Raw genomic sequence first — 57,671 nt, 5'->3', positions numbered from 1 at the left:
TCAAGTGTATCTTCAAGTCCCGCTGTAAATTTATAATCAACGTATCGGGTAAAATAACTGGTCAGAAAACGATTCACTATGCGGCCTACATCAGTGGGCAAAAATCGTTTTTTATCTACCACTACGTATTCACGTTGCTGTAAAGTATGAATAATGGCTGCATAGGTGGAGGGACGACCTATATCGTATTCTTCCAATGCTTTTACAAGAGTTGCTTCGGAATAACGTGGAGGCGGTTCTGTGAAATGTTGATTGGCTTCAATATCCGCTACTTTTACTTTTTCACCGACGGTAAATGGAGGCAATAGGCTGCCTTCATTATCATCATCTTTGGAATCATCTTTCCCTTCCTCGTATACAGTAAGAAAACCTGGGAATGTAACAGTCGAACCATTAGCGCGAAACAGAGTGCCTTCACCGCAACTAAAATCAACGGCAACAGTATCCATAACCGCATCTTCCATCTGGCAGGCGATGGTTCTCTTCCATATAAGGCTGTATAGTTTGAATTGATCAGTGGTCAATGCATCTTGAACCATTTCAGGGGAGCGTTTCACCGATGTGGGTCTAATTGCCTCATGAGCCTCCTGGGCGTTTTTAGATTTAGTCTTGTACACACGAGGTGCTTGGGGGCAATTATCTGCGCCATAGCGTTGAGTAATGTATTCTCGAATCTCATCTACCGCTTCAGTTGCCAGATTAACCGAGTCTGTACGCATGTAGGTTATAAGACCTACTGTACCCGTTCCAATATCGATACCTTCATACAGCTGCTGAGCCACCATCATTGATTTGCGCGCTGTGAATCCCAGTTTTCTCGCTGCTTCCTGTTGTAGTGTTGAGGTTATAAAAGGGGGCGAGGGTTTTCGTTTCCTTTGTTTCTTTTCGATCTGAGTAACTGATAAATAACCTTGAGCTTGTTTGATCAGCTCCTCTTTTATCTGATGTGCCTGATCTTGATTGGTGACGGTAAATTGTTGTATTTTTTCGTTTTTATATTGAGTTAATCTGGCTTCGAACCCTGTATTTGCATGATGACATTGAGCCAGAATTTTCCAATATTCTTGGGCTACAAACCGTTCAATTTCTTCTTCTCGCTCAACGATTAATCGAAGAGCCGGGCTCTGTACTCGTCCTGCGGAGAGTCCTCGGCGGATTTTTTTCCAAAGCAGGGGGGATAAATTAAAACCTACCAGATAATCCAGCGCACGCCGTGCCTGTTGCGCATTGACTAAATCCATGGAGATGGTGCGTGGGTTATTGATGGCATCCTGAATGGCCGATTTGGTGATTTCATTGAAGAAAATCCGATGCACTGGTTTTTCTTTAATCAGGTTACGCTCTTTCATTAATTCAAATATATGCCAGGATATGGCTTCGCCTTCTCTATCAGGGTCAGTCGCCAGCAGTAATGAATCTGATTTTTTTAGTGCTTTGGCTATGGTTTCAATATGTCGTGCATTCTTTTCTATGGGTGCATAAGTCATATTGAAGTGATTATCCGGATTCACTGAGCCTTTACGAGGAGGCAAATCACGCACGTGGCCATACGATGCCAGGACGTCATAATCGGTACCCAGATACTTTTGAATTGTTTTGGCTTTAGCAGGTGATTCTACGATCACCAAGTGTTTACTCATATGAAATAAACCTTTCCTTAAAATTGGTAGTATGCTCACCAAATGTTGACATGATAAATATTGGTGACTTGTTCTTTAAGATAATTAATTTAATGTTAGTTCATCTTCTTTTTGGTATAGCACAAGATCAAGAAAAGCCAACTGTTCTTCATCCATGTGGTTTTCCAGAACGTTTCTAATCGTCCATTTTGTTTCTTGTAATGTTACTATGCGCGAATCAGAGCCGTGTAATTGGTTGATTATTGTTTCAAACAGGTTTGTATCAATTATACCCCATAATTTCATTCGCATTAGAAATTGATAACTGGCTTTTGTCAATTTCATTTGTTCTTCATACGTGAAAATTCGTATTGATTGTTCCTGGGCTGTTTTGATAAATAAAGCCTGGTCTTCTGCATGCAGTATCTCATCATCTTCTGTGAGTTCCGGTATGCCTTGCTCATCGGACTTATGGCTTTTTTGGAGTTGAGTCAGGCTTGTTTCAAATAAATTCAATAACATTTCAAATAAGTTATCTTTCATATTAACACCTTATATAGCCACCAGGTACGGCCTTCACGGCACCTTTTAATTCTAAATCTGCAAGTTCACCAGTAACTTGTTCGAGAGTATATCCACTACGTACAATGATTTGATCGATGCTTGTCATTTCAAAACCAATGAACTTTACTAGGTTTTCATTCCCGCTGGCAAGGGAAAAAAATGATTTATCATCAGTTAGTTGATGGGGTTCAATTCTCAATTCCTCTAATACATCAGATACTGAGGTCACCAGCTTGGCACCCTGTTGTAGTAAATAATGACAGCCTCGCGCTAACGGATTATGGATGGATCCTGGAATAGCCAATACATCTCTATTCTGCTCCAAAGCCATTTTTGCTGTGATTAAGGAACCACTTCTAATTGCTGCCTCAATAACCAATGTGCATAATGATAAACCGCTTATTATACGATTTCTGCGTGGAAAATGTCCAGCGATTGGTGGACTATTTAATGGGAACTCGCTGAGTAACAAACCATTTTGAGTAATTTGTTCTGCCAATTTGATATGCCGTCGAGGATAGATACAGTTTATTCCAGTACCTAGGACTGCTATAGTTTGTCCATGCGCTTCGAGACATCCGGTATGCGCCTGACCATCGATTCCCAGAGCCAATCCGCTGACTATGGTAATTCCATGGGAAGCAAGTGATTTAGCAAAACTTCTGGCATTTTCACTTCCGGTGATGGAGGGATTGCGACTGCCAACTACGGCTAATTGGGGATGATTGAATGAAGATAACTGGCCTTTTGCATACAAAATTACCGGAGGATCGCTGATTTCTTTTAATAGCTCCGGGTATTTCGGGGAATTCCAGGTTAATAAATGATGATCGGGTGCGGCATTTTGCCAGGCTAAATCTTCTTGAATCTGATCCAGATTAAATTCTGTTATGGTTTGAGCCAATACGGAGGGTAAGCCAGCTTCCTCCAGAGCAGATTTTGAGAGATTAAAGAGTTCTTTTAAATCTGGCCACCTTCTAAGCAGTTTCCTGACAGTGCGGGGACCCACTTTGTTCATTCGGTTTAATGCGAGTAAAAAGGGTAAATTGTTCATGGGTTGGTAACTCTATCCATTAAGTATATGGCTCGGGTAGAGCGAACGACTAAAGCAAAACTGGTTTTGGTGAACGGACGAAATACCAAGGCCTCACCGATGCGTTCGGGAGGCAGATTAATCGGGATTAGTGGATTTTTGGGATCACGAATGATTCGTTTTTTACCATAAATACCAAGAACATCGCCCGCTTCTATTCCGGAAGTTACGCCCAGATTAATGACGATTACACCTCCCACTGCAACCTGACTGTTACCAGAAGGCATGCCACCAGGCATTTCAATAATATAGCCTGAAACGGATCGGGCGGGTGATTTAGGCTCGAAGTAAAAATCAAATTCGGGACTGTTATTAATCAGTACCTTATCCATTTTTTTTATACCAACTCTAATGCTGGTGAGCAATAATGTTGCTGGATCACCGCCGGCCACCAATTCACCGTACCCAACCAGATTTGCGTTAAAACCTAACAGCTCATTAGTGATTGGATCGATGTAGTTTTTTCCGCCTCTGAATATCGAGTACGCTATACTACCCCCGGGTGGCATTTCTGTAGAAGGGTGTAATCCTTTGACATAGACTTGAGCGCCTTGCCCTCCTAACATATGCTCTCCCATGAACGCAACCACATAAGGCGCTCGGGTCAGCACGTCTTCATCAAGTACTAAGGATTCATCTAAAAACGGTCTTATATCCACTAAGGGTATTGTTGGAATCGCTTCGTCAGCCTGACGAGGCCGAACTCTGGGAGATAGCTTGATTGTCCCATTAGACAGTACTCTGATGTACGGCTGATTTTGGAAATAATCCAGAATTAAAACGGCCCCAGGGTATAAACGATTAGGATTCTGGATATTGGGGTTGGCTCTCCATAACGATTTCCATTCCCATGGATTTTTAAGGTATTTGTTGGCAATACTCCATAAACTATCCCCATGTTGAACAACATACTGTTGGGGAGAGTCTTCTCGCAGGCTTAATGCATGGTTTAAAGGGGATAATAAAAAACATAATAAAATGAGCAAATATCTCATGTATCAATCCTTTGTCTGGCCTTTGCGTCTTCTGAAACGTTTACCTATCTCTAAATTCAGGTCCAGCTCTGCACTCCATCGTTTCGTGGTTAGACCGTCTAATCCAGAATAAAAGCTCTAAAACACTGGATACCAAGATCAAGCCAGGGGACGTTGACAGCGATGTAATTAAGAGACAGGGCATCTTGCAGCATTACTGTATATGGAGGATAATATCATGACTTTGATGTGGAGAACCAGATTACCAATGGCTATTAGAAAGATTCTTTATTTACCCGATGAACGTTTAAGAAAGATTGCACAGCCTGTTGTAAATTTTGATGACAGTTTGCAAACTTTGATTGACGATATGTTTGATACCATGTATCACGCACGGGGGGTAGGTCTTGCTGCTCCACAAATTGGAGTGAGTTTGCGTTTATCGGTAATTGACATTATCGGAGATAAAACGCAACAGATGGTTATTATTAACCCGGAAATAGTATCCGCTCAGGGTGAAAAAGAATTTGAAGAAGGTTGTTTGTCCGTCCCCGGTGCTTATGACACCGTAATCAGGGCAGAAAAAGTTACAGTCAACGCACTGGACAGATTCGGTAATCCTATTGAAATATCCGGCGAAGGGTTACTTGCTGAATGTTTACAGCATGAAATTGATCATCTAAACGGTAAATTGTTTGTCGATCTGTTGTCTCCTTTAAAAAGAATGATGGCTCGTAGAAAACTGGATAAATTCAAGCGTCAACAAGCTCGCAAATCATGAGTGGATTAAATATAGTTTTTGCAGGTACTCCTGAATTTGGACTCCCATGCCTGGATGCTTTAAGCCAGTCATCACATTCTGTGACAGCGGTATACACACAACCGGACAGGCCGGCGGGTCGTGGCCGAAAAATGCAGGCTTCTGCGGTAAAAGAATGGGCTATAGCGCATCAGATTCCAGTTTATCAACCACTTAATTTTAAAAATCCCGAAACCATTGCAGAATTGGCCGCATTAAAACCGGATGTGATGATCGTCATTGCTTATGGGCTCATATTGCCAAAAGCCGTATTGGACATTCCTCGACTGGGATGTATCAATGTCCATGCGTCCTTGCTGCCGCGATGGAGGGGGGCTTCTCCAATTCAACACGCTATTTTACATGGTGATGAGCGATCTGGAGTAACCATTATGCAGATGGATGTCGGTATGGACACAGGCGATATGTTAGCTGCAGTCGATTGTCCTATTACCTCGACCGATACTGCAGGCAGTCTGCACGATAAGCTCGCTCAGTTGTCTGCCCAGCCTTTATTATCGACTTTGGCCGTATTAGCCGCTCACAAGGCGCATCCTGAAGCTCAAAATAATGAGTTAGTCACCTATGCTGGTAAAATCAATAAAGAAGATGCGAGAATCAATTGGCATGATTCCGCAAAACACATTGATTGTACCATTCGAGCGTTCAATCCATGGCCAATTGCTTACACTCATGTTGGGGATGAAATACTCCGTCTTCACAAGGCGCAGCCATCCGACACCATCAGTTCAGAAGCGCCAGGCACCATTCTTCATTTGGATAAAAAAGGAATGCTGGTTGCTACAGGAAATAAATCCATCCTGATTGAAGTTATTCAATTTCCTGGAGGAAAAGCGATTTCAATTGCTGACTGGCTGAATTCAGGGAAAACCCAATTGCATGCAGGTTTAGTGTTGTAATGAAAAATAATGAACGGTTACATGCGTTAAAGATTTTAACCGCATTGATGGAAGAAAAATCCTCCTTATCCCAATTGATGCCTGCTTCAGCAGATCTATCGCCTATGACCAAAGAACTGTGTTTTGGATTTTGCCGTCATTATTTTCGCTTGGAAGCAATCGCTGATTTTCTGGTAGATAAAAGGCCAAAATCAAAAGAGGTCTGGATTGCATTATTGATGGGGCTTTATCAACTGCACTATATGAATAAGCCTGATTATGCTGTAGTCAAGGAAACCGTTGCGCTGCTTGAAAAAATAAAAAAAGTATGGGCAAAGGGCTTGCTCAATGCCGTTCTGAGAAATTTTTGCCGCCAACACCAGGAAATTATAGCCAAGCTGGGATCTCATCCCGGTTTTGTTTATGGACAGCCTCAATGGTTATTACAACGCTTAAAGGCCGATTGGCCAAATGAATGGCAAGCTATCGCTCAAGCTAATGATGAGCATCCTCCAATGACTCTCAGAGTCAATACCTCAAAAATATCAGTTGAAGAGTATTTAAACGAATGTGCCAAGATTGGAATTGAAGCCTATGCTCATCCAGTTGCTGCTCAGGGAATTGCATTGATTGCTCCATGTGACGTACATCAATTACCCGGTTTTGCGGATGGATTAGTATCCGTTCAGGATGCGGCTGCACAACTGGCGGTATCCTTGCTGTCACTAAAACCTGATCTGCGGGTACTGGATGCTTGCTGTGCTCCGGGGGGTAAAACCTGCCACATTTTAGAATCAGAGCCTGAACTGGCTCAATGCGTTGCCCTGGATGTGGATGTAAAACGTCTTAAGAGAGTTCAGGAAAACCTGGATAGATTAAAACTTAAAGCCACTTTAGTGCAAGGTGATGCTTCAATGCCGCAGACCTGGTGGGATGGAACGCTCTTTGATCGCATCCTTCTGGATGCCCCTTGTTCAGCAACAGGTGTCATACGCCGGCATTCGGATATTAAATTACTGCGAACCAATGAAGAAGTGCGTGCTGTATCCCAAACGCAACATGCTTTATTGCATGCTTTATGGCCATTACTCGCTCCGGGCGGTATTATGGTTTATGCCACCTGTTCGGTTATTGCTGCTGAAAACGAACTCAACGTTGCCGAATTTGTGGCTGCACACCCTGATTGCCAGGTTGCACTGGGTAACTGGTCTTGGGGTCGAAAAACTGGCCATGGTCAGCAGATTTTGCCGGGAGAGCAGGGTATGGATGGTTTTTTTTACAGTGTACTCGTTAAATCGGACTTGGGCCGCTGACTCTGATTCATCGCCACGATTCAACGATCCAATTAAAATAAAGGATGATCCATGATAATCAATTGGCCACTTATTATTGTTTTGTTTTGCTTGTGTATTCCGGGTGTCTGCATTGCAATGTCCCGGCTAGTTTATTTTCTATTGCCGCATAATAGTGATGCTTTAAAAAAACGATTGGGTCGATTCGCAGTGCTGCAAACCCTGTTTATGGTGGGTGTTATGGCCTTTGCGGGATCAGTATTGTCCGGACAAACCGGTTTGAACGCCCCTTTGCTGGAAGCCCTTTTAACAGGTAAAGCGGGACTGAATTCTTTTCAATCCATTGTACTGCCTACATTTCTATATACCCTGGTCGGCTCCGTTATTTTTTTTGTGTTTTATTATGGAATCGTCGCTTCCATCCTGGATGAACATAGTTTTCAAATTTTAGCAAAATTGCGAGCAGCTCTAGGCCTTGATGGCTGTGTTCTTTATGGTGGGGTGGTAGAGGAAGTCATCGTTCGATGGGGGTTAATGAATGTGGTGGCTTACTTTGGCCTGATGTTTGCCAAACAAAGAAGTAATACAGTAATCGTTACTTCAATTATACTTAGTGGTTTTCTTTTTGCTGTCGGACAAATTCCTGCTTATGTTGCCGCAGGATGTATTGCAAGCAGACGTTTTCTCTACTCCCTCGTATTGCTCAGTCTTTGGCAATCACTGCTTTTTGGTTTCTTATTCTGGCAATACGGGTTGATTTCTGCAATTCTGGGTCATATGCTATTTCATCTAGCCTGGGGCTTTTATGATAAGAATTAAGCAAGAATATTAGGGGGATCGCTATTTCACGTCTTTAATTTCCCTATTATGCACTGGTACTTCGGATTGGCAGGGTTTTTTAATCTCATCTTTGTCGAAATACTGAAATTTGTTGCTTTGTGAGGATGGCCAGGGTACTTATTAACTGCTTCTGGTTTTGGTTGTTTTATTTTAAAAGGACTTAAAGATGCGTTATGTTGTCAGAAAATTAGCACCATTGATTCCGATAATTTGGTCTACCTCCATGCATGCCGGCTTCTATATTAATCTGGGCGTTGGGGGTGTCTTCTCGGGTACAAAGACCAGTTTTACTGAAAACTCGACATCAGTTCTTTATTCTCCAACGGCTATTGGAACAAGCTTGTTTTCTCTGCCCAATGTCAATTGGAATAATCAGTTTAAAAATGGTTTTGATCTTAATGCTGCTGCAGGTTATCACTTAAATACTCATTGGCGCGCAGAAACTGAATTCCTTTATCAGAATATGAAACGTAACAGTTATGGTAGTTATGGTTGGATGGAGCAAAATAGCGTTACTGGTGCGGTGTACGCACAACAATTTTATAATCCTATCAGCACGACATCAACTAAAGCCCATTTATACTCTTTTCTTACCAATGCTTCTTACGATTTTAATAGTCTTGCGGACTGGACTCCGTTTATTGGCGGAGGAATTGGGGTTAGCTGGTTGAAATCAGGAAGAGTACAGACTAATAATTTACTTGCAGTGGATGATCCCAATACCCCTATATTTGAAATTGCTCCAGCAAGTCAGCTTAGTCCATCGTTATATGGCACCGCCTTTATCTGGCAACTTAAAACGGGAATTGCTCGTGCGATGAACGCATACAGTTCGTTGCTGATTCAATACAGACTCTTGGGTACTAGTGATTTTAAAGCAAGTAATAGCCTCATTAAATCCAATCCTGGTTTACCGGGAGAAAGTAATTTTTACATAGCTCAGCATGATATTAAAGGATTATTAACTCAGGCAGTTGAAATCAATTTTCGTTGGGATGTTTGAGTAGTGTATCGGTATCGCAATAGTTCAATTAAGGGTATCTGAGGATTTATTTTTTTCATTGAACACTCTTCATGATGGTTGTTGAAAATAAACAAGTGTAAAAAAACTGTAAAGTAATTCACTCTTAATGATGCCTTAATTTTGAGCATATATTCTGAGGCTAACTTTTAATATTAAAGGTTGAGAAATGGTTGCTTTAACAAACATCGGTAGTGATTTTTCACACTTAGTGAAAGAACTACATAAAAACCCTGATAATCCTGCATTACAGCAGGAGGTAGTCAGCCGAATGTCTGAAATGAAAGCTTTGGCGAAAAAAAATCCGTTGGATTTGTATCGTCTGGCCCAAGTGTACGCACCTACATCACCCCAATATAAAAATATGATGAGACAGTCTGCTGCTAGCGGGTGTACCAATGCCATGTTGTCGCTGACGGAATTATTATTGAAATCCGGCTCAAGCACCGATGTGAAAACAGCAGCACATTATATGAAAATGATAGAAGCTTCCAAGGATACTCATATCATCAAACAAAGCAGGGCATTAATCTCTGTATATCCGGATCTTGCTGACGAATTGAGAAGCACTGTCAAGACAGAACCTTATAACGCTAAAATCAGATTCTTTTCCAACCCAGTGGAACAAAAACCCGATCATCAAGTCGAATTACACAACGATCATGCAATTTAGTCCCCAGGTGTTGTGATCGAAGCACTCTTTTTAACTTAATGGCAATGTTTTTTAATATTGCTCATTAAGTGATCACAATACACCCTCGTCTTTTACACTTATGGATCAAGCCAGGTATTAATCCTGACTGGTTTATGAAACAATAATCATCACTCTCTTTTTGTTTTTCGCTAAGATGCATACTGAATTTATTTATATACCCATTGAACAATTGCATGCAGGTCAATATCAACCTCGTCAGGATTTTAATGTTGACGCGTTAAATGAATTAGCTCAATCCATCGCCTCGCAAGGCTTAATTGAACCCTTGGTTGTCCGGGCTATTGCCAGACAACGTTATGAGATAATTGCCGGTGAGAGGCGTTGGCGCGCTGCAAAAATAGCAGGATTACGGGAAGTGCCTTGTCTTTTGGGCGAGTACACAGATAAACAGGCTTGCGCGCTGACTCTTATCGAGAACATCCAACGTCAGGATCTGAATTTAATTGAGGAAGCTACAGGATATCGTCGATTAATGGATGAGTTTCATTATCATCAGGATGAGATAGCCTTATTGGTTGGCAAGTCTCGCAGTCATATAGCTAATATCATCCGTTTACTCTCTTTATCTGAGTTTGTTAAAAGCCTGATTCGTGATGCCAGGTTGTCTTTTGGGCATGCTCGGGTTCTTGTGGGATTAACGGCTGAACAGCAAGAACTGTTTGCCCAACAGGTGATCGAAGAACAATGGTCAGTCCGGCAGCTGGAGCAGGCTGTAAAAGATTATAAAACTCAGGATTTAGACAGCCCTAAGAACGCTAGAAAAGACAGGGATATTGAACGTTTGCAATCTATTTTATCCGAACAGGTCGGTGCTCCTGTGCAAATAGTAAACGATACTGCCGAGGGTGGTTGGTTAAAGGTTAAATTTTTTGATAATGATACCCTTGCAGGGCTTTTGGAGCGCCTGGGCTTGAGATATGATTAGTTAAATGTGCTAAATCGTTCACTCTTATTTATTAAGGAAACACAATTGATGAAAAGGACGTTAACTGGCGTTTGTTTGTGGGCCTTATGGTCTATATCTTCTGGTGCCAGTTTGCAAACAGGTGTAGACCAGTTAATAAACCGTTTGAATCCTAACGTCAATCTTGGAATTGTGGTTTTGGATTTAACTTCTGGAACCACGCTTTACAAACGTAATGCAGGGCGTTTATTTATTCCTGCCAGTAATATGAAACTGTTTTCGGAAGCGGCTACTTTGATAGCGCTGGGGCCGGATTATCGGTTTAAAAACCAACTGAGCACCAGTGCAGGACAAATAAACCAGGGGGTTCTTGATGGAACTCTTTATTTGCATCTGAGTGGTGATCCTTCTTTTACACGGGATGATTTAAATTCCCTTCTTTCCAAACTTAAGGAGTGGAATGTTCGTTCTATTCAGGGCAATGTCATTATTGACAGCAGCCTTGCTTCGGTTACCGCTTATCCACCGGGTTGGTTAAAATCGGACTTATCCTACAGTTATGGCGCGCCTATAGCTCCCTTGATGATTGATTCCAACCGACTGACTGTTACGGTAAATCCCGGGTCACAAGTTGGTGCTCCAGCGGTTATTGAAGTTGATGATGGTGGTGGCGCTGTAGTCCTGGATAATCAGGTCACAACCAAAGCCAATGAAAAGGGATGTGGAGTGGGGTTTACTCTGGATAAAGACAATCACCTGACTGTACGGGGGTGTGTAGGATTAGGTCAATGGGCTTTACAACAACGTCTGGCAATTATTAACCCATTAATGTATGCCCAGGGAATGATAAAAAGTGAATTGGCAAAAGCAGACATTCAATTAAACGGTCAGGTACAATTGGGTAAAGCCCCGGCGGGAACTCTTCTCATTGCTACTCAGTATTCAAAACCCATCAGGCAGTTGATGGCCGATACTTTAAAGCCATCAGATAATTTGTATGCGGATAGCCTGTATTTGCATACAGCCGCTAAAATTAACGGGGCACCACTTAACTGGAATGAGGCACAGCCTGTCATCAAGAATTTTTTGCAACAACAGACCGGTATCGATTTGACGAACGCCATTTTTACCGATGGCTCTGGATTATCGCGATACAATCTGGTTACCCCAGAACAAACAATTTCATTATTGAAGTTTTTATATCAACGTTTTCCGTTATCTTATGAATACATAGCGGCTTTACCCATTTCAGGCCGAGACGGTACTTTGCAAAAACGATTTAAGGAACCTGGACAGCAGGGTTTTGTTCGTGCCAAGACAGGTACCATGACCGGAATGAACAGCTTGTCTGGCTATTTATACACTGTCAATGGCCATACTTTGGCTTTTGCGATGTATATTAATCGATTGCCTGGGAAATCTTCAGGTCCCGGACGTCCATTACTGGATGCTCTGACCTCGTATTTTTTGAAACAAAGTCCGGAAAGCAGTAGATTAGCGAGAGTTTTTGCACCGCATAATCGGATTAACTTCCAGATGAACCCAACTCAGGTCTCTGTACAACGAAGCCATCAAGCCAAATGGAGACGTTTGGAATCGGCAGTACGATTAGCCCTAAAAGGCCAGGATGTAAATGTAGTCTACAGAGGCAATGAGCTTGTTGTAACTGATAATCAATCGGATGGAAACAAAGTGTGGGCTGCTCTACAACCTTTGGGAAAAAAATATTCATTTGCCGTTGCTGTATCATCTGACTCGTTAAATTTTGCTCCTAAAGGAAATCCCATGATGTTATGGATAAAAACACCTTCAAATGAAGATCAAAAAGGAAGAACCTGGATTATCCGCGAGGCTGTTTAATGTGTTTGATGACCCATGGTCAGTTAGGCCTGACTGTGGGTGCTAGCCACTTGTTTGAATGAATCGTTATTTGGCACGATAAAACAAACATCCATAAGCTGTAGTACACTTTATGAATGAATACTCATATAAAGTATGAATTATCCTATTGTTATTGGAGAGATTGAATTGCGTTTTTTGATTAAAGTATTTTTTTTGTTGGTTTGTATTACTCATTCTGTCATAGCCGCTCCTCGCTTTTTAACTGTTTCAGACATTCATTACGGAAGTGACAACAGCTCATTAGATGGTCAGGATACGGGTAAAGAATTTTTAGCGATTGCTTTGAACCGGATTAAAGAGCTGACTAATAATGTAGATTTTATTCTTTACCTGGGTGATCTCCCGACTCATTCAATTTTTGTTACGGCCAAAAAGGCAGCTTATGAAAAGACTTTATTTGCTGGACTATATAAAGCGGATCAGAATTTAAAACCCATGTTTTACATCACTGGGAATAATGATTCTTTAGGCGGAAATTATCAACCCTTTGCACAGGATGGGAAATCCCCTTTGGATTTAGCCTCGGATTGGACTGGAGCCTGCGCCCATTGTGAGGGATTAATCATTGAAGACAGCCATATGCGAAAAGATGGGTATTATTCCAGTTACGTCATCCCTGATAACAAGGAAATCATATTATTGGCTTTGAACACGGTTCAATTTACCAAAATTCCTTTTTATATGCCCCAATACCCTAATCAACAACAAGATGCTTACACACAGCTGTTTTGGCTAGAGCAACAATTGAAGACTCATCAAGCCAAACAATTATTAATCGCCATGCATGTGCCTCCTGGAACGGCTTATAATGGAGCCTTATTTTGGCATCCGGCTTATTTATCCCGCTTTATTCAGTTATTGGATAAGTATCATCATCGTTTCGGTCAGATAACCTTGCTTTCTTCCCATACTCATATGGATGAGTTCAGAAAAATTCAATTAAGTGATGGAACGAATATATATAATTACTCAACACCAAGTGTTAGCCGTGTTCATCATAATAACCCAGGACTAAAGGTATTCTCCCTGGATCACCAATTTAAGATAAACGATTTTATTACTTATTACACAACTGATTCAAATGATTGGGGCACAGATAACTATCATGCGATAGGAACTGCGGATGCTGTTTTCCCAAACTGCAAGAATACCAATCTGGCGCAATGTTTAAACTCTATGACTAAGGAACAAGTCTGCGACAGTATGGAATCCGGTTTGTTTTATGGGGTAAAAAGTCCTCGAATTAAAAATCAGGAATGCGTTAAAACGTATTTAGTGAATTAACGTTTAACTTTGGAAGTGAAAATAACTCAGGCTGTTATTCAACCTGAGTTATTTTATCGGGATATTAAGCTGTAGCGGTATCAGTGTTTTCAATTTCACTGGGAAGATTTCTAATGCGCTGTGCTTCAATTACCAATACTTTGAAGTAGTCATAGGACATATAGAAATTTCCTTTATCTCCATATTCATCACCCCAGGAGTTGCGAAGGGTAAATAATCCCCTGTGTTGACGGCCCTGATCGTCAATTGCAATGGCATTATCATCATATCCTGTAATGACCATCTCGTGCCCACCAAAAAAAGGATTCAAGTAAATATCTCGTGCTATCTCAGGTGTCAGAACCCAGGTATCAAATTGGGAATGATGCGAACCTATTGCACCCATGGTGCCCAGATCGAAATCCAGAAGAAGAACAGCAAAGGTTACTCGATCACCTTCGTTTAAAGCAGTTTTAACGTCATTGATTGTTTTGTTTGTATCAGTTCGCTCCATAATCGCTTGATAGATATCAAGAATTGGCGAAAAAATGATGGTTTTTTCATAGAGATCTTCACTGAGTTCACGGAACTTCTCTAATGGCATTGCAGTTTCCCAGGTCGGTTGTTCACTCTGTGGATACTCAGTCAAACCACCGCAACCCATTGTTTTTTGTTTTTCTTTGCTGACAATTCCAAACTGTTCCATTTGGCTTAGCACCAATCGTCCAATAGAGCCGTCCCAGCCACTAGGTGCATATCCATTTTTTTCGAGATATAGACCTAATTGCAATTGACATAATTGGCTGACGTAATCCCCTTTATTCAATGCAGCATCAACTGCTGCTGTGGTTGCAAACGTGACGCATGAGCCAAAACTTCCTTGGTTTAAAACAGGAACATCATTCATCCCTAATTCAATTTTTTGCGGTAAATGAGCAGGGGTTACCAGGGTATTGGCTTTATTAATTGTTGCTGTACTGCGCTTGTTCAGTGTCTGTATAGCATTGGGGGACAGTTGCATTTTAAGAAGTTTAATGTCTTGTTTTTTTGCTTTTGTATTGAGGGTTTTATTTTGAGGAGCTTTAAGAGTCTGGGTTATCGTTCCAACAACTTTAAGATCCTGGGCATAGATATTCGTACTAAGTGCCATGGCTAAAAAAAACAACTTAGATGTTCGCATTGATACATTCTCCAAAATAGTACATGCTTAAATAACGGAGAGCGATCATACTTGATGGGTTAAAAATAATCAACATAGCATTATTATGATCACCTGAGTGTTGAGCTGGAACGTTAAACTACATTCTGGGATGGGGGCATCTCTCAAAGTAAAACCCACAACGCATATTTGTTCATACTGAACTGATAGATGAAAATTCCTTGTCTATTATCGCCGAACTCACTGAATCGTCTGTTGATATTGCCAAAAGAAAGTCCTGCGGTTTTTCATCAAGAAAAGGTTTACTTAATATTTGTGGAGTATAGTTACTTTATATACCGTATTAATTGAATCAGTGAGATTAAAATTATGCCTCATTCACATTTGTATCGATCGATGGTGAAAGAAACCTCTTATCGTGATGAAAAAGAGAATAAGCAAGTCAAGGAACAACGCCTTGATAGTAGCCTTCTTGTTGATACAATCAACAGCACCCCTCATGCTGGCTTGCAGGATTTATACAGTGAGATGGGCGATTTGTTGCGCGAAACCAATGACGCGCAATTTGGTATCGTGTCTCAGCTTGTTCATGTTGATGGTGAAGTGCAATGGGTTAGGGATGCCACTCAATCAGTTCCTTTAGAAGATCGGATGCCTCATAATGCACCGGTTATTGAAGCAAATAATGCTTTGCTGCGCTGCCTTTCCCGTTTACGTCCCATTGATTTTGCCATTAACCAAAAATTGGGTGTTCAGGAACCTGGACCGGCATGCCGTGAGCGTTTGAAAGCTAATGTCCAAGAGTTAACCCGTGCTGTCCTGGAATCGGCTCAAAGTGATAAAAGTAACGCTGAAAAATTAAAAGAAATAACACGACTTGAAACAGATTTTAATACGGCATTAATTAAAGAGCTTCATGAAGCCAATTTAACTCAAGGATGTGACACTGCTGAGCAAGCGGAAAAGCTCTTGTTTCATTATCGTAATTTATCAAGTCTTCTTGAAAATCCTGCACGAACTATGGTTACTTTAACCTATGATAAATCCGCACAGGTTTTGCAGCGTGAAACGCAATATCCAGTCACCGAAAAAACACAAAAGCAACATGAAGCAATCCATGAATTAAAGAAGATTCAGCCTTACCCTTTTCGTGACGAAAAAAACGCACATAATTCAAAAAATACAGCCTTTCAGGAGGCAGATGCCTTGTTTGTTGATCTGATGGATAAGGATACAACAGCACTTTCTGCTCAGGCACGAAAAACTCATCCTGTTGGAGCCAAAAATGGGTTTATTGTCAAAAATGAACTGATTCCAATAACTGAGGAGGGTTTGCAGGAGGCCGATCTTCATACCATTCATGCGGCTCAGGAGAATACACTCTGGTTGGCACGAATGGGGGTGCCCGTATACGTGGGGTCTGGGGAATCCAGCAAGGCTATTGAAGGGCATACCATTGAGAATTTAGAACAAATGCGAATGGCTGCTGCACAACGAATGAATAGTGTGCCTCCAAAATTACATGTGACTTGCCTGAATACCTACAGTCCTCTGGAAAATCAGACGACGATGATTAATCATTTGTACCAGGCAACGCGTCAACAAGAGAATGGTGATGACATTACTTATGCGCCAACGAATCCTGATGGCACATTTCGAGTTCTTGATGTCGCGCCTAATTTACATTTTGCCGAAGGACAGGCGCCTGTTGGTACCCTGCCTTTGCAAAAAGCGGATCGACTGGATCAGGTAACTCAAGTTGTACTCACAGCGGCACAACACGATGATACGTTAAGTATTGTCCAATGCGCCAGTGGACAGGACAGAACTGGAACTGCTGTTGAAAAATCAACTCAGGTCTGGATGCAAAAACGCTATGAGCAGATGGGCAAAAACCCCGCCAATATTCAAACCATGCGTGCTGAGGGGGGTAATGCCGCTGAAATAACCACACATCATATTCATGGCTCTCCGGGGATGAAAACCGACTCCATGGCAAATAATTTTTTTGGAAGCGGTACGGCGTTTTCTTCGGCGGCATCAGAGCAATTTTATCGCTCCAGCGCAAAGACCAATAAGCAAAACAAGGTGGGCGCTGTTGATTTTCTTAAGATGCCTTCTCCGGAAGCCTGGAATCAATATCGGAGCACTGTGCAGGACTTTGAACAAAGTCTGGCTGATTTTTCCCAAACAATTCAAGGTGATCAAAAAAGGCAGCAGTTTTACGAAAGTGGTCTGGATGTATTAAAAAATATAAAAAAAATTGCAGCGGATCATCCTGATTCGCGAAGTTTGGCTGATCTTAATGCAACGCTCCCTCACTGTTCTCATCTTATCAAGCATCATGATCAATCCGACAATCCTGACTATCAGGAAAGTCTGAGGCGGTTGGCTGGTCTTTCACAGCATGCATCAGGATCCTCATCGCCAGGTTGGAAAGCTTTGGGGGTGGGGTTAATGACTTTTGCCTGTTTAGCACTGGTTGTAGCTGGTGTTTTAGCTGCAATTCCTACTGGAGGAGCCAGTCTTCTAATGACAGTCGCAGGAGCTGTGGGGCTGAGTGTTGGGGGAGCTGCAGCAATTGGGGCTGGTGTTGTTGCTGCAACGGGTGTAGCAGGAGTTGCTGCATATAAAGCCGGTTGCGAAAAGGGGCTGGCTCACTCTATTTCTGAATTCAAGACTGCACTGCATGAGATGAAACAGGATGAGAATGTGGACGATGAACCTTCTCCTCCCAGTGGACAATTCAGCGTCAAATAGATTGCATCAGGCAAGATCAATGGCTGACTTTCTCAATTCAAAGCGGTATAAATTATTAGGTTTATACCACTCCACATTCTTCGATTAATAAAAGTCAATAGTCGTTGTGGTCACATCCATGGGGCCTGGTTGATCGTAATCGAACATAACAGTTTCAACAACCGGCGCGACAGTGACCTGTCTGTATTCAACGACTTCCGTAGATGTATAAACACAACCGGTAGATAATAAGGCAACTCCTATTAACAATATCCATTTCATAGTGCAACCTCTTGTGGTTATTATGATCAAATTGTAGGTTATTTGGACTTTAAACGCCAGTTGTGTCGTTTCCTTTTGTATTTTGTTATTTTTTTCCGTCCACATAGTAAAGAAAAGCCAATATTTGCGCGACTGCAACATACAAATCCTTGGGAATTTCTTCATTGATCCGAACACTTGCTAACAGAGACGTGAGTTCCTCATTTTGTTCCAGAGGAATGCCATGCTTTTTGGCAGTAGCAATAATTTTTCGGGCTAAATAACCCTCTCCTCTGGCAATCACCCTGGGAGCAGACGTGCCATCATATTGTAATGCAACTGCCCTGGTTTTCTTTTTTTTCATACGCGTATGTCCAGTAGTCGTAAATTTGCCACGTCAATGTGATTCTCTTCCAATCCTGCTTGGACATTCCAGTTGCGAAGTTGTAGTCCTAATTTAGAAAGAACCTCTTGCATTTCCACCTGATATTCATCAATCGTCTTTATGGCTGAAGCATTTTGAGTATTGATTTTAATATCAATCTGTTTCGTATGAAGTGTCACTGTTGCTTGTAAGGCTCCCAAATGAGTCAGATTGAGGGCAAACGAAAGTGACCATCGAGATTGCTGCATGGGCCCAGCTTTATGCTGTTTGATCATCATAGGAATAACGTCAATGTTATGATCGGTTTTTACAGGCAGATCAAACATAATGAGGTATCCGTCTTGCTGATTCGTTGAAAGATGGTTGATCTGATGTGTTGTGATTCGGGCAATTACCTGACCGATCTGATCACGCAGAATATGCTGTAATGCTTCAAGTGATAAGTCCATGGTATTGAGTAACAGGTTTGGGGATAAAGGTTGAGGTATAGCCCCTGGCAGGGGCAAAGGATCCCTGGCTAATTGTTTTATTTCTGTATCTGGAACCCTGTAGGGATTGTCTCTTCTGTTCGCTGGTAGACTGTTTAATAATTTAATACATTGCCCTTTAAAATCTGAATTCAGTTTTTGTTGGGTAATCCCCTTTTGCCATTCAAGCAATATTGATTCTAAAAAAATACCACTATGATTAACAGCCTGCATGAATTGTTGAGGTAGTTGACCTAGACCGGTAATGCTGTTTAACAGGGCTTTAATCTGTTGACTGAGCGCATAAGGCAATTGGTCTGATTTCATCAATGCAGTGAGGGTATGGAGCATATTGGTTGGCGGGGCCTGTTTGGGCAGAGTCTGAAGCAGGGCATTTTGCAGTATCGATGACGAAGGATCCTTCTGTTGCACTTCGAGTACGGTCTCGTTCTGGTTTGCTGCAATTACTTTTACATCGAGCAGATCTCCCGGAGCAAAATAATGGGAACTTTTGGCATTGAGATTTTGACCGTTAATATTAATCAATACCTGATTATTGGTTAATGCGGTGACGACAACCGTTTTTAGGATTTGTCCTACATAAAGTTCGGTAGCCGGTTTTGCTAATTTTATCTCCTGGACAGGGGTTAACCTGATGCTTGAAGATTTATTCATTTCAACAGCCATAGGCATTCTTCCGGTTCAAATTGAATCAGTATATACTCAACTTCTTTGTTATCGGCAGAGTTGTGAATTGCTTTAAAATTCACCAGGAAGGGATACCAGGAATTGAACCGAGACAATCATTACTCTTAGATTAAGGGAATAGAGCCTTGAGTTCATCTGGTCATTACGCAATTTGAACAGGGTGTGGTGATGTTAGATAGAGCCAGTGTAGTTGATGAGCAGTTTATTAAGCGAGTAATGCAAGGAGATTTCCCGGAACCACAAAGTTCCATGAGTCCAGAAATGGCAGAGCTGGATAAAAAAACTGCCATAGAGCTTTTTGATTCGCAAATTAAATCCCGATTACTTGATTTAATTGCCAGGCAATTAAAAGAAAAAGGATTGTCGTTTTATACCATAGGCAGCAGTGGGCATGAGGGTAATGCCGTAATGGGGCAGGTGTTTAAGCACACTGATATGGCTTTTTTGCATTATCGAAGTGGCGCTTTCTATTTACAAAGGGCAAAGCAACTTCAGGGCACAGATGGTGTAAAAGACATTCTTCTGTCTTTGGTCGCTGCAGCATGTGATCCGATCTCTGGTGGTCGACACAAGGTATTTGGTAGCGTACCATTAAATATTCCTCCTCAAACATCCACTATAGCTTCTCATTTACCTAAAGCTTTAGGTGCGGCTTTATCCATAACCCGTGCAAAAGAGCTGGGCATAAAAGGAAACCTGAGTGCCGATTCAGTGATTGTTTGTTCCTTTGGTGATGCGTCGACCAATCATGCCTCTACTCAGACAACCTTGAATGCCTGTTCCTGGATTGCTCAACAAAATTATCCCTTGCCCATAGTCTTTATTTGCGAAGACAATGGCATTGGCATTTCGGTTCCCACTCCAGCCAACTGGATAGAGACTTCAATCAGCTCCAGACCCGGACTTCATTACATCAGTTGTGATGGTTTGAATATTGCCGATACCTATGCGAAAGCTCAGGAAGCAGAGTATTTGGCGCGAACAAGAAAACAACCGGTGTTTTTGCACATGCGTTGTGTTCGATTGTTGGGGCATGCCGGTTCTGATATTGAATCTCAATACGCCACTCAAAGCGAAATTGAACGCCGGGAGGCTAATGATCCTTTGCTGCATACTGCCGGTATTCTGTATCGAGAGGGCTGGATGACCCTTCAAGCGATGGTTGATCTGTATCAGGATAATAAAGACCTTATCGAAGCTAAAGCGGTAGAAGCAATCAGAGAGCCTCGAATGAACAGTGCTGAAGAAGTGATGGCTTCAATCATTCCCAAAGTAGAGCAACAGAAAGGTTATGATCTTCCGGACGAAGCCAAGCGCATCAAGGCATTCGCTGCGGCTTACAGTCAGTTGTCCTTAAAGCGCAACATGTGTCAACAGATTAACTTTGCGCTGACTGATTTGATGCTGCAATACCCGAACATGCTGATCTTTGGTGAAGATGTTGGGAAAAAAGGCGGAGTCTATCGAGTGACTGCAGATCTTCAGGCTCGTTTTGGCCAACGCAGAGTTTTTGATACGATTTTGGATGAAACAACTATTTTGGGAACCGCGATTGGCTTGGCCCATAATGGGTTCATCCCGGTACCTGAAATCCAGTTTTTAGCCTATTTACATAATGCCGAAGATCAATTACGGGGCGAAGCGTCTACCCTATCGTTTTTTTCCAGTGGCTTATATAAAAACCCCATGGTGTTGCGAATCGCTTCACTGGCCTATCAAAAAGGATTTGGAGGACATTTTCATAATGATAACTCCATTGCCGTATTGCGTGATTTACCCGGTGTTATTGTCGCCTGCCCATCAAATGGTCCAGATGCTGCGCGTATGTTACGAACCTGCATGCGTCTGGCGCATCAGGACGGACGCGTAGTCGTGTTTTTGGAGCCTATTGCCTTATACATGACTAAGGATTTACATAGCCCGGGGGATAATGGCTGGCTATTTGATTATCCTGCTCCGAATGAACTGATTCCTCAAGGCAGCGTGGGAGTTTACGGTGAAGGCGATACGGTGATTTTAACTTATGCAAATGGATATTATTTATCGCGCCAGGCAGAAAAAGTGTTGCGTGAGCATCACGGAATCAAGGTTAAAATTGTCGATTTGCGCTGGCTTAGCCCATTGCCCAAAGAAGCCATATTAAACGAAGTGGCTCATGCAAAACGTGTTTTAATTGTCGATGAAGGTAGACAAAGCGGATCAATTAGTGAAGGATTAGTGACATTATTAATGGAAGAGGCCCCATCAGGTTTGAAAATAAAACGTCTCACCGGTAAGGATTGTTTTATTCCATTAGGAACTGCCTGGCAGTATTTATTACCCAGTCAGGAAAGTATCGTAGAAGCGGTAATCGCATTACAGTCAGATAAAAGGGAGAAGGAAAGTGGACGACTTGTTATTTCTTGATGAACAATTGCATGATGATGAGCGCATGATACGTGATAGCGTTGCGCGTTTTGTCAGCAATGATGTAATTCCATTGATGGCTGAATCTTTTGAACATGCTCATTTTCCGCGTCAATTAATAAAACAATCCGCTGAGCTGGGTTTATTGGGTTTAACTTTACCCACGCAATACGGTGGATCAGAAGCATCTTATGTAGCGTATGGATTGGTATGCCAGGAGTTAGAGCGGGGCGATAGTGGCTTGCGCAGTTTCGTTTCCGTACAAAGCTCTTTATGCATGTACCCTATTTTCAAATTTGGGAATGAAGAACAAAAAATGCGCTATTTGCCGGCAATGGCAGCTGGAGAAGTGATTGGCTGTTTTGGTTTGACAGAACCTGATTCCGGCTCCGATCCTGCAAGCATGCGTACCCATGCTAAAAAAGTAGATGGCGGCTGGATATTAAATGGAGCAAAAATGTGGATTACCAATGCTCCCATAGCCGATATTGCAATAGTCTGGGCCAAAACTGAGTCAGGGATCAGAGGATTTATTGTTGATACGCGATCCAAAGGAATGAGTTGTCCAGAAATTAAATTGAAAATGTCATTACGTGCTTCCATAACTGGTGAGCTGGTTTTTGATCAAGTTTTTGTTCCTGATGAAAATCTTCTTCCTGGAACGGAGAAGGGTTTAGGCGCTGCTTTGAGCTGTTTGAGTCAGGCGCGTTATGGTATTGCCTGGGGTGCGATGGGGGCTGCTATGGCGTGTTTTGATCTGGTGCGTGATTACGTGCTGGAACGTAAACAATTTGATAAACCCCTGGGTTCCTTTCAATTAATTCAGAAAGATTTGGCAGAAATGTACACCGAGATTATCAAAGCACAATGCCTTAATTTACAGATTGGCCGCTTAAAGGATCAGCATCGGGAAACACCGACGATGATTTCATTGGCTAAAGGGAATGCTTGTCGTGAGGCATTGAAAATTTCACGAAAATGTAGGAATCTAATGGGCGGAAATGGAATTAGTCTTGAGTATCATGTCATTAGACATATGCTTAATTTGGAATCGGTCTTTACTTATGAGGGTACTGATAATGTTCATACCCTGGTCATGGGAAGACACATAACAGGAATTAACGCTTTTGGTTAACAAGGTTCAGCTTTTTGCGGAGCAGTTCTGATTGCCATGAGTTAATTACTTTACAAGTAATTGTTCGATTCACGTTCTTCTGTCTCTGGCCGGAAGAACGTTCAGAGTTTTTTATACACAAGCTCTGCTATTAAGTACTCGATTTCTGAGATTTGAGACAGGATTGTCTTCTGGATTTACCATTAGTTGTTTAGGGAAATGCAATGTTCGCAAAGGTTTTATTCAGAAAATTACAGGAGTTTATATGATTAATCGATTAAAAGGAGTTTTAATTTTAAGCCTGTCTGTTTTGGCTTTAAATGCACATTCGAGTAATAGCTTGGATAGTAAAGAGGTTTTAGCTCAAAAGTGTCGTGACCTGGCGCAGTCTGTTGCTTCTTTAGTTTCAAGCCAGGAAAAAAGAGCATGCGAAGAAAAACTTGCGATGGCATCCATATACATTGAAAATGCTGGAGACTGGATAGTAGAGAATGCCTATTCAGCTGCGAAAAAAGAACTCGATAATGCAGTCTTTAATTTACAGTATGCTGAGTTGAATAATTGCAACAGATACATTCAAATATCACATTCCAAATTTGAAGCGCAAAGAATAAAAAATTCCCTATAAAAAGATTCATTTTTTTTATTCATGCTAACGCCTCTTTAACTGATGTTAGAGAGGCTTTTGTGTTTTAGTTGTTTATGCTGTATTTGACCTGCACTATATTATTTCCAAAAGTCTTCGTTTCAAGCAATTGCAAGTGAATGTCTTCTTTAAGTGCGCCAAATAAAGGGCGTCCAGAACCGATTAGTACCGGAATGTAGGTAATGGTTAATTCATCAATCAGGTTTTGAGCTAAAAAGCCCTGTATGGTAACCCCTCCATCAATGTAGACATGTTTGACTCCCTGTGTACGAAGTTGCTCGATTAATGCTTCGGGTTGTTCGGAGGTTACAGAGACATGAGAGTGTAAGGATTCAGGAATTTGAATATTCTGACTGCTCATTACAATCACGGGTAATGTCCCATAGGGCCATTCTTCAAAAGTCCTGATTTTTTCATAAGATGCCCGTCCCATAATCAGCGTATCTACAGTGGCAATAAACTGTTTGTAGCCACAATCCTCGCCCTGAGGCACCAGTTCATGGGATTTCATTAACCAATCAATAGAACCATCATCTCTGGCAATATAGCCATCAAGACTTGTGGCAATAAAAACAGAACATTTGGGTAGTCGCATTAGAGGCTCCTGCAAAGTTCATTAGTTTAATCCAGTGCAGCATCGAATAGTACCTATTTTTCTACAACCAATAATCCTGCAGTTCTATGGCCTGAAGAGTTCCGAGCACGTCATCCCGAATGTAATGCATTAGTGTCCGGGGTAAATAAGCTTCTTTCGATCAAATCCCCTCTCCACCGCGCGTAGCGTGGGGGAGAGGGTGACGGTTTATAAGGATATATTCTGAGAGTGAATGAAACCGGAGTAAATAATACCGTCTACCGCTATCTCTTTAACTGATTTGAACCTAGAATCATAACATTTCATAACAGTTTATTTTAAAAATGTATATTGAATCCAGCCAGCTTATCTTTTCTCCTTCAGATTTAACTCAATTCATGGAAAGTCCCTTTTCTTCGTGGATGGAGCATTTGGCCTTGACTAATCCCGAATTACTTCCTGCTCCAGATGAAGCTGATGCTCTTGGCGCGGTGTTACAAGATTTGGGAAATCAACATGAATTGGAGGTGTTGGCAGAATTTCAGAGGCAGGGATTAACCATTGCGAATCTACATCAAAGCGAAGATCCGTTTAACGCAACACGTGAGGCAATGGTAAAGGGATTTGATGTGATATATCAGCCACGGTTGGAATTGCTTCCTTTTAAAGGTTATGCTGATTTTCTTATCAAAACAGAAGGGGCGAGCCGGTTTGGTGATTATCATTATGAATTGTACGATAGCAAATTGTCGCAATCAGCTAAACCTTCTTTTTTGATTCAACTCTGTTGCTATGCTGAAATGCTGGAAGTCCTTCAAGATAGAAAACCCGAGTACATTACGGTTATTTTAGGCTCTAAGGAATTCAAACGGTTCAGGATGGCAGATTATTATTATTTTTATCAACAACTAAAAGATCAATTTCTAATCGCTCACCAGCAATTTACTACGAGTAATTGCCCAGATCCTGCTGCATCTAAAAGTTGGGGGCGATGGGGTACTCATGCTGAGCACTTGTTAAAAAAGGCAGATCACCTGATTCAAGTGGCGACCATTACTTCCGGGCAAATCAAGAATTTGACCAAGGTAGGAATAACCAGCATGACTGCTTTAGCCAATACTCAATTGGATAGAGTTAAAGGCATCAAGCCCGATATTTTAGAGCGGTTGAAACTACAAGCCAGAATTCAAAAACAAAGTGAGGGTAAATCCGTACCTGAATTTCATTTGATCCAACTGGAGGGAGGGAAAAAACAAGGATTGGCTTTATTGCCTCCAGCCTCACGAAGCGATATTTTTTTTGATTTGGAAGGGTTCCCTTTGGAAGAAGGCGGTCTGGAATATTTATGGGGAGTGGTTTGGTTTGATGAGCAGGGTAATCGGCAATATACCGACTTTTGGGCACACCATCACGAACAGGAAAAAGAGAGTTTTCAAGCTTTTATTCAATGGGCCTATCAACGTTGGCTCGATGATCCCGCCATGCATATTTATCATTATGCTCCTTACGAAGTATCCGCTTGTCGGAAATTAATGGGTAAATACGGTGTGTGCGAGTTTGAAGTAGATCAACTTTTACGCAATGAGGTTTTTGTTGATTTGTATAAAGTAGTAAAAGGCTCATTAATTATTGGCGAGCCACGCTATTCCATTAAAAATGTGGAGCATTTATATCGAGGTAAACGGGATACCGAAGTAGGTTCTGGCGGTGACTCGGTTGTCGTTTATGAGCGTTGGCGGGAACACCCGGATGGGGACACGTGGCAAACCTCAAAAATACTCAATGACATTCGCGAATACAATATTGATGACTGCAATTCAACACATGAACTGGCGGTTTGGCTCCGAACCCAACAAACCCATTTGGGAATTAATTATCTGGGTAAAACTGAACTTATCGAAAATGAACTTACAGAAGAAATTTCCGAAACGATAAAATTACGCGATGCTTTGCTGAGTCAGGCGGAACAATTAGCTCATGAAGGCAAGAATGACCAGGCAAGGATTCATACCGTTCTCGCCTGGTCGTTAGAGTTTCATCGACGCGAAAACAAGCCAGTTTTTTGGCGTATGTTTGATAGGCAGGGATTGAGTGAGGAAGAACTTCTTCATGATATTGATTGCCTGGCCTGTTGTCAGCGCACCGAAAAACCGGGATATAAACCCAAACCTTCTATGCGTAATCTGGTTTATGAATATTCATTTGATCCGGATCAGGAATTTAAAGGCAGTGCGAATCAATACTACGTGTTGGGAAAGGAATATGAAGACGGAAAATCTGTAAAAGCCTCTCACTATGCAACTGATAGTGATTTGGAACACGGTTTAATTGCGCTGCAACTCCGATCCGAGATAAAGGAATCGATCACCTTAATTCCCGATGAATACGTAAATCCAGCCCCCATACCGGCAGCAATTGCCAAGCAGGCTCAGGATTTTTTAAAGGGAACTCTGTCGCAGTCAGCCTTGATTGATTTTCTTGCCAGAACAACGCCCCGAATTCAATACCACACCTCAGGTCAACCCATAGCGCCAAGCCATAACCCGCAGGAGCGTATGCAACAAATGATAAAGGCGGTTACTCATCTGGACAACAGCTATCTTACCATTCAGGGACCGCCTGGTGCGGGTAAAACCTATACGGGAAAACATTTGATTGCCGAGTTGATTCAGAAAGGGAAAAAAATTGCCATTTCATCGAACAGTCACAAAGCGATTAATAATTTATTGATCAGTGCAGCCGCCTACTGTCAGAAGGAAGGGATCAAGGGGCATTTCGCGTGTACACGTAATACAGATGGCGCCATTGACGCACTCAATATCGATGTCTTGGAAACTAAAAACATCATTGATTTTATCAGGCCAGGTTGTGTTGTCGGGTCTACTGCATGGGGTTTGTCCCGAAACGAACTGGAGGGAGCCTTCGATTATCTTTTTATTGATGAAGCAGGTCAGGTTAGTGTCGCTAATTTAATTGCCATGAGCCGATCAACAAGCAACATTATTTTAATGGGCGACCAAATGCAACTGGGGCAACCCTCTCAGGGAAGCCATCCTGAAGACAGCGGCTTATCCATTTTGGATTATTTATTACATAATACCCCTACAATTGCTGATAGCATGGGGGTATTTCTTGGTACTACTTATCGCATGCATCCCGCTGTGAATCACTTTATCAGTGAAGCCATTTATGAAGGCAAACTTGAAACAGCACCAGAAAATGACAAACAGCGAATCCGGATACCGAATAACTATCAAGGCCCTTTGAATAAAGAAGCCGGCATCGTCACCATTCCAGTGTTTCATGAAGGGAATACTCAGGCCAGTGATGAAGAAGTGGAACAAATAGTACTTTTAACCAGGGATTTACTGGGACGAACGTTTTACACCCATGACGGACAAGAAAGGATACTCGGCTGGGACAATATTCTTTATGTGAGCCCATATAATCATCAGGTGAATAAACTGAAAACGGCTTTGGGCGAACAGGCAAAAGTGGGTAGTGTTGATAAATTTCAGGGACAGGAAGCACCTGTAGTATTTTTAAGTATGTGTGCCAGTAGCGCAAACGAATCACCACGCGGCTTAAATTTTCTATTCGATAAACACCGCTTGAATGTAGCAATATCAAGAGCGCAATGCCTGGTTGTGGTTGTGTATTCACCCGCCTTACTGGAAACAGTGCCCAATAGCATTGACCAAATCGCTATGATGAACCTGTTTTGCAGGTTAACAGGTGATCCTAACGAAATTCATTAGGAGAAAAGGGGAACAATTTATTCTCAATGTTCAGTAACTTGTTCCTCAATCAACACAATCCAGTCCAAAACCCTTGTTATTTGAACCCAACTTAGATATCATTCCCTACCAATCGGGGCGTAGCGCAGCCTGGTAGCGTACTAGCATGGGGTGCTAGTGGTCGAAGGTTCAAATCCTTCCGTCCCGACCAATAGAATCAATAAGTTACAGTATGCCCCAGTCAATCACTATACTAAGTCGATCCAAATAACGATCCAAAATTCCTTTTCTACCTCTCAAACTAAGCCTTTATTTTTAACTATACTATATCAATTACCATTTAATGTTGGTCGGTAAATTCAATGGAGTGTTATGATGAAAAATGAAGGAGCTTCTTATCAATCTAATGATTTATTTACTACTCTAGTTCTAGTGCTCTTTCCGTTGTATTTTTTAATTAAAATTGTTTTTGTATTATCTTATACATATTCAGTTTATTTATTAAACAATTTCATTAGCAATCCTTCAGAGCTCGTACGAACAGAGTTTATTAGTTCATTAAATTTTAGTGATAGTTTGGCAAGATACAATATCATTCTATTCATTTTATGTGCAGTTTCTTTTTCTTTATGGATATATAGAGCCAATAAAAATTTATCTTTTTTAGGTATGAATGGGCTAGAGTTTTCTCCGGCTTTATCTGTTTGGAGTTTTTATATTCCCTTCCTTTGTCTTTACTGGCCATTCAAGGCCGTGGCTGAAATATGGAAAGCAAGCCAACCAGATGGTGCGAATACTGGTGAGAATTGGAAAAGACTTTCCACGCCTTTAATTATTCCAATATGGTGGATTTTATTTATCGGCGCTGGAATTTTAAGCCGCATAATAAACAGTTACTCTGTTCCTCATTCATTGCCAGAAATTAAGATGTATTTATTGGAGTTGATCGTAATCGAGCTACTTCATTCAATCGCTACTATTTTAATAATCTATATTGTTTATAAAATAAATGAAAATCAGAATAATAAATTGATGATGCCTAAATTGGCCGCTCAGAATAATTAAGCTGCTTGTAATTAATATAAATGGGTTTTTCTTATGCTGATTTACCTCGATACAAATCATTGGGCTAATTTACTTGATAAAACTAATAAAGATTATGAGAGGCTTTCAGAAATAGCTTTGTCCTCAGAGGAGTACGTATTTCTTTTTTCAGAACTAAATTTTTTAGAATTGACTCAGCATAATGACACTCAAAAAGTAATAAACCGAGGCTTAGAAATTCAAAAGTATAATTTACAGTATTTATGTAATACACGCAGATTGCTAACAATAGAAGCATTAAACTATATGTTTAATTTTAGACTCATTCCATATACAAAGTATTTTACTGAATTAGCTAATAATTTAGATTCAAGGTTTAATAAATTCTCAATTAGAGAACTCTTTTATATTACCGCAAATGATACCTATAAAAATTTACTAAAAAGGAGTAATCAAGACGCTATGTTTGATAGTGTAAAGTCTTTCATAAAGAATCAAACAATGCAGATGGCAGAAAGATATGATCTATTTGAACAAAAGTTAATAGCAGAAAAATTAAAAGAAGCATTAATAAAAATTGGAATCCCTTATAAATTTCTTTTAGAAAAAAACTTACCATTTAGTTCATTTCCATCTTTTTCAATTCCTTTTTTTTCTCAGCATGCAAACCAAAGAGATACTTCTTTTAATTTAAATTGGAATAGTGCTGTTGATTATAGCCATGGGAGTTATGTTCCATATAGTGATCTGTTTATAACTGACAAAAATAATGCACATGTTATAAAAATTAGTTTAAAAAAATTAAATGATTTAAATGATTTAAATGATGTGAATTTTATAACTACTAAAATTGGAAAGAATATCGACATTTTATTAAATAATTAATTTTATGATTTTCTTTAGATTCTGAGAGATGCTTTAGGTGATTGTTTAAAAATTGTAAACCCCCCATATTTAGTGGCATCCTAAATTAGAGTTCATTGGCTGATTTTTTGCCAGATATTCCCATGGCGTTAAATCATTTAGTGAATCATGGGGTCTTTCGTCGTTGTACTCCTTTATCCAGTTTTCTGTTAACTCTCTTACTTCGTGTAAATTTTTGAACGCATACATATCCAGTATTTCTGTGCGATAAGTTCTATTGAATCGCTCAATAAATGAATTTTGTGTTGGCTTGCCTGGCTTGATAAATTCCAACTGCACCTTATTTTTTTCTGCCCAATCAGCTAGGGCACTGGAAATAAATTCAGGACCATTATCCATGCGTAGTTTGGCAGGGATACCACGCCAGGCAACAACACGCTCTAATACGCGAATTACTCGCTGTGCGGGCAGGCTCAAATCTATCTCGATCGCTAACACTTCACGATTGAAATCATCCACTATGTTAAATGTTCGGAAGCGTCGACCACACATCAATGCATCGCACATAAAGTCCATTGACCAACACTGGTTAATGGACGCTGGCACACTCAGAGGTTCAGGTGAGCGATTAGGTAACCGCTTTTTTCCCTTGCGACGCATATTGAGCTTAAGCTCACAATACACACGGTAAACCCGTTTATGATTCCATTTGTGCCCCTGACGCCGTAAGACCTTAAGCAATTTACTGAAGCCATACGCTGGGTAACGTTCAGATGATTCTTGCAATGCCACAATAACACTTTCATCAGACCGACTATCCCGCTTATAGCGATAAACCGAGTCGCTGATACCCACAACCTTGCAAGCGCGGCGTAAACTCACAGCATGAGCATTGACTGTATAATCAACCAACTCCCGACGCACAGTTGGCTTCACAGCTTTTTTTCAACAATATCCTTCAGGATTTTGTGATCAAGACTCAGCTCAGCGTACATCTGCTTTAAACGACGGTTTTCTTCTTCAAGGTCTTTCAGACGCTTTATGTCTGATGACTCCATGCCTCCGTATTTTGCTTTCCAGTTGTAATATGTTGCATCAGATATACCATATTCACGACAAACTTCTTTAACCAGTCGGCCTGCTTCAACCTCTTTTAGAATTTTGACAATCTGAGCCTCTGTATAACGCGATTTTTTCATCTTCGTTCTCCTTAGTAGTAGTTTAACTTGGAGAACTCTAATCAGGAATACAACTATTTTAGGGGAGGGTTACAGGAGGCTATTATCTCTCAAAAAAATATTTTTGTCTGGTCTAAATTTCGGGGGTCATTATACCATTTGATTTTAAAACGTCATGCTTATGGATTTAGAAATTTTGAAATTATAGGTTAATTAAGGCAAGATCACTTTTCCTCTAATTTTATCTTATGATCAAATAGGACTGAACTAGCATCATAACCTTCATTTCTGAGAAGATGTGCTGCATATTCACTTCTATTGCCGCGAGAACAAAATAGTATCAGTTTTACTTTAGGTAGTTGGTTAGGATTTTTAATAAATTCAGAAAATGGTAAATGTTGATAATTTAGAGCAGTTCTTTGGGAGCGATCTTCAGATGCCTCTCTGAGATCAATCAAAAGACAATTATTGATATCAACATCCTCCAACTCTATGTTACAGCTAATTGCTGGCCAGGATAGAGTTTTTTTTGTGCATGCACAACAATTAGGCTCTTTTACAAATTTCAATTTATTAATAGAGTATTTATCACAATTGATTTTCATAATTATATTATTAAACTCAGATGTTTTATGTGCAATCATTTGTATAGCCATAGATGCGGTCATGCTACCAGCAATTCCAGCATTTGCACCAATAACTCCTGAAATTGAACAATTTTGTACTAGATTGGGAGGTGGGGGGGCTGGAAAGAGGCATCTATAACAACCTTGACTTGGATTGATAACTACAATTTGTATTTGAGATTGGTATATGCTTGCACTAATGAGAGGTAAATCTAGTTGACAACAAATATCATTAGCCAAGTATTTAGTTTGGAAGTTGTCTGATCCATCTATAATTAAACTATATTTTTTAAAAATATCTTTAGCATTATCAATAGATAGTTTTTCCGTATAAGTATTAATTTTAATTTCAGAATTAAATTGTTGTAGCCTTTTTTTGCCTTGATTGGCCTTGTTGACGCCAAGATCATTCTCAGAAAATAAAATCTGTCTATGCAAGTTAGATAGGTCAACAGTATCAAAATCAATTATTCCTAACTTGCCAATACCTGCACCCGCTAGATACATAAGAAGGGGAGAGCCCACTCCTCCTGCTCCAATAACTAATACTGAGGCATTTTCGAGTTTGTTTTGACCTTCTGGCTCAATAATGGGGATTTGTCTTGAGTATCTGATATTCATATTTATGAGGCGCAGTGTAATTTAATTGTGCGAAAATAAATACAAATATGATAAACTACTTTTAGAGAAAAATCAGGGAATGAAACGATATTTTGAAGAATTCAATGAATAATATTACCAGAGGAATATTTTCTAGTATTGGTTTAATTTATATTTTTATTTTACCAGTTTATATTCCAATACGCGCTTTAGGAATTGAGCTACATTCATATGAAAAAGTTCTAATAAGCTCATTGGATTTAATTTTATATTTTACCCAGATTACTATGCTATTGGCTTGTAATAGCATTCTGTTATCAATGATCTTTGAGTTTCTTAATAAAAAGTTATTTGATAATGAATTTTTAATATTATCATGGTATAGAGTTATTGCTGTTGTCTATGCATGTATTTTTATCGCGACAAGTTATTTTGTATTAAGTCCTCAAAGCATATGTCAGCTTTACGGGTGGAGTGGGGCACATTATTTCATTATCAGTTTTTTTCAATTATTGATAAGATCCGAAATCAATCATAGTAAAAGCAATAACCTACCTGTTGTACAAGCAAATAATTATTTTGGATTAGTATTAAATATATCAGGTGTAATATCACTTGCGATATTTAGTTGGATTTATTCAAGTGGCTATGCAGAATATTACAGCACATATTGTATTTGTTTAGAGCTTTTTTTCTTTATTTATCTATTGGTTATCCGCAAATATTATGTATCTTTTGGGTATATAGTGCACGAATATCCAAATAAAAATATTATAACTTATTTATCCATGTCTGTTGTTGCATTAATTCTAGCATCAGGACTTTCGATCTTATTTATGCTTTCTGGTTGTATAGGTGCAATATTAATTTTGGCATTTATTGGATATTTATTTAGTAGGCTAAGCAACGACGTAGATAGGGGCGATCTACATTTAATAGTAAATGTAGGGCTAGGATATGGATTGCTTTTGGCTGCACTTACCGCTTCTGTCCTCGCTTATTTTGTGAAAAGTTATTCTAATAATATGGATCTCTTTAATTACGCCTATTCTTCAGAGCCATTTTTTTCGATAATTATTGGTTTTGTTTTTACCTGGTTTCTGTTGAAAAAAAATATAGAATTTTCGACAAATGGACTTTCAAATTCGATTTTTCTCTTAAATTGCTCAGTGCCGGCAATATTAGGAGTTTTTTGGTTTGCTTATGTAATGAACACATACTTATTACAAATGTTATTTCTTGTCTTCGGTGCATATGCATATCTAGAGTATCTGAGCCTTTTTTATGTGCGTCAAATTGCTCAAAGAGATGGATACAAAGAGTTTCATGGGGCGAAATTGACTAATTTTAACGCCATTGTTTTGAACGGATTAAGTCCTGCTTTATTATATTTACTTATTTATACTCTTTCTAAATTAACTGAGTTAGAAATAAATCAACTATTGATTACAGCAATAACAACCTTGACTTTGTTATCAATCACGCTTAATTTTGGGCAAAAATACTTGATGAAATATGAAAACAAATAACGTATTACTTATCGGTCCACCATTTTTATATGATCTTGTAGACAATGAGATATTAGAAGAAAATGGAATTCTTCCAATTTACTCATATAAAAATGGTAATACTGCATCTGCCTCAACTAAAGGAAAAGTGGTATTTTACGAAGAGCTCTGTATAGAAGACGTTGGAGCTATTATTGAACAAACGAAACCCGATGCTATTGTTTGCTTCAACGATAATTTTTTGATTCAGGCAGCTCATTTAAGAGAGAATTTCGGCATACCTGGAATAAGTAGCTCTGAGATTAAAAAATTTAAAATTAAATCACAGATGTATAAGACATTAGAGAGGGTTTTGCCTATACCTAAGAGCATGACAATTGATGATTCGACTACTGTAGAATCGATAAAAGCGATACTAGGGGAAGGAGCGTACTTTATCAAACCGGATAATTTAGCTGGTGCCGAAGGAACAGTTCATATTGATTCGTTAGAAAAACTCAGTAGTTGGCTCAAAAATGCAGACAGACAATCATGTCAGTATTTAATCCAAAAATACTACAATTTACCTTTAGTTCACTGTGAATTATACATTCAGAATGGCGAGGTTAAATACATTCAAGCAAGACGATATTCGTATCCAAACCATTTATTTTTAGAAGGTAAGATAATTTCTAGTTTTCCAATTGAGGATTGTGAGTTGCGAGAACATATAGAGCTCACTGCCAAAAAGGTAGCAAAAGCTTTAAATTATCATAATGGCGTGATGCATACAGAATTTTTTCTAGATCATGATGAAACCCTCATCTTTTTAGAGACAAATATTCGACAGGCAGGAGGTGCAATAAATTTAATTCACAAAAAACGCTCTGGCATTAGTATGGAAACCTCTATGATTCTTTTAGAATTAGATAAGCCTTTACCGTTAAAAGAAAATTTTTCAGAATATGAAATCTGTGGTTATATTCCAATGCAAGAGGGTAGAGTGATTGGAATAGAAATACCTAAATTAAAAGGGCATTATCAATTTTATCTGAGAGTAAAATTGGGAGAGATTTGCAGGGCTCCCAGCTCTGCTAGCAATACTGCTGCTGCATTTTTAGGTGAAAGTAAATGTCTGGCTGATCTATTAAATGATTTTGTTCTCTTAGAAAATAATGGTATTATTAGTTATCAAAATGTAAGGTAGATAGTTTATGGAAGCTGAATATATTAATGACAGAGACCTAGAATTTCTTGAATTATTTGATTTTGATGAAAACATGGATGAGCCCATATCTCTTAATGCTATAGATCTGATGTAATATGTTTATTCATATTTGTTTGCCTGGGAATCTAGATAAATATGATGGTCAATATGAAGTTGATTCCAATCAACTTTGGAACAGCTTCTTAAAAGCAGTGATTAAAGGCGATTATCATTTTCTTTTTGATATTAATGAACAACCAAAGCCATATATTGCCATCTACCTTAATAAACAAAAATTATTAACCTTGAATGACTTAAAGTGTGTGGATAATGATACGTTGATGATTATCTCTGCAACTTCAGGTGGATAAAGTTAATTTATGTTACGGACTATACCGGCATCAGAGACCCTTGGTAACTTATTAAGCCAATTAAATAAATATGGTATTACTCGTATAGCAGATCTGACGTATTTAAATAACTCCACAAGTATTTATGTTTATTCTGCGATGAGACCCTCTGCAAAATCGCTTACTACTAGTATGGGGAAAGGTCTTACGATTGAAGATGCAAAATGTTCTGCTTTGATGGAATCAATTGAGACTTTCTATGCGGAGGAAGTGATTCCAGATATTATAAATGCATCATTCAAGCAACTTGCGACAAGCAATTATAGGGTCTTAAAGGCTAATCAGTTAACAGGAGCTGCATCAATATCAGAAGATTTTCCAATAGATTGGTGCTTTGGAAATCTCCTTAATTCAAAAAAGAAGATTTTAATACCTCATTGTCTTTTAAGTCTTGATAGTAATCGCGTAGTGAATAAACTTGTTGGTCAAAACTCTAATGGATTAGCGTCTGGTAATTCATTTGAAGAGTCTCTTATATGTAGTTTTTGGGAGCTAAATGAAAGGCAATCAATAAATAATGATAAAAGTTTTTTGAAGGTAGATAGTGAATATGTATTACCTTATGTCGGTAACGAGGTATCTACTAATTTTTTTCTGTATAAAAGTGCTTTTGATATACCCGTGATAGGTTGTTACATAAAAAATATCAATCCATTGGACAATAATAAGATATTTGCTGGATATGGAAGTCATCGGAATATGGCTTATGCAATGCAGAGGGCATTGTTTGAAGCGATACAATCAAAGATCGGGATAATTTCTGGGGTACGTGATGATATTAATGATGATTGTTATTTGTTTACCAGTAAACATGAAGTAATAGAAAGTTATCACTTAAATAAAATGATTCCTTTGGATCCAATATTTACAGCACTCTCCGTTTTAGAAGAATATGACAACATACGAAATATACTAAGTCACTTTAAAAAAGATTTGGCTTATTATTGTTATGTACAAGATAAAATTACGGTTTTAAAGTCTTTTTTGGTGGACTTATGTTAGTTGATAGAGCTATTTTTCTAGAGTCAACATTGAGTCAAGAAGAAATAAATCCTTATTTGAAAAAATCTGATTTGTTATTGCCAAGTATTACTAGAGGTCAGCTAGTAAAATTATATACAAGACATCCGGAAGTAAAAGAGGTTGTTATTGTAGATGGTGTATTTGAACAATCTCCAAGTATCACCCATAAAGAAATATTATGGCTATTGTCTAAAGGTGTTAAAATCGTAGGTATGGGTTCGATGGGGGCATTGCGAGCCTATGAGTTACGAAATAATGGAATGCAAGGATATGGTTGGGTTTATGACCAATTTTTGAATCAATGTGTCGAAGGAGATGATGAGGTTGCTGTGGCATATGATCCCTTAAATCCTGCTAAATCAAAAACACTAGCATTGATAAACTTTAGAAAAGTAATTGAAAAACATGGAGAGTTTGCTAATTACTTAACAATAATTAGGCGCATACACTATCGAGAGAGAACTTGGAGCGCATTGTCTTTGCATTTGCCTAGTAAAATTATTGAGAGCTTATATGATAAATATATAGATATCAAAAAAGAGGATGTTTTAAATTTTATTAAAGGCCCCGTACAGATAAGCTCTCAATCTCAAGTAAAATTTATTCCAAATGTCTATTTTAATTCATTGTACTTTTCTAATCGAAATGTGTCGGTTATACAATTTATACGGATAGGTTTACAAAAAATTCACTATAAGGAATTCATAGACAATACTGTTTACCAGGAAGAATGTAGCTATATTTGTAGATTTTTAGGGCTCTCACTTGATTACATTAACCAAGCAGCGTATGTATTAAACCTGTTCTCAGGAATAAGACTGAGTAAAAGTAAAATAAAGGCATTCACAGTAATAATCCGGTCCGAACTAAGTCTTCACACCCCTCAGTCTGTACAAGATCTATTTACTAAAATCGAAATTCCCTTAGAAAAAATTAATAGTTTATTGGAAAATTTAACCAAGCTGTTCGATTATTTTTTATGCACCTCATATTGATTAATGTATTTTAAAGAAAAACATCCCGTTAGAAATTGAGCATTTACAGGAAGTCCTAATCCCACGGTGTTTTGTAATTCGATATTGGGATCTTTGAAGAACGATAAGGTGTCTGAGATAGTATCGTCACCATTAACATTCCATCGGTGGTTTATATCTAGTTCGATATTCGAGGTGCATTTATAGAATATGGTATTGCTAGCAATATTAGATAATTCGATTTCTTTACAAATATTTATAAAGGCAGCTTTTATTTCTTGAGATAATTTATTCAAGTTATTGAATTGATTGGGCTTGAAGAGAAATGCATCTTTATTCAAAGAATAATATACAGTTTCTTGAGACTCAAAGGGGGTCAGTTTATGGGGTATCATAAAAATTGGAGTCGACTCAGAGCGATAATTATTTATATATATGTTTCTTAAGAAAGAGATTGGTGCATTTTTTTCACATAATGAAGGAGCATATGCCGATTGATCTCCGCAAGCCACAGCGAAAAGGTTTTTAATTACTTCTTTTATAAAGCCATTAGTTATTATCCGATGTTTTAAGATAATAGTGTTTAAAAGATAGTCATAAAATAAAGAGTTTCTTTTAAAAAGATGCTCCATATATGCAATACTATTAAGATAACTCACAAAGTCAGCCGATTTGTATGCTTTCTCTTCCCATGATTTAGGAAATGCTAAAAGGCATGCTGACCAGTCAGGTTTTGCATAATCACAAATTCCCTTAAAGATAGTGAATTGTTCTTCATAAGATTTAGGCGGCTCACAGGTGAGCTTAAAATATTTCTTTAATATGGCATGATTTTTTTTATCACTAAATTTATTTAATAAAACAAAAGAATTTCTAACCCCTGCGGTCATTTTCAACATGTCTGAGGGCTCATAAAGGAAGTTAGCTCTTAAGAATTTTGTGTATGGGAATACTTGACCCGGTTTATAGATATGCCATGGGGAAAGGCTTGTGTTAAGTTCCATATACATTTCAAAGTGATTCTCAAGCACCATGCAGAATGGCATTCTTTTAGATTTTTGATTATCTGGGTAGTAAAAAAAAGATTCGTCGCCGACTTGTTGGCCGAAACTATATTTTAGAATCGTCAGCTCATTTGGAATTAAACGCTTATCATTCTCGATGATACTATAAAATATAGGATTATTTTGTAATACCTTGTCTTTTATCTCATGCCATGAACATTTAATTTGGGCAAAATCAGTCATTTCTCTTCACCGAATTTGTTTTTAAACAATATTACTTTTTTGTCGAAAAAAAATCGAGTAAAAAGTTGAAATTAAAAATCAGTCAGGTTAGTATGATTAAGAAAAAAAACACCAAGAGAACGGTCGCCAAACAGTCACTCTTGGTGTAGCAGACATTAACTTGAAATGTCATAGCTTAATCATAACATAGGATTATGAGCTATTTCATTCATTTAAAAAGGAAATTAAGGATGATGGCTCGAAGCATATCTCATTATTTTATCAATTTAATTCAGTTCACTATCTCAATACGAAACGGTAATCCCACCATTTTTAATTGATATCAAAAGTATAAGATTAAGCAGCTACTACATATGGCTGATTATTAAGGAAAGGCTTACCAGCTTTTAAAGATGGAGTAATTATGGACATTGTTTGGCCTAATAAAGAAATACTACTAGAGGCAGCTAATAAGTTTCGAACGCCATTCTATTTTTATAATGCAGAAATTGTACAGAGTACTTTTCAACTGCTAAATAGTGCTTTACCAAAAAATGTCGATATTTTTTACTCAATGAAGGCTAATCCAAATATAGCAATTTGCCAGGAACTTTGTAATTTAGGCGCCTGTGCTGAATTATGTTCTCTACATGAAATTAATGCAGCAATATATGCTGGGTTTGAGCCAAGAAATATTATTTTTGTAGGGCCTGCCAAATTAAATCAGGAAATAGAAAAATGCATAGAATTAGGCGTTTATGCGATTATATGCGAATCACTGACAGAGTATCATCGTATATCTGATATAGCTAAGCAATACAATAAAACCGCACGAGTAGCTTTAAGAATAAACCCTTCACATATTTCAAAAACGGCATTACTAAAGATGGGTGGAAAACCCTCTCAATTTGGTATGGATGAAGAAATTATCTTTGAAAATAGGAATTATTTTTTAAGGATGCCTAATATAGATCTTGTTGGCATTCATATTTATAACGGAACCCGAATTTTAAATGCCGAAACCATTATTGAAAACACAAACTACATATTGAATTTAGCGCGGAAAATTCAAACCGAATGGCAAATGCAATTTGAAATGGTTGATATTGGCGGTGGTCTAGGGGTGCCTTATCACGAGAACGAGCAGGAATTAAACCTAAATGTTTTAAGCTATGGGCTCCAACCTTTAGTGGATGAATATCGAAAAGAATTTCCCAATGCCCGTATTATTCTTGAAAGTGGTCGATTTTTAATCGCGAAAGCAGGGGTTTTTGTAAGTCAAGTCGTTGATATTAAAACATCAAAAAATGAGAACTTTATTGTTACCGATGGTGGTAGCAATTGCCATATGGCAGCTTCGGGTATGGGATCTTTAATTAGAAATAATTTTCCTATAGAAGTTCTTAGTCAAAATGAAGATATAAGCCATTCATCATTGTCCGTTGAAAAATACAATATCACCGGGCCGTTATGTACTCCAGGCGATTTAATAGGCAAACAGGTTTCATTGCCAAAATTATCTATCGGCGATTTTGTGGTTGTAAAAAATTCGGGGGCTTATGGACCTACGGCCTCACCAGTTATGTTTTTAAGTCACGGGTTTCCAGCAGAAGTTTTATTAAAAAATAGCAGGCTCTACTTAATTAGGGAAAGGTTTATGGAGTCTGATTTTATGGATAAGCAATATCTAATCAATAAGGAGAAAGGGAATGAAACAAAACATATGTCAACTTGTAAAAAATGCTCTAATTGAGGTGCTTAACCTCGATAAAGATACCCCAATTTTAGGTAAAACCAAGTTAAAGGATCATTTGGGTTTGGATTCAATGTCATCACTAACTTTTCTAGTCACATTAGAAGAGAATATAGATGGATTTGTTGTTGATCCAGATAGCTTACAAATGTCAGATCTGGAAACATTAGACTCCATTTCACAGTATGTATTAAAAGAAATTAGCAACGCGTCGCCTATTTCTCTTTATCAAGATAATGACTTAGTAAAGGTTGCTTATGCGTAAGCTAAACTTGAATGCTCATTATCATATTGAATTGCCTTTCAAAGTGATAAAGCAACCAAGAGAACGTTTTGTTCGATATTACAATGATCTTTTCGCCTTGGAAGGTATTCAACAACCTGAATTAAATAGCTATATACAAACAACGCAATATAGCTATTCTGAGCTTGGTGATGCCTTGTTTGCCGCATGCCCATTTGAACAGATTATTGCTGAGGTCGATTTGGTTGTGATTGCATATTGGAGTCATGAATTTGACCCTGATGGTTCCTTCGGTGCTTATTTTGCTAACAAATATGGAATTACAATTCGCCTTTTTGATATTTGCGATCAAGGCATATTATCCCCTATCAGCGCAATAAAAATAATTCAAGCGTTTATTGCCTCAGGTAAAGCTAATAAGGCGGCTTTAATATGCTTTGACCAAATGGCAATACCTGTAGAAAAAGGGTTTATAGGGGCTTTTCCTAGTAAAAATAGTGCGCATCTACTTATTTTTGAAGCACTGCACAGGCCTGACACTATTTATCAGGTTGTTGACGCAAAATTATTAAGATCAAGTAACGTTAACAAAACAAGTTCCGCGGTAATAATCAGTCCCCAAACCCCTTATTACAGTTGTTCTGAATTGTTTATGCCAATATTACATCCAAATTGTAAAAGCAATTTAGCAGCGAATATTGATTTAATGGTTATTGATTCTGAAAGTGATCAAGTGGGTATTTTGTCGCTTACAGCAGCAAATGATAAAAGGAGTTAAGATGTACTCAGTAGATATTTTTGATGTTAATTTTTACCGTGCTTTTAGTTTTGAAAAAAGTTTAAGAAAAATCTACCAAAATAGCGGTTGTGAAAAAAAAATTATTCATAGCAAAGAAGGCTATTTTGCAATACCGATGGTTATTGTTTCGGAAAGCAGCGATATCGATAACCATATGCGATTTAATCAAAATTTCTTTAATAGACAGAAAATTATAGTTGGAAAATTTGATGTTTGTAGTTCTTCTGGAAGTATTCCCTCATGGTTTATATATGAGCTGATCAGCGAGGAAGGGATATGGATAAGGCATTTTCTTGATGTGATTGTGAAGCACTTGACTGAGCGTGTGGCAGAGGGGACAAAAATAATAAGTCATAATAATGTCCGCATTTTGATTGGAAAAACCGTTCAAGCACTTGAGGAGCTTGGATGTTTAATTAATTGCACCTCTGATGAACTGGCACAACAGTTCAGCTATGTTAAAGAAGTTATAAATATTGCTTGTAATTATCTGGCAAAACTTGCTGGTGGCCGTGCATTTTTCTCCAATAGCATCGTTGAGATGCTATGTACATTTGAAGTTTTGAACAATATTTATTTAATAAATGGGAAATAATTATGGAAACCAGAATTAATGATGATCTCGCGATTAAACACTATCCAGAAAGTTTACTTGGTACAATGCATTATTTTCGTAATATTGCTTTAGAAATTGATAGTCAACCTGAAAATATTCTCCAGCATCTACATTGCCCTGGAATAAATAATTTATGTTTTGATAGAGACAGTGATTGTCTTTCTAGAACGAAATTATTGGAGGCATTATCTTATGGTGACGCAGGGGTTTTGTTGGCCTGCCCGGGGCCTTCCTTATCAGGGCTAATGGTAAGAGAGTTAGGTAATCATGAACAAAAAGAGTATTTTTTTAATTTAGTTGAAAAAAATAAAGCAACTACATTCTTAGCTGTTACCGAGCCAGGTAAAGGATCTGATGCGGGACAAATGCGGACAGTTCTCAAAAAAGCTGATGATAATCATTATGAAATTCATGGTGAAAAATGGCTGGTTGGGCATGGTGCTGATGCAGAAATTGGTACCTTAGTCGCGCGGACATCCTTTGGGCCGCTTGGAATTACTGCAGTTTTATTAACTCCAGAACTTCTTCATAACGTTGGCAACGTTTTATATAAAGAGCATTTGGATCTGATTGGCTTACGCGGTGCTCGCTTATCACGTCTTGTTTTTAAAGGTTTAAAAATTCATCGTTCACATATCTTAGGCCACCATCTAAGCCCTATTAAACGGGGGATGATGGCAGTAATGAAAACCTTTAATCGTATGCGTCCTGGGGTCGCTGCATTCGCGTTAGGACAAGCCCAAGCAACATTAGATTATGTAAAAGTAAATCTCATTCTGACACAACAGCAAATGATGCAAATGCAATTATTAGATGCTGAGGTTATGGCTACTCGCCTCATGGTTTATCAAGCGGCAGTTCGTGTTAATCAAAATTCTGAAGAAAGTGCATATGCTTCTGTTGCTAAAGCCAAAGCGACTGAGGTCGCTGAAAAAGTAATCAAATTTTCAATTCAACTATTTGGAGCAAGCTATTTGGAGCATCCTTTATTAGTGAAATGGCAACGAGATGCTTATGGTTATGAATATATGGAAGGTACAACTGACATTCAGTTTAAACATGTATGTCAGGGTTATATGAATCAAAAATTTGATTCGTATTTCTTACATAACACGGATCAATGGAATTAAACATAATGGCTGACAGAATTATTAGAGTCTTACATTTAACTATTCCGGCAATGATATCCAGTGCATTTGGGGTGATTGCTTTTCTGTTTTGTACCAGAGTATTAGGCCATTATGACAAGGATAATTATTATCTGTTAGCGGCTTTTATGCCAGTAAACTATATGTTATTTGCAATATACGAAGCAATTCGCGCCTCTGCACTTTTTCTCTCTTCACGACAAAGAGAGCATAAGCATGAACTTGCAATTAACATATTAAGTTTAACTTTTAGCGCATTATCTATTTTTATTATTTTCTTGATTGCTTTCTTCTGTGTAAGTGAGTGGATAGGTAATGTCATTGGAGTTTACCCTACAAAAAAACACGATTTTACAAATTTTTCATGTCTTATGATTATAAGTGGTACCGTAACAAGTCTCTTTTATGTATTTAGCTCCACTTTTTTTGCAATTAAAAAACCAATTATTGGAATGACGGTTTCTTTAATAGCCAGTGTACTGACTTGCCTGTGTACATTTCTTTTTTCAGAATTAAGTACTTTATCGTGGCATGGTTATATTTTCAGTACCATTATTTCTTATTTAATCGCGATATCATTGTCCTTAATTTTACTATCTTTTGAGGGGATATCAGTAATATCCTGTTTGCCAAATAACTTCGCCAAAATAATGCAAAGACAACGATCAATTATCAAAATTGGCTCGCCAGTTTTATTGACTTATCTTTTAATCTTTTCAAGTTTGTTTTTTATCAACGCGGCTTTAAGCTACTTTGATGAATCCATACTTACAGGTTTTAGTGTTGCTTATCGTATTCAGAATATAGCGATATTACCTGCTATTACTTTAGGAACGGCTATAGCAATTTTAGTTAATCAGGCACGCGTGGAGAATAATTTTAAAGAAGAATATTTAATTAAAGTTATAGGATTTGTTACATGCTTTTTGCTTTATTTTATCATTGCCATTGCGATTTATTATTACAGCTATTCTTTGCTAGCTTTGATTGTGTCAGAACAATCATCAATTAAAGCAGGCTTGTCTTACTTTAATTATGTTTCTTTAACATACATCGCTTTAGGGCCTAATTTGGCTTACCTAACTTATCTCGAGCAGAGTGGCGCAGGAATAAAAAGCCTAGTTATCAATCTTTATTATTTCGTGATAGCAGTAGGAGTAGGTTGTGTTGGTGCTGTGCACTACCATCAATATATCTATCTGTATAAGGTTATTGCGCTAATCAATATTATTTTTTTCATTTATTTATTATTCTCGCTCGGATTCAAAAGTCGACCTCGTTTTTTTAAAAAATATACAAATAGAAAGGATGTTCGCTATGTATAAGTCAATTAATTGTTTAAGTGATTATCTTCAATATTCAGCACAACATTACCCTAATAAGTTGGCGCTAATTTGCAGTAAAGAGCAATTTACTTTTGCTCAGTTAAATTCTATGGCAAATCAGTTCGCACAGTATTTAATAGGGCATGGTATTACACGGGGGCATCGTGTTGTTGTTTCAACGGGTAATATTTATCAATCAGTAGTAGCATTTTGGGGCACGCTAAAAATTGGCGCAATAATTTCTTTAGTAAGTGCTGATATTAGTAAGGACAAATTGGCCTACATTCTAAAAGATTCTGGAGCTCGAGTTTTAGTATGTACTGCTTTGCAGTATCGCTCTATACATAGCTTTATTAGCGCTAACCAATTTGATTTGGAGAGCACTCTACTAATAAGCAATTCAGATGAAGAAATATTACCCGGTGTTGGACTTTTTGATAACGCTCTAAAAACAATAGGTCCAGCCAATCTTTTTTCACCAGCGCTTGATATTGATTTAGCGTCTATTATTTATACCTCTGGTTCTACCGGTGAACCTAAAGGAGTAATGTTAACTCATCGTAATATGATAGCTGCAGCCGAATCGATTAACCAATATCTCGGCCATACCTATAATGATGTTATTGTATCTGCTTTACCTATTTCATTTGATTATGGTTTGTATCAGATGATTATGGCCTTTTCAGTAGGGGCTCAGTTAATTTTAGAAGAAAATTTTATCTGGCCCGCAGCGTTATTAAAAAAAATTGCTACATTCAAAGTAACTGTTTTGCCAGTAGTACCAAGTATGGTGCCGCTATTACAACAGCATGGAAGTCGTTTTTCTTATGACTTATCAAGTATACGCTGTGTTACCAACACAGGTGCAGCATTAAATCTCAAGCACATTGATATGCTCAAGCAGCAATTTACTTCCGCGCAAATTTTTTCCATGTATGGTTTAACAGAATGTAAACGATGTACATACTTACCTCCAGAAATGATTGACAAAAAACCTACAAGTGTAGGAATTGCAATTCCAAATACGGAGCTTTGGGTAGTCGATGAGGAAGGTAGAAAATTAGGGCCTAATCAACTTGGGCAATTAGTGATTCGTGGTGCAACGGTAATGAAAGGATATTGGAATAAACCAGAACAAACAGCATTAAAACTAAAAAATGGACCTTTGCCCAATGAAAAAGTTCTTTATACCGGTGATTACTGCTGGTTGGATGAAGAGGGGTATCTGTATTTTCATGGCCGCATGGATGAAGTATTGAAATGCAGAGGACTTAAGGTTAGCCCAAAAGAGGTTGAAGCCATTCTTATGCAACATCCTTTAATCGTTGAAGCAGCGATAATTGGGGTAGAGGACATAGAGAAAGGTACAGTTCTTCATGCTTTTGTTGCAGCCTCTGACAAAGTCACAGAAAAAGATTTGCTTCTTTACTGTAAAAATAATTTACCCTCTGAACAAAGACCACAACAGATCTATATTATGAAATTTCTTCCTAAATTAGTTAACGGGAAGATTAATAAGCTTGAACTTAAATCAAAATCGCAAACTAAAAATTGCCAGTATGTAGAGGCTTTATGAACATAAATCATTTAATGACAGGTATTAAAAATGCGAAAGCAATCCTTCTTACGATTGTTGGAAGCATGATAATTTTATTTGGTATTTTCCATTGGATATATAATAAACATAAACAAGTTGTTGATAGGCGGCCTTTTGTTAATATTACAAAAGTCATTGCCAAACAGGACGTTAAAACCCTTACTGCGATTGGCATTATAAAGGCGGCCCAGGGTATTGATGTAAGCTCACCAACTTCTAATGTGGTTCAGTCAATTAATTTTGTTTCTGGAAAAGACGTAGAGGCTGGTACAGTATTAATTACGTTGAAAAATGATGAATTAAAAGCCACCGTAAAAGAAGACAAGGTTAAGTATCAGCTGGCCAAACTTAATGCCGAACGTTCTCAGCAACTTGTGGGTAAAGGATATATCTCACGTCAAGATGCGGACTTAACTATATCGAATGTTAGGGAGGCAAAAGCAAGGCTTGAGCATGATGAAGCTTTATTAGAAAACACGGTTATTAAGGCTCCATTTGGGGGTACCCTGGGCATTAGCCAGGTCAATCTTGGGCAGTACATTTCTGCGGGTCAGGTGATAGTATCGCTACAAGATCACAGCAAAATGTATGTTGAGTTTTCTATTCCAGAAAAAAATAGTGATCTTATTAAAGTTAATACTGCAATTATTGCTAGTAGTACTCAATCCTCTCAGTACGAATGGCGAGGAAAAACAATTGCTTTAGGATCGCAGCTTGATGATAACACTCGAAGCTTACCAGTACGTGCTGAGTTGTTACCTCCTTATCAAAGTCTTAAGCCAGGTATGTTTGTCAATGTTACCATCGTATTGCCTGAAGCTGAAAACAAACCTGCAATTCCACAAAGTGCGATTGTATACAATCCTTATGGTAACTTCGTTTATTTATATGAAAAGGGTGGGGTAGAACAGCGATATATTACTCTCGGACAGGCTATTGGTAAAAATATCATTATTGAAAAAGGCCTTCATGTAGGTGATGAAGTGGTTTTTGAGGGCCAGCAAAAGCTATATAACGGCACGAAAGTTCAGGTGAGAGGGGTAGCATAATGTATTGGACAGACTTTTTTATCAAACGCCCGGTATTTTCTCTTTCATTAGCGGCTCTACTCATTTTTTCAGGTTTATTTGGCTACGCTCATTTACCGCTTCGCCTATTCCCCAAAATAGAAACGCCAATGATTAATATATCAGTCGATTATCCTGGAGCAAGTCCTAATACGATAGAAGGCTCAATCACCAAAACAATTGAAAATGCTATTGCTGGTGTTAATGGTGTTAACTATATAACTTCATCCAGTAGCCAGGGACATTCAGAGATTAATGTTATTATGAGTGTTGGCGCAAATGCTGATATGGCATTAACCAGTATTATTCAGAAAGTTGCCAGTGTTCGCGGACAATTGCCTTCCGTACTGGAAGATCCGGTAATTACTAAAATGGAGTCCGATAATAATCCTGTATTGCTCTTGGCGTTTACAAGTGAGAAGTTATCAAGAGAGCAAATTTCTGATTTTCTCAATCGCGCAGTGAAACCTCGTTTGGAAGCTGTGGAAGGTGTTGCAACTGCTCAAGTGTTAGGCGGTGAGTATGCAATGCGGCTCTGGCTTAACCCAGCTGCAATGGCGGCTTATCATGTGACTATGGCTGATGTGGCTAGTAGCCTCAGGCAGCAAAATGTTCAAAGTACAGTTGGTGGCCTTGATGGTAAAACACAGCAAAACATTACTTTAAATTCAGAAATTAACGATGCAGAAGCGTTTAATAACCTGGTGATTAAGCATACAAATAATGCGGCAATTCGCTTGAGTGATATTGGTGAGGCCAAGCTAGGTAAAGAGTCTAATAAAGTTAACGCGTTCTACAATGGAAAACCCGCAGTAATGGTTTTCATTAAGCCGCAAATAGGTGCGAATCCTTTAACGCTAGTTGATACTATTCAAAAAGATTTTCCTGCTATTCAGAAACAATTACCTGTTTCGGTAAAAATGAATACTGTAGTCAACGCGGCTACCTATATTCGTGCTTCGATCAAAGAAGTAATTAAAACAATGCTTGAAGCTATAGTTGTTGTCGTTTTGGTAATTTTCTTTTTCCTAGGCAGCTTGCGCACAGTCCTAGTGCCTTTGGTCACCATTCCGTTGTCATTAATCAGCGTTTGTTTCTTTCTAATGCTATTAGGTTATTCGCTCAATTTATTAACCTTGCTTGCCATGGTCATTGCTATCGGTCTTGTAGTCGATGATGCGATCATTGTAATGGAAAATATTCATCGCTATTTAGAAAAAGGCTATTCTTTATCAAAGGCTGCGCTAGTCGGAACTAGAGAAATCGCTTTTTCAATTATTGCAATGACTTTTACCTTGGCCGCTATTTTCGCACCAATCGCTTTTTCTAATGGAATAACAGGCCGGTTGTTTTCCGAATTTGCATGGACATTAGCCGGTTCAGTCATTATTTCGGGAGTTATCGCTTTAACCCTTTCTCCTTTGATGTGTACTAAAGTCATGGGTGAGTTAAATACAGGTTCACCACTAATGCAATGCATAAACAATACCTTCACTACGATTAAGGAAAAGTATTTATCCTATTTACAGATAACATTTAAACACAGACGCTTAATCATGCTCTTTTGGCTATTTTCTATTATCGGGTGTTTATATTTTTATCAAAGCATTCCTAAAGAGCTTGCTCCGAAAGAAGACCAAGGCATTTTACAAGTGATCTCTTCGGCTCCAGATTCAACTGGAACCCAATTTTTAGCTAATAATAGTGCTAAGTTAGATGCCGTATACAAACAAATGGGAGAAATTGAATCGGCAATTCATATTGATGGGATACCCAGCGAGCATCAAGTTTTGTCTTTTATCCGTCTGGTCCCATGGCATAAACGATCCTTGTCCAGCTTACAACTTCAACCTCTACTGCAATCAAAACTTGATCAAATAGCAGGACTACAATCAGTCTCTATCGTTCCTTCGGTATTACCTGGAACCCAGGGACTACCTGTCCAATTTGTGATTAAATCGATGGCTGACTATAAACAACTTTATGATGCATCTGAAACACTAATGCAAGAAGCTTGGAAAAGTGGATTGTTTTTATTTGTTGAGAATGATCTTAACTTTGATCAGCCTACATTAAATATGGTAATCAATCGTAATGCGGCGACGGCAATGGGGGTTACTATTGATGATATTAACCAGAGTCTGGCCATTGCCTTAAATGAAAATAAAATTCAATATTTTAATTTATCAGGACGAAACTATAAGGTTATCCCACAAATATATAAAAACACTCGTCTTAACCCCCACCAGTTAAACGATATTCACGTTTCTGCTCGAAACAATACACTTGTGCCATTATCAGCACTTGTTTCCATGCAAACAGTCACTGAACCTTCAAGTTTAAACCAATTTCAAAAGTTCAACTCAGTAACTATTTCGGGGGTAATGGCTCCTGGGCATTCTTTATCAGAGGGATTAAATTTTTTACAAGCGACGGCTACCAAGGTACTTCCAGGTAGTATGCATTATGACTATGCGGGAAATTCCAGGCAATTTATTCAGGAAGGTAACCGCATCCTCTGGTTGTTTTTAAGTGCTTTCATCGTCATTTTTATTGTTTTGGCCATGCAGTTTGAAAGTTTTAGAGACCCCTTGATTATTTTGTTTGGAAGCTTGCCAATGTCTTTAATGGCAGCAATGCTCCCCTTAAAATTTGGTTATGCGACGATCAATATTTATACTCAAATCGGCCTGCTAACTTTGGCTGGGCTTGTAACAAAGCATGGAATCCTATTAGCCCAATTCGCTAACGAAAAACAAGTTTTAGGATTAGGAAAATTTGAAGCAATAATGCAAGCAGCAGAAATTCGTTTCAGACCAATTTTGATGACCACCTTAGCAATAATTTTTGGTGTTTTATCCTTGGTTTTTGCCACTGGGGCAGGCAGTGTATCACGATTTGATATTGGTATCGTAATCATAGCCGGGATGTTTTTTGGCACTATTCTAACCTTATTTGTAGTACCTGTTTTATATCTTTATTTATCCAGTAACCATGTAAGCCGTTATACATCAAGCCAAGTTGTAGGAGAGCCTGTATGCTAAGTATTAAAGCCGCCAGTTATTTTGTTCCGTCAACACGTTTAAAGATAGCTGATTCATTAGAAAGATTTTCTCTAGAAAAGATACAAGCTAGAGTATTTTCAACTTTTTATGGACTGGATGAAGTACCCTGCGCTCACAAAATGACGGTTACAGAGTTAATCAAAAAACCAATTGAAGATTTATTAAACAAAACAAAAATACAAAAACAACATATTAAATATGTGATTCATGCACATACAGCAAAAGTTATTACTCGCTTTGGTCGTTCTGTTGTGCGGGAAGTTGTTGAGGCGCTTAATTTAAACCATTCTCTAGTATTTGGCACGTCATTGCATAATTGTGCCTCAACGTTAAATGCTTTTGACATTGCAGAGTCTTTATTAAATGAGCATGATGATGAAGAAGCTTATGCAATTATAGTAACCGGTGAACGAGCATTTACTCCAACTGTTCAAGTAATACCGAATACATCGATTACAGGTGATGCCGCAGCAGCTGTGTTAGTGAATTTAAAAGGCAAGCATGATCAGATGATTCATCTTGAGATGAAAACAGCGGGTCAATTTTATCGAGGTATATGGTTAACTCCCGAAGAAAGTCAGCTTTTCGAGAAAGAATATGTGCCTTTATTAGCTGGAACTATTTTAAAGGCAGTGGAAAATGCTGGTCTTAGCTTAAGTGATATTAAATTAATTCTTCCTCACAATGTAAATTTAATTTCATGGGAGAAGACCGCTAAAGCACTTAATTTTCCATATAGTAAAATTTTTCTATCCAATGTCAGGAAATATGCACATTGTTTCGGCTCCGATATTTTAATTAATTACGCTGACGCTAATGCTGCGGCCCTATTATCACCCGGAGATTATTATTTAATGGCTACTGTTGGTTTGGGTGCTACGTTTGCCGTCGCGGTATTCAAACATTAGGAGATGGTGTGCTATGAATGATTATATCAATTTTAACCAGAGTATTACAAAGCAGTTACTTGAGTCTGAATTAAAATTTCGAAACAGAATAGCGATTCAATATAAGTCTCAAACCTATACCTATCAATTACTGTTTGAAAAGGCTAAAGCTATAGCAAATTTATTAGTTGCTTCGTCTCAATCGCGATGTTTAATTTTAACAGAGAGAACCCCTGCCGCTTATGTAGGATTATTAGCTGTATTATTATCTGGTAAAGCTTATGTGTTCTTAAATAAAAAAGATTTAGTTCCTCAATTAGAGAAGGCGATCTCTTTAACTGATTCAAACCTGGTTATTACAGATGAGCTTAATTTATCAATATTAAATGATATCAATGAATCATTAAATTATATTTGTTTAAATGAGCTTGGAGATGTAGCCAATCCCTCTTTAACCACAATTTTTCAGAACTATAATCTTTCGGTCAAGCCAAATTACATTCCTCCATTGCAGGTATATAAATATGCCTATCTTATGTTTACATCGGGTAGTACTGGTGAGCCTAAAGGAGTTCCAATAACGCATGAAAATTTGCAAGCCTTTTTAATTAATATTTTACAACGGATAAAGCCAACCAAGCAGGATAGATTTGCTCATATTAATGAACTTACCTTTGATTTTTCAGTATATGAAATATTTAGTTGTTGGTTAGTGGGCGCATGCTTATGCGTGTTACCTGATAACCATATGATTCGAATCGATCACTATTTTAAAAAAAATCAAATTACCTATTGGTCATGTGTTCCGTCTTTGATTGGCCTTTTGAATCAAATGAAGAAATTAGATGAGAATAATTTTAACACTATTCGCTACAGCGTATTTTGCGGAGAAGCCTTAACTTATGAAACTGCAGCACTTTGGAAGAAAGCAGCCCCCCAAAGTGTTATTGATAACTTATATGGACCTACGGAGGCTACTGTTGCAATTACAGCCTATCTTTGGAATGAAGAATCGGATTTTGGTATTTTACCAATAGGATGGCCTTTTTCTAATCAGGAAGTTTATTTACTTAATAAAAACGGTCAAGAAGTGAAACAGGGTGAAATAGGTGAAATTTGTCTAGCCGGCACACAAATTTGTGATAAATATTGGAACAATGAAGTAGTGACTTCAAGCCGTTTTCTTAATTATCAGGGGCGGCGGATATACAAAACAGGTGATCTAGCTTATTGGGATGAGAAAAACGGTCTTTGTTACAAAGGACGAATTGACGATCAATTAAAAATCAATGGCTATCGTATTGAAAAGCTGGATATTGAAAACCGTATTAAGGCTATTTTAAAAACTCAGGCTGTGTCTGTCATTGCGTTTAATGACAAACAAACCGGAGCTGTGAAATCCTTAAATTGTTTTTTTGCTGATGCAAGTATTGAAGAAGCTGATGCCATAAAATTATGCCGGCAAATGTTACCTGATTCCATGATTCCTGCGCGAGTGATAAAGCTTGATCAATTTCCATATAATAAAAATGGCAAAATCGATTATCCCTATTTATATCGTCTCGCATCCTTAGAAACGTAAGCGAGTCAATAGTTAACGATGAAAGCAATTATTTATGGTCTATTGCCATAGCCTGGAGGTTACATGGATTCCCTGACGTTTTATAAAAAGCAATCGATAATAACTGAACCGGGTGAGTTCGCATTTCTATTTGATTGTATTCCTAAAGATATTGGATTAATAAAGTCTTTAGTGGACGGATTAATTTTGCATTTCTGGGATGGCAGTATTTATGACTATCAAATACCCTATAAGAAACTGTTAGATATCGAAACTCGATATGTTAGCAAAATGCTAAAAAAGATTTGGGATTTGGATAAATCCTCTTTAACGAACGCACGACATTTTGATAAAAGAATCGTTGGGAGTTGCAGGGATTATGCAACTTTATTTTGTTCAATACTACGGCATAAAGGTATTCCCGCACGTACTCGAGTGGCGTTTTCCACGTTTTATTTTAAAGAATATAACCATGATGAAATTGTACTTGAGTATTGGAATGAGGATAAAAAAAAATGGTGCATAGTCGATCCTCGAGTTAACGAATTTCATATCCGACGAAAAAATTTAACAGTTGATTTTGATTTACTTGATGTGCCCCAAGATAAATTAGTTGTTGCAGGATCTGCGTGGCAAATGGTGCGTGCCAACAAGGCATGTGCAGACAGCTTCTGTGGTGGTGATCACAACAAGAATAAAGGCTTATGGTATATACGTGATCGATTGATTCAGGATTTTGCCGCCTTAAATAGTGTTGAAATGCAGCTATGGGATGCCTGGGGTTTGATGCTTTCTGACAGGGAAATTGAGGCTAACCCAGAACAGTTAAGCTATTTTGATAATATCGCTCAGATGAACGTTGAGCCGGATATAAATTTTAATAATATTATTAATCAATATGTTAATGATCCTAATTTAAGAGTTCCGCAAAAGATTATAAGTTTCAGTCCAATTTATAAAAAAAAGGAAATTTATCTTGATTAAATAAAATCTAAAACTATTAAAACAGTTAGTTCAAAAACTAACTACGTTGGGCTCGATTTTCCTGATTTCTTTTGCTAGTTCTTGTTTGGTTTGATCAGAAATTTGTTGGCCAATTAATTTACCATTATCTTTGACATCAAAAATAACAATTTCACCTCTGGTGTTTAAAAAAGCGAAAATGGTTTCAAATGCGGCCTTAATTTGGGCAGTAGAATTTTTAAATTCTAAGCGAGCTGATTCTCACTGCTTGCGAGTTGTTTTACTTGTTCAATATTCATTAAATCAACTCCTCGAGGAAGCTCGGTATGTGATAATTTTCGTTTTCGCTACAAACCAGGGTTTCAATGTATTGGCTCCACTTGTTTAGAGCATCTTTTCGTTGGGGCAGCATTTCATTTTTGTTATAGGTTGCCATGATCTTAGGCATCTTATGCCCTAAACATTTCTCAATAACAATAGGATCAATATCCAGCGTTTCACCTAGTTGTGTTGCAAATGTGCGGCGCAGATCATGAGGAGTCCAATGTGGTATGCCTACACGCTCCTGTATTCGACTAACTGCTTTAGCAATTGTCTTTTCTGAAAGTGGTGCACCGGTACGAATATTGGAAATGATATACGGAGACACTTTTGTTTGCAGCAATTGTTTAAATAAGTGTTTGCACAGTGGGCTTAAGTGGATTCTCATGGTCAACGCATTTTTATTATGGTTGGCTGGTATAGTCCAAAGAGATTGTTCAAAATTAATTTCATCCCATTGAGCTAAAAGGATTTCTCCAGTCCTTATTCCTGTTAGAAGGATAATCTTTATAGCACAGAGAACAGGAAAAGAAATTTTATTGGAATTACTATCCAAAAATTGCCAAAGAATATTAATTTCAGGCGATGTTAAAAAGCGTTCCCGAGGTTTTTCCAGACCACCAATATCTCTTGATCGAATGCTTGCGGCTGGATTGCTAGATAGCTCCCCTCGACTAACACCATAATTAAACACTTGTTTTAAAGTACTTAGGACTTTATTGGCATGAATAGGGGAACCTCTTTTGACAATGGAGTCTAATGCCTGTGTAATATCACGAGGCTGTAATTTATCAAGTTCCTTTTTTCCCAGTAGAGGAATAATATCCGCATCAATCTGCTGTTTAATTTGTTGAGGTTGCTTACGGTGTTTGGCAATATAGTTGTTATACCAGTCAGAAATTAATGTGCTTACGTTATTATTTTTTTTGATCAATTTTTGCTGAATAATTTCTTCAGGATCTTGGCCTGCTTGTCTAATTTCCCATAAATCGTTAAATGCTTTTCGTGCTTCAGCTACCCCCATTACTGGAAAATTACCAATGGTGAGCCACTTTTCTTTACCAGAAAATTTATAACGATAGAACCAGGTTTTTGTCCCTTTAGGTGAAACCCGTAAGCAAAATCCATTTCCTTCTGTAATATGGTAACGGTTTTTTTCGGCACTTAAATTTGCAATTTTATTATGCGTAAACTTTTCCATGATAAAAATCCTTCTTGCTATCCTGTTCTTGGCTACACGCTTGGCTACACTTTTGTGTTTACTTGTATTAAATCGATTTATATCATTTGAAACATGTAAAGACAACAAATCCTTTATTTTATAAGGGTCGTGGGTTACAATTGATTTTATTTGAAGTTAAGTGAAATTGCCATTTACTAGCATGGGGTGCTAGTGGTCGAAGGTTCAAATCCTTCCGTCCCGACCATCAAATCCCCTTTAAAATCAGTAAGTTGTATCTTCTTAGTAAAACGCATTTAAAATCAAAAACTCTGCTAGGTGTACTTCTGGGTGTACTTTGATTCTTAGAAATTATTTAATCAAAATTACTCATCATTAAATATTGATAGTTAAATGACCTATAAATTCATAGTTGATAGACTTTTTAAACGATGAAATAATTTTTGTTCGCAAATAGCGAATTTTTATTGAAAGTGATAACCCACCTTGATATACTATTTTTGCGTTAAAAAAGGGAGCCAATCACCTGTTAATTGAATATGTTTACATATTCGCGGAGATAGAGTATCTCTACTTTTCGCTCGGCTCATGTTGTTTGAATTGCTATTGATATACCATGAAGCACAAGCGAGTGTCCGTCGTGCAGTGACATCACGACGGGTTAATAAGGGTTTATTGCCAGTCACTCCTGATGTTCCTCTTAAATAGGTGACCTTGTTCTCAATGATGAGACAAGTATTAAGAGGAGTTATATTCATGAAATTGGATTTTTTTAACGTTGACTGGCAATCGCTTAAGAAATGGAAATCTAAAAAAACGAAAAGCAGAGTAAGTTGGCGATTGATAAAACTACTGATAAAAATTAGTGTGTTAGCCTACAAAATACTGAAATTCATTTGTAATATGATTGATGTTTCTTAAGCGATCCCTTCTTTTGTGGAGATATTAATAATTAATCGGGCGCTAAAAATAATTCGCCAATTTCACGGGTTTACTCAAATAGAGTTGGCCAGGAAGTTAGATTTGTCAAAATCATATCTTAGTGAGATTGAAGCAGGAAAAAAAAATATTAGTTTCGAACTTCTGGAAAAGTATTCAATCATTTTTGATATTCCAGTTTCGTCGTTAGTCTTTTTTTCAGAACATTTAGATGAGACAAGTACAGTTCCTGAAAGGTTTAGAATTGTTGTAGCAGATAAGCTTATTAGGCTCATGGAATGGGTAATGACACGGAATGAATACACAAAAGCAAAAAATAATAACAAAAAATAAATATTATCCTGCGAAGGATTCATTATTCTATAAACTTTCAAGTAAGGGGCGTTTAGCAAAGTTAGTATCATCAACTGTGCAAGAGTTGAAGTCTTTAACTAAAAATGACCAATATCATTGTTTTACTCAATCGAAACGAGGGAAAACAAGACCCATTCAAGAACCACTTCCGAAATTAGATAAAATTCACTCTCGAATAGCCAGTCTGTTATGTAGAATTGAAACTGCTGATGGATTGCACTCAGGTCGTAAAGGTAGATCAAATATTTCAAATGCAAGTGCTCATATTGGTGTAGGTAAAAAAGTTATTACTTTAGATATAAAAAATTTCTTCCCATCAACTAAGCGCTCCAGCGTTTTTGATTTTTTTTATAATACGATGTGCTGTTCCCCGGATATTGCTGACTTATTGTCACACATATGCACTTATGATGATCATATACCAACGGGTAGTCGATTAAGTATGCCTCTGGCCTATTTTGCAAACAAAAGAATGTTTGATGAGATGGAGCAAACCGCTAATGAGTGTAATGCAAAAATGACAATTTATGTTGATGATTTAACTTTTTCTGGTGAAGAGCTATCAAAAAACTTCATAACAAGAATAGAGTTGATTGCAAAAAAATATGGTCATAAGATAAACTCCTCGAAAACTAGATTTTATGCGGAAGATGCCGTGAAGTTAGTAACTGGAGTAGCTGTAATTGATAATCAACTCAAACCAAGAAATAAACATTTAGAAGCGTTGTTTAAAAAAACAAATGATTGGCAAGTCAACAAGAGTATGCAATCTAGAAATTGTATTTTAGGTTATATGACGTATTTAGGGAGTATTGATTCTCGGTATAAAGATAGAGCTAGAACTTTTAGACAGAAAGCTATTTTTTAAATTAAGCCGTGGAAATTTATTGAAGCCGAACTCTGGTGCTGGCTTATCCTGTTGCAGGATAAGATAAAACTTATTTACCTGTTCGGTTTTTTACTACCGAAAAATAGAAAGATACATATATGTTTTAGACTCGTAACTCTATCTTGACGTGGTCAACCAAAATGTTACACCCCAGTTAAGCAACTTTCATTAATAAATCGCTCTGTTTTTCAAATTGATTTGGGCTTAAATATCCCAAATATGAATGTAATCTGTGGCTGTTAT

General features: G+C 38.2%; 49 protein-coding genes, 1 tRNA gene and 1 pseudogene (1 of these 51 running past the window's edge). 36 read left to right on the top strand and 15 right to left on the bottom strand.

Annotated features, from left to right (window positions below):
- The 4 genes from topA to ELY21_RS02485 all read right to left on the bottom strand — a co-directional run.
- Positions 1–1,640 carry the 5' portion of a type I DNA topoisomerase gene (gene topA / locus ELY21_RS02500; protein ID WP_028383191.1) on the bottom strand. 640 nt of this gene lie to the left of the window's left edge, so only the first 1,640 of its 2,280 coding nucleotides appear in the window; the start codon lies at positions 1,638–1,640; its stop codon lies beyond the left edge, outside the window.
- Positions 1,641–1,724: 84 nt separating this feature from the next.
- Complete coding sequence (locus tag ELY21_RS02495) at positions 1,725–2,162, bottom strand: DUF494 family protein (protein WP_127106587.1); 438 nt, start codon at positions 2,160–2,162, stop codon at positions 1,725–1,727.
- A gap of 1 nt (position 2,163) precedes the next feature.
- Positions 2,164–3,237, bottom strand: a complete 1,074-nt coding sequence (gene dprA, locus ELY21_RS02490; protein ID WP_127106585.1) for a DNA-processing protein DprA — start codon at positions 3,235–3,237, stop codon at positions 2,164–2,166.
- Positions 3,234–4,271: a LysM peptidoglycan-binding domain-containing protein gene (locus ELY21_RS02485; protein ID WP_127106583.1), complete on the bottom strand. Its 1,038-nt coding sequence runs from the start codon at positions 4,269–4,271 to the stop codon at positions 3,234–3,236. Before ELY21_RS02485 ends, dprA begins: the two co-directional genes overlap by 4 nt.
- A gap of 247 nt (positions 4,272–4,518) precedes the next feature.
- On the opposite strand from ELY21_RS02485, the gene def reads away from it, so the two are divergent.
- The 9 genes from def (at position 4,519) to ELY21_RS02440 (ending at position 13,906) form a co-directional block, all read left to right on the top strand.
- Positions 4,519–5,031, top strand: coding sequence for a peptide deformylase (gene def, locus ELY21_RS02480; protein WP_028383195.1), 513 nt, complete (start codon positions 4,519–4,521; stop codon positions 5,029–5,031).
- Positions 5,028–5,969 (top strand): methionyl-tRNA formyltransferase, encoded by a 942-nt coding sequence (fmt, locus tag ELY21_RS02475; protein ID WP_127106581.1) that lies wholly within the window; start codon positions 5,028–5,030, stop codon positions 5,967–5,969. The genes def and fmt overlap by 4 nt, the downstream gene beginning before the upstream one ends.
- A complete protein-coding gene (gene rsmB, locus ELY21_RS02470) occupies positions 5,969–7,261 on the top strand; it encodes a 16S rRNA (cytosine(967)-C(5))-methyltransferase RsmB (protein WP_127106579.1) in 1,293 nt (430 codons plus the stop codon). The genes fmt and rsmB overlap by 1 nt, the downstream gene beginning before the upstream one ends.
- Positions 7,262–7,312: 51 nt before the next feature.
- A complete protein-coding gene (locus ELY21_RS02465; RefSeq protein WP_127106577.1) occupies positions 7,313–8,059 on the top strand; it encodes a type II CAAX prenyl endopeptidase Rce1 family protein in 747 nt (248 codons plus the stop codon).
- 187 nt (positions 8,060–8,246) lie between these two features.
- The gene (locus tag ELY21_RS02460; protein WP_233588642.1) at positions 8,247–9,083 is read left to right on the top strand and encodes an outer membrane protein; all 837 of its coding nucleotides are present in this window, start codon (positions 8,247–8,249) and stop codon (positions 9,081–9,083) included.
- A gap of 187 nt (positions 9,084–9,270) precedes the next feature.
- Entirely contained in the window at positions 9,271–9,774 is a 504-nt protein-coding gene (locus ELY21_RS02455) for a type IV secretion protein Dot (RefSeq protein WP_127106575.1), read from the top strand.
- Positions 9,775–9,949: 175 nt separating this feature from the next.
- A complete protein-coding gene (locus ELY21_RS02450; RefSeq protein ID WP_127106573.1) occupies positions 9,950–10,741 on the top strand; it encodes a ParB/RepB/Spo0J family partition protein in 792 nt (263 codons plus the stop codon).
- A gap of 48 nt (positions 10,742–10,789) precedes the next feature.
- On the top strand, positions 10,790–12,580 hold the full coding sequence (dacB, locus tag ELY21_RS02445) for a D-alanyl-D-alanine carboxypeptidase/D-alanyl-D-alanine-endopeptidase (protein ID WP_127106571.1): 1,791 nt from the start codon (positions 10,790–10,792) through the stop codon (positions 12,578–12,580).
- A 135-nt stretch (positions 12,581–12,715) separates the two neighbouring features.
- Complete coding sequence (locus ELY21_RS02440) at positions 12,716–13,906, top strand: metallophosphoesterase (RefSeq protein WP_127106569.1); 1,191 nt, start codon at positions 12,716–12,718, stop codon at positions 13,904–13,906.
- Positions 13,907–13,970: 64 nt separating this feature from the next.
- Here ELY21_RS02440 and ELY21_RS02435 read toward each other — a convergent pair whose 3' ends face one another.
- The gene (locus ELY21_RS02435) at positions 13,971–15,065 is read right to left on the bottom strand and encodes a C1 family peptidase (protein WP_127106567.1); all 1,095 of its coding nucleotides are present in this window, start codon (positions 15,063–15,065) and stop codon (positions 13,971–13,973) included.
- 348 nt (positions 15,066–15,413) lie between these two features.
- Here ELY21_RS02435 and ELY21_RS15545 point away from each other — a divergent pair, with 348 nt between their 5' ends.
- The gene (locus ELY21_RS15545) at positions 15,414–17,804 is read left to right on the top strand and encodes a hypothetical protein (protein WP_158618501.1); all 2,391 of its coding nucleotides are present in this window, start codon (positions 15,414–15,416) and stop codon (positions 17,802–17,804) included.
- Between the two features lie 84 nt (positions 17,805–17,888).
- Here ELY21_RS15545 and ELY21_RS15695 read toward each other — a convergent pair whose 3' ends face one another.
- From ELY21_RS15695 to ELY21_RS02420, 3 genes are all read right to left on the bottom strand, one after another.
- Positions 17,889–18,065, bottom strand: a complete 177-nt coding sequence (locus ELY21_RS15695) for a hypothetical protein (protein WP_199741615.1) — start codon at positions 18,063–18,065, stop codon at positions 17,889–17,891.
- 85 nt (positions 18,066–18,150) lie between these two features.
- Positions 18,151–18,408: an EscU/YscU/HrcU family type III secretion system export apparatus switch protein gene (locus ELY21_RS02425; protein WP_028383203.1), complete on the bottom strand. Its 258-nt coding sequence runs from the start codon at positions 18,406–18,408 to the stop codon at positions 18,151–18,153.
- Positions 18,405–19,571, bottom strand: a complete 1,167-nt coding sequence (locus tag ELY21_RS02420) for a flagellar hook-length control protein FliK (protein WP_233588641.1) — start codon at positions 19,569–19,571, stop codon at positions 18,405–18,407. Before ELY21_RS02420 ends, ELY21_RS02425 begins: the two co-directional genes overlap by 4 nt.
- A gap of 201 nt (positions 19,572–19,772) precedes the next feature.
- Between ELY21_RS02420 and ELY21_RS02415 the strand changes: the two genes are divergently transcribed.
- The 3 genes from ELY21_RS02415 (at position 19,773) to ELY21_RS02405 (ending at position 23,752) form a co-directional block, all read left to right on the top strand.
- Positions 19,773–22,010, top strand: coding sequence for an alpha-ketoacid dehydrogenase subunit alpha/beta (locus tag ELY21_RS02415; protein ID WP_127106563.1), 2,238 nt, complete (start codon positions 19,773–19,775; stop codon positions 22,008–22,010).
- A complete protein-coding gene (locus tag ELY21_RS02410) occupies positions 21,988–23,145 on the top strand; it encodes an acyl-CoA dehydrogenase family protein (RefSeq protein ID WP_127106561.1) in 1,158 nt (385 codons plus the stop codon). The genes ELY21_RS02415 and ELY21_RS02410 overlap by 23 nt, the downstream gene beginning before the upstream one ends.
- A gap of 244 nt (positions 23,146–23,389) precedes the next feature.
- Complete coding sequence (locus ELY21_RS02405) at positions 23,390–23,752, top strand: hypothetical protein (RefSeq protein WP_127106559.1); 363 nt, start codon at positions 23,390–23,392, stop codon at positions 23,750–23,752.
- A 64-nt stretch (positions 23,753–23,816) separates the two neighbouring features.
- On the opposite strand, the gene ELY21_RS02400 is transcribed toward ELY21_RS02405, so the two are convergent.
- Positions 23,817–24,365, bottom strand: a complete 549-nt coding sequence (locus ELY21_RS02400) for a dihydrofolate reductase family protein (RefSeq protein WP_028383208.1) — start codon at positions 24,363–24,365, stop codon at positions 23,817–23,819.
- Positions 24,366–24,688: 323 nt separating this feature from the next.
- Between ELY21_RS02400 and ELY21_RS02395 the strand changes: the two genes are divergently transcribed.
- The 4 genes from ELY21_RS02395 (at position 24,689) to ELY21_RS02380 (ending at position 30,010) form a co-directional block, all read left to right on the top strand.
- Entirely contained in the window at positions 24,689–28,102 is a 3,414-nt protein-coding gene (locus ELY21_RS02395; RefSeq protein ID WP_127106557.1) for a TM0106 family RecB-like putative nuclease, read from the top strand.
- A 113-nt stretch (positions 28,103–28,215) separates the two neighbouring features.
- Positions 28,216–28,292: transfer RNA gene (locus tag ELY21_RS02390), tRNA-Pro, on the top strand.
- A 161-nt stretch (positions 28,293–28,453) separates the two neighbouring features.
- Positions 28,454–29,146: a DUF4328 domain-containing protein gene (locus tag ELY21_RS02385; protein WP_127106555.1), complete on the top strand. Its 693-nt coding sequence runs from the start codon at positions 28,454–28,456 to the stop codon at positions 29,144–29,146.
- A gap of 33 nt (positions 29,147–29,179) precedes the next feature.
- Entirely contained in the window at positions 29,180–30,010 is an 831-nt protein-coding gene (locus ELY21_RS02380; protein ID WP_127106553.1) for a hypothetical protein, read from the top strand.
- A gap of 69 nt (positions 30,011–30,079) precedes the next feature.
- Here ELY21_RS02380 and ELY21_RS02375 read toward each other — a convergent pair.
- Both ELY21_RS02375 and ELY21_RS02370 read right to left on the bottom strand, forming a co-directional pair.
- A protein-coding gene (locus ELY21_RS02375) for an IS3 family transposase (RefSeq protein ID WP_233588640.1) occupies positions 30,080–31,188 on the bottom strand; the annotation gives its coding sequence in 2 pieces (ribosomal slippage) (positions 30,080–30,936 and positions 30,936–31,188; 1,110 coding nt in all).
- A 203-nt stretch (positions 31,189–31,391) separates the two neighbouring features.
- The gene (locus ELY21_RS02370; RefSeq protein WP_127106551.1) at positions 31,392–32,414 is read right to left on the bottom strand and encodes a HesA/MoeB/ThiF family protein; all 1,023 of its coding nucleotides are present in this window, start codon (positions 32,412–32,414) and stop codon (positions 31,392–31,394) included.
- A gap of 104 nt (positions 32,415–32,518) precedes the next feature.
- Between ELY21_RS02370 and ELY21_RS02365 the strand changes: the two genes are divergently transcribed.
- The 5 genes from ELY21_RS02365 to ELY21_RS02345 all read left to right on the top strand — a co-directional run bounded on the left by ELY21_RS02365 (position 32,519) and on the right by ELY21_RS02345 (position 37,515).
- Positions 32,519–33,922, top strand: a complete 1,404-nt coding sequence (locus ELY21_RS02365; RefSeq protein WP_127106548.1) for a hypothetical protein — start codon at positions 32,519–32,521, stop codon at positions 33,920–33,922.
- Complete coding sequence (locus ELY21_RS02360) at positions 33,909–35,087, top strand: acetyl-CoA carboxylase biotin carboxylase subunit family protein (protein WP_127106546.1); 1,179 nt, start codon at positions 33,909–33,911, stop codon at positions 35,085–35,087. Before ELY21_RS02365 ends, ELY21_RS02360 begins: the two co-directional genes overlap by 14 nt.
- A 116-nt stretch (positions 35,088–35,203) precedes the next feature.
- Positions 35,204–35,458, top strand: coding sequence for a MoaD/ThiS family protein (locus ELY21_RS02355; protein ID WP_127106544.1), 255 nt, complete (start codon positions 35,204–35,206; stop codon positions 35,456–35,458).
- A 9-nt stretch (positions 35,459–35,467) separates the two neighbouring features.
- Positions 35,468–36,499 carry a YcaO-like family protein gene (locus ELY21_RS02350; protein ID WP_127106541.1) on the top strand — a complete coding sequence of 344 codons (1,032 nt, stop codon included), beginning with the start codon at positions 35,468–35,470 and terminating at the stop codon, positions 36,497–36,499.
- A complete protein-coding gene (locus ELY21_RS02345) occupies positions 36,493–37,515 on the top strand; it encodes a TfuA-like protein (RefSeq protein WP_127106539.1) in 1,023 nt (340 codons plus the stop codon). The genes ELY21_RS02350 and ELY21_RS02345 overlap by 7 nt, the downstream gene beginning before the upstream one ends.
- Here ELY21_RS02345 and ELY21_RS02340 read toward each other — a convergent pair.
- Positions 37,491–38,741, bottom strand: a complete 1,251-nt coding sequence (locus ELY21_RS02340) for a hypothetical protein (protein ID WP_127106537.1) — start codon at positions 38,739–38,741, stop codon at positions 37,491–37,493. The two genes, ELY21_RS02345 and ELY21_RS02340, sit on opposite strands and share 25 nt — an antisense overlap.
- Positions 38,742–39,144: 403 nt before the next feature.
- Here ELY21_RS02340 and ELY21_RS02335 point away from each other — a divergent pair, with 403 nt between their 5' ends.
- The 12 genes from ELY21_RS02335 to ELY21_RS02280 all read left to right on the top strand — a co-directional run bounded on the left by ELY21_RS02335 (position 39,145) and on the right by ELY21_RS02280 (position 53,766).
- A complete protein-coding gene (locus tag ELY21_RS02335) occupies positions 39,145–40,473 on the top strand; it encodes a type III PLP-dependent enzyme (RefSeq protein WP_127106535.1) in 1,329 nt (442 codons plus the stop codon).
- Positions 40,430–40,738, top strand: coding sequence for an acyl carrier protein (locus ELY21_RS02330; protein ID WP_127106533.1), 309 nt, complete (start codon positions 40,430–40,432; stop codon positions 40,736–40,738). The genes ELY21_RS02335 and ELY21_RS02330 overlap by 44 nt, the downstream gene beginning before the upstream one ends.
- A gap of 7 nt (positions 40,739–40,745) precedes the next feature.
- The gene (locus ELY21_RS02325; protein WP_158618500.1) at positions 40,746–41,495 is read left to right on the top strand and encodes a hypothetical protein; all 750 of its coding nucleotides are present in this window, start codon (positions 40,746–40,748) and stop codon (positions 41,493–41,495) included.
- A gap of 1 nt (position 41,496) precedes the next feature.
- Positions 41,497–42,111: a hypothetical protein gene (locus tag ELY21_RS02320; protein ID WP_127106529.1), complete on the top strand. Its 615-nt coding sequence runs from the start codon at positions 41,497–41,499 to the stop codon at positions 42,109–42,111.
- 2 nt (positions 42,112–42,113) lie between these two features.
- Complete coding sequence (locus ELY21_RS02315) at positions 42,114–43,262, top strand: acyl-CoA dehydrogenase family protein (RefSeq protein WP_127106527.1); 1,149 nt, start codon at positions 42,114–42,116, stop codon at positions 43,260–43,262.
- 5 nt (positions 43,263–43,267) lie between these two features.
- Positions 43,268–44,605: an MATE family efflux transporter gene (locus ELY21_RS02310; RefSeq protein WP_158618499.1), complete on the top strand. Its 1,338-nt coding sequence runs from the start codon at positions 43,268–43,270 to the stop codon at positions 44,603–44,605.
- Positions 44,598–46,181, top strand: coding sequence for a class I adenylate-forming enzyme family protein (locus ELY21_RS02305; RefSeq protein ID WP_127106523.1), 1,584 nt, complete (start codon positions 44,598–44,600; stop codon positions 46,179–46,181). The genes ELY21_RS02310 and ELY21_RS02305 overlap by 8 nt, the downstream gene beginning before the upstream one ends.
- Entirely contained in the window at positions 46,178–47,251 is a 1,074-nt protein-coding gene (locus ELY21_RS02300) for an efflux RND transporter periplasmic adaptor subunit (RefSeq protein WP_127106521.1), read from the top strand. The genes ELY21_RS02305 and ELY21_RS02300 overlap by 4 nt, the downstream gene beginning before the upstream one ends.
- Positions 47,251–50,313, top strand: a complete 3,063-nt coding sequence (locus tag ELY21_RS02295; protein WP_127106519.1) for an efflux RND transporter permease subunit — start codon at positions 47,251–47,253, stop codon at positions 50,311–50,313. The genes ELY21_RS02300 and ELY21_RS02295 overlap by 1 nt, the downstream gene beginning before the upstream one ends.
- Entirely contained in the window at positions 50,307–51,242 is a 936-nt protein-coding gene (locus ELY21_RS02290) for a 3-oxoacyl-[acyl-carrier-protein] synthase III C-terminal domain-containing protein (protein WP_127106517.1), read from the top strand. Before ELY21_RS02295 ends, ELY21_RS02290 begins: the two co-directional genes overlap by 7 nt.
- 13 nt (positions 51,243–51,255) lie before the next feature.
- Positions 51,256–52,803, top strand: a complete 1,548-nt coding sequence (locus ELY21_RS02285; protein WP_127106515.1) for an AMP-binding protein — start codon at positions 51,256–51,258, stop codon at positions 52,801–52,803.
- A 63-nt stretch (positions 52,804–52,866) separates the two neighbouring features.
- A complete protein-coding gene (locus tag ELY21_RS02280; protein ID WP_127106513.1) occupies positions 52,867–53,766 on the top strand; it encodes a transglutaminase-like domain-containing protein in 900 nt (299 codons plus the stop codon).
- 30 nt (positions 53,767–53,796) lie between these two features.
- Here ELY21_RS02280 and ELY21_RS15980 read toward each other — a convergent pair.
- The 3 genes and pseudogenes from ELY21_RS15980 to ELY21_RS02265 form a co-directional block, all read right to left on the bottom strand.
- Positions 53,797–53,994, bottom strand: a pseudogene (locus ELY21_RS15980) (helix-turn-helix domain-containing protein); the annotation flags it as partial.
- Positions 53,995–54,043: 49 nt separating this feature from the next.
- Positions 54,044–55,267 (bottom strand): site-specific integrase, encoded by a 1,224-nt coding sequence (locus ELY21_RS02270; RefSeq protein WP_127106810.1) that lies wholly within the window; start codon positions 55,265–55,267, stop codon positions 54,044–54,046.
- Between the two features lie 473 nt (positions 55,268–55,740).
- On the bottom strand, positions 55,741–56,004 hold the full coding sequence (locus tag ELY21_RS02265; RefSeq protein ID WP_127106511.1) for a hypothetical protein: 264 nt from the start codon (positions 56,002–56,004) through the stop codon (positions 55,741–55,743).
- A 178-nt stretch (positions 56,005–56,182) separates the two neighbouring features.
- Between ELY21_RS02265 and ELY21_RS02260 the strand changes: the two genes are divergently transcribed.
- Both ELY21_RS02260 and ELY21_RS02255 read left to right on the top strand, forming a co-directional pair.
- On the top strand, positions 56,183–56,518 hold the full coding sequence (locus tag ELY21_RS02260) for a helix-turn-helix domain-containing protein (protein ID WP_255411160.1): 336 nt from the start codon (positions 56,183–56,185) through the stop codon (positions 56,516–56,518).
- Positions 56,481–57,407 (top strand): reverse transcriptase family protein, encoded by a 927-nt coding sequence (locus tag ELY21_RS02255; protein WP_127106509.1) that lies wholly within the window; start codon positions 56,481–56,483, stop codon positions 57,405–57,407. The genes ELY21_RS02260 and ELY21_RS02255 overlap by 38 nt, the downstream gene beginning before the upstream one ends.
- The last annotated feature ends 264 nt before the right edge of the window (positions 57,408–57,671 follow it).

Source organism: Legionella sp. km535 (assembly GCF_003990085.1).
Lineage (GTDB): Bacteria > Pseudomonadota > Gammaproteobacteria > Legionellales > Legionellaceae > Legionella > Legionella moravica.
Note: the sequence above shows the minus strand (reverse complement) of the source record. Positions and strands in the feature narration are given on the sequence as shown.

Bases quoted from the DNA above. Each gene is read 5' to 3' on its own strand.
- ELY21_RS02385 (WP_127106555.1), top strand. From the start codon at position 28,454: ATGATGAAAAATGAAGGAGCTTCTTATCAATCTAATGATTTATTTACT.
- ELY21_RS02405 (WP_127106559.1), top strand. From the start codon at position 23,390: ATGATTAATCGATTAAAAGGAGTTTTAATTTTAAGCCTGTCTGTTTTG.
- ELY21_RS02340 (WP_127106537.1), bottom strand. From the start codon at position 38,741: ATGACTGATTTTGCCCAAATTAAATGTTCATGGCATGAGATAAAAGAC.
- ELY21_RS02310 (WP_158618499.1), top strand. From the start codon at position 43,268: ATGGCTGACAGAATTATTAGAGTCTTACATTTAACTATTCCGGCAATG.
- ELY21_RS02465 (WP_127106577.1), top strand. From the start codon at position 7,313: ATGATAATCAATTGGCCACTTATTATTGTTTTGTTTTGCTTGTGTATT.
- ELY21_RS02420 (WP_233588641.1), bottom strand. From the start codon at position 19,571: ATGAATAAATCTTCAAGCATCAGGTTAACCCCTGTCCAGGAGATAAAA.
- ELY21_RS02350 (WP_127106541.1), top strand. From the start codon at position 35,468: ATGTTACGGACTATACCGGCATCAGAGACCCTTGGTAACTTATTAAGC.
- def (WP_028383195.1), top strand. From the start codon at position 4,519: ATGGCTATTAGAAAGATTCTTTATTTACCCGATGAACGTTTAAGAAAG.
- ELY21_RS02295 (WP_127106519.1), top strand. From the start codon at position 47,251: ATGTATTGGACAGACTTTTTTATCAAACGCCCGGTATTTTCTCTTTCA.
- dacB (WP_127106571.1), top strand. From the start codon at position 10,790: ATGAAAAGGACGTTAACTGGCGTTTGTTTGTGGGCCTTATGGTCTATA.
- ELY21_RS02495 (WP_127106587.1), bottom strand. From the start codon at position 2,162: ATGAAAGATAACTTATTTGAAATGTTATTGAATTTATTTGAAACAAGC.
- ELY21_RS02435 (WP_127106567.1), bottom strand. From the start codon at position 15,065: ATGCGAACATCTAAGTTGTTTTTTTTAGCCATGGCACTTAGTACGAAT.
- ELY21_RS02300 (WP_127106521.1), top strand. From the start codon at position 46,178: ATGAACATAAATCATTTAATGACAGGTATTAAAAATGCGAAAGCAATC.
- ELY21_RS02440 (WP_127106569.1), top strand. From the start codon at position 12,716: ATGAATTATCCTATTGTTATTGGAGAGATTGAATTGCGTTTTTTGATT.
- ELY21_RS02370 (WP_127106551.1), bottom strand. From the start codon at position 32,414: ATGAATATCAGATACTCAAGACAAATCCCCATTATTGAGCCAGAAGGT.
- ELY21_RS02360 (WP_127106546.1), top strand. From the start codon at position 33,909: ATGAAAACAAATAACGTATTACTTATCGGTCCACCATTTTTATATGAT.
- rsmB (WP_127106579.1), top strand. From the start codon at position 5,969: ATGAAAAATAATGAACGGTTACATGCGTTAAAGATTTTAACCGCATTG.
- ELY21_RS02425 (WP_028383203.1), bottom strand. From the start codon at position 18,408: ATGAAAAAAAAGAAAACCAGGGCAGTTGCATTACAATATGATGGCACG.
- ELY21_RS15695 (WP_199741615.1), bottom strand. From the start codon at position 18,065: ATGAAATGGATATTGTTAATAGGAGTTGCCTTATTATCTACCGGTTGT.
- ELY21_RS02285 (WP_127106515.1), top strand. From the start codon at position 51,256: ATGAATGATTATATCAATTTTAACCAGAGTATTACAAAGCAGTTACTT.
- ELY21_RS02365 (WP_127106548.1), top strand. From the start codon at position 32,519: ATGAATAATATTACCAGAGGAATATTTTCTAGTATTGGTTTAATTTAT.
- ELY21_RS02315 (WP_127106527.1), top strand. From the start codon at position 42,114: ATGGAAACCAGAATTAATGATGATCTCGCGATTAAACACTATCCAGAA.
- ELY21_RS02450 (WP_127106573.1), top strand. From the start codon at position 9,950: ATGCATACTGAATTTATTTATATACCCATTGAACAATTGCATGCAGGT.
- ELY21_RS02485 (WP_127106583.1), bottom strand. From the start codon at position 4,271: ATGAGATATTTGCTCATTTTATTATGTTTTTTATTATCCCCTTTAAAC.
- ELY21_RS02355 (WP_127106544.1), top strand. From the start codon at position 35,204: ATGTTTATTCATATTTGTTTGCCTGGGAATCTAGATAAATATGATGGT.
- ELY21_RS02400 (WP_028383208.1), bottom strand. From the start codon at position 24,365: ATGCGACTACCCAAATGTTCTGTTTTTATTGCCACAAGTCTTGATGGC.
- ELY21_RS02455 (WP_127106575.1), top strand. From the start codon at position 9,271: ATGGTTGCTTTAACAAACATCGGTAGTGATTTTTCACACTTAGTGAAA.
- ELY21_RS02320 (WP_127106529.1), top strand. From the start codon at position 41,497: ATGTACTCAGTAGATATTTTTGATGTTAATTTTTACCGTGCTTTTAGT.
- ELY21_RS02415 (WP_127106563.1), top strand. From the start codon at position 19,773: ATGTTAGATAGAGCCAGTGTAGTTGATGAGCAGTTTATTAAGCGAGTA.
- ELY21_RS02330 (WP_127106533.1), top strand. From the start codon at position 40,430: ATGAAACAAAACATATGTCAACTTGTAAAAAATGCTCTAATTGAGGTG.
- ELY21_RS02345 (WP_127106539.1), top strand. From the start codon at position 36,493: ATGTTAGTTGATAGAGCTATTTTTCTAGAGTCAACATTGAGTCAAGAA.
- ELY21_RS02265 (WP_127106511.1), bottom strand. From the start codon at position 56,004: ATGAATATAACTCCTCTTAATACTTGTCTCATCATTGAGAACAAGGTC.
- ELY21_RS02380 (WP_127106553.1), top strand. From the start codon at position 29,180: ATGCTGATTTACCTCGATACAAATCATTGGGCTAATTTACTTGATAAA.
- ELY21_RS02395 (WP_127106557.1), top strand. From the start codon at position 24,689: ATGTATATTGAATCCAGCCAGCTTATCTTTTCTCCTTCAGATTTAACT.
- ELY21_RS02255 (WP_127106509.1), top strand. From the start codon at position 56,481: ATGAATACACAAAAGCAAAAAATAATAACAAAAAATAAATATTATCCT.
- ELY21_RS02290 (WP_127106517.1), top strand. From the start codon at position 50,307: ATGCTAAGTATTAAAGCCGCCAGTTATTTTGTTCCGTCAACACGTTTA.
- fmt (WP_127106581.1), top strand. From the start codon at position 5,028: ATGAGTGGATTAAATATAGTTTTTGCAGGTACTCCTGAATTTGGACTC.
- ELY21_RS15545 (WP_158618501.1), top strand. From the start codon at position 15,414: ATGCCTCATTCACATTTGTATCGATCGATGGTGAAAGAAACCTCTTAT.
- ELY21_RS02280 (WP_127106513.1), top strand. From the start codon at position 52,867: ATGGATTCCCTGACGTTTTATAAAAAGCAATCGATAATAACTGAACCG.
- ELY21_RS02305 (WP_127106523.1), top strand. From the start codon at position 44,598: ATGTATAAGTCAATTAATTGTTTAAGTGATTATCTTCAATATTCAGCA.
- ELY21_RS02335 (WP_127106535.1), top strand. From the start codon at position 39,145: ATGGACATTGTTTGGCCTAATAAAGAAATACTACTAGAGGCAGCTAAT.
- ELY21_RS02460 (WP_233588642.1), top strand. From the start codon at position 8,247: ATGCGTTATGTTGTCAGAAAATTAGCACCATTGATTCCGATAATTTGG.
- ELY21_RS02270 (WP_127106810.1), bottom strand. From the start codon at position 55,267: ATGGAAAAGTTTACGCATAATAAAATTGCAAATTTAAGTGCCGAAAAA.
- dprA (WP_127106585.1), bottom strand. From the start codon at position 3,237: ATGAACAATTTACCCTTTTTACTCGCATTAAACCGAATGAACAAAGTG.